At 66.2% G+C, this 56902-nt stretch carries 49 protein-coding genes, 3 pseudogenes and 1 riboswitch (1 of these 53 cut by a window edge); of the genes and pseudogenes, 20 read left to right on the top strand and 32 right to left on the bottom strand.

Translation table 11 applies throughout. The features are described 5' to 3' along the window. A protein-coding gene (locus GYA94_RS13410) for a TetR/AcrR family transcriptional regulator (RefSeq protein ID WP_029886484.1) crosses the window boundary here: on the top strand, positions 1–509 show its 3' portion. It extends 175 nt beyond the left edge of the window; only the last 509 of its 684 coding nucleotides appear in the window; its start codon lies off the left edge, out of view; its stop codon occupies positions 507–509. Positions 510–525: 16 nt separating this feature from the next. Here GYA94_RS13410 and GYA94_RS13405 read toward each other — a convergent pair whose 3' ends face one another. After that, positions 526–1533, bottom strand: coding sequence for a GlxA family transcriptional regulator (locus tag GYA94_RS13405; RefSeq protein ID WP_110679810.1), 1008 nt, complete (start codon positions 1531–1533; stop codon positions 526–528). 181 nt (positions 1534–1714) lie between these two features. Here GYA94_RS13405 and GYA94_RS13400 point away from each other — a divergent pair, with 181 nt between their 5' ends. Next, positions 1715–2185, top strand: a complete 471-nt coding sequence (locus GYA94_RS13400; protein ID WP_110679809.1) for an FAD/FMN-containing dehydrogenase — start codon at positions 1715–1717, stop codon at positions 2183–2185. 89 nt (positions 2186–2274) lie between these two features. Continuing rightward, complete coding sequence (locus GYA94_RS13395) at positions 2275–2487, top strand: PLDc N-terminal domain-containing protein (RefSeq protein WP_009686692.1); 213 nt, start codon at positions 2275–2277, stop codon at positions 2485–2487. A 58-nt stretch (positions 2488–2545) separates the two neighbouring features. On the opposite strand, the gene GYA94_RS13390 is transcribed toward GYA94_RS13395, so the two are convergent. Then, positions 2546–2857, bottom strand: coding sequence for a hypothetical protein (locus tag GYA94_RS13390; protein ID WP_110679808.1), 312 nt, complete (start codon positions 2855–2857; stop codon positions 2546–2548). A gap of 136 nt (positions 2858–2993) precedes the next feature. Here GYA94_RS13390 and GYA94_RS13385 point away from each other — a divergent pair. Continuing rightward, positions 2994–3392: pseudogene (locus GYA94_RS13385) on the top strand (EamA family transporter); the annotation flags it as partial. Positions 3393–3399: 7 nt separating this feature from the next. On the opposite strand, the gene GYA94_RS13380 reads toward GYA94_RS13385, so the two are convergent. From GYA94_RS13380 to GYA94_RS13370, 3 genes and pseudogenes are all read right to left on the bottom strand, one after another. Next, positions 3400–4119: a TorF family putative porin gene (locus GYA94_RS13380; RefSeq protein WP_009686695.1), complete on the bottom strand. Its 720-nt coding sequence runs from the start codon at positions 4117–4119 to the stop codon at positions 3400–3402. A gap of 81 nt (positions 4120–4200) precedes the next feature. Continuing rightward, positions 4201–4452 carry a hypothetical protein gene (locus GYA94_RS13375; RefSeq protein WP_110679807.1) on the bottom strand — a complete coding sequence of 84 codons (252 nt, stop codon included), beginning with the start codon at positions 4450–4452 and terminating at the stop codon, positions 4201–4203. A 230-nt stretch (positions 4453–4682) separates the two neighbouring features. Continuing rightward, positions 4683–5468 (bottom strand): annotated as a pseudogene (locus tag GYA94_RS13370) (branched-chain amino acid aminotransferase); the annotation flags it as partial. Between the two features lie 62 nt (positions 5469–5530). Beyond that, a riboswitch (cobalamin riboswitch) is annotated at positions 5531–5743 on the top strand. A gap of 100 nt (positions 5744–5843) precedes the next feature. Here GYA94_RS13370 and cobW point away from each other — a divergent pair. The 4 genes from cobW (at position 5844) to GYA94_RS13350 (ending at position 12356) form a co-directional block, all read left to right on the top strand. Continuing rightward, positions 5844–6911 (top strand): cobalamin biosynthesis protein CobW, encoded by a 1068-nt coding sequence (gene cobW, locus GYA94_RS13365; protein ID WP_110679640.1) that lies wholly within the window; start codon positions 5844–5846, stop codon positions 6909–6911. A gap of 3 nt (positions 6912–6914) precedes the next feature. Beyond that, positions 6915–10676, top strand: coding sequence for a cobaltochelatase subunit CobN (cobN, locus tag GYA94_RS13360; protein WP_161892473.1), 3762 nt, complete (start codon positions 6915–6917; stop codon positions 10674–10676). A gap of 1 nt (position 10677) precedes the next feature. Further along, complete coding sequence (locus GYA94_RS13355; protein WP_161892472.1) at positions 10678–11688, top strand: magnesium chelatase ATPase subunit I; 1011 nt, start codon at positions 10678–10680, stop codon at positions 11686–11688. 89 nt (positions 11689–11777) lie between these two features. Continuing rightward, on the top strand, positions 11778–12356 hold the full coding sequence (locus GYA94_RS13350; protein ID WP_161892471.1) for a vWA domain-containing protein: 579 nt from the start codon (positions 11778–11780) through the stop codon (positions 12354–12356). Positions 12357–12462: 106 nt separating this feature from the next. Here GYA94_RS13350 and GYA94_RS13345 read toward each other — a convergent pair whose 3' ends face one another. Next, positions 12463–12729 carry a hypothetical protein gene (locus GYA94_RS13345; protein WP_009686703.1) on the bottom strand — a complete coding sequence of 89 codons (267 nt, stop codon included), beginning with the start codon at positions 12727–12729 and terminating at the stop codon, positions 12463–12465. 340 nt (positions 12730–13069) lie between these two features. Between GYA94_RS13345 and GYA94_RS13340 the strand changes: the two genes are divergently transcribed. Beyond that, positions 13070–14395, top strand: a complete 1326-nt coding sequence (locus GYA94_RS13340; protein WP_009686704.1) for a sigma-54 dependent transcriptional regulator — start codon at positions 13070–13072, stop codon at positions 14393–14395. A 47-nt stretch (positions 14396–14442) separates the two neighbouring features. Here the strand turns inward: GYA94_RS13340 and GYA94_RS13335 are convergent, their stop codons facing one another. Continuing rightward, complete coding sequence (locus GYA94_RS13335) at positions 14443–16443, bottom strand: peptidase U32 family protein (RefSeq protein WP_029887226.1); 2001 nt, start codon at positions 16441–16443, stop codon at positions 14443–14445. Between the two features lie 123 nt (positions 16444–16566). Further along, positions 16567–16947, bottom strand: coding sequence for a RidA family protein (locus GYA94_RS13330; RefSeq protein ID WP_054913469.1), 381 nt, complete (start codon positions 16945–16947; stop codon positions 16567–16569). Between the two features lie 136 nt (positions 16948–17083). On the opposite strand from GYA94_RS13330, the gene GYA94_RS13325 reads away from it, so the two are divergent. Beyond that, entirely contained in the window at positions 17084–17776 is a 693-nt protein-coding gene (locus GYA94_RS13325) for a tRNA (adenine(22)-N(1))-methyltransferase (RefSeq protein ID WP_029887228.1), read from the top strand. A gap of 1 nt (position 17777) precedes the next feature. Here the strand turns inward: GYA94_RS13325 and GYA94_RS13320 are convergent, their stop codons facing one another. Beyond that, entirely contained in the window at positions 17778–18038 is a 261-nt protein-coding gene (locus tag GYA94_RS13320; RefSeq protein ID WP_110679644.1) for a DUF2790 domain-containing protein, read from the bottom strand. 124 nt (positions 18039–18162) lie between these two features. On the opposite strand from GYA94_RS13320, the gene GYA94_RS13315 reads away from it, so the two are divergent. Beyond that, positions 18163–19095, top strand: a complete 933-nt coding sequence (locus GYA94_RS13315) for a LysR family transcriptional regulator (RefSeq protein WP_009686710.1) — start codon at positions 18163–18165, stop codon at positions 19093–19095. Positions 19096–19134: 39 nt separating this feature from the next. Here the strand turns inward: GYA94_RS13315 and GYA94_RS13310 are convergent, their stop codons facing one another. Together GYA94_RS13310 and GYA94_RS13305 are read right to left on the bottom strand one after the other, a co-directional pair. After that, the gene (locus GYA94_RS13310) at positions 19135–20286 is read right to left on the bottom strand and encodes an acyl-CoA dehydrogenase family protein (protein WP_054913468.1); all 1152 of its coding nucleotides are present in this window, start codon (positions 20284–20286) and stop codon (positions 19135–19137) included. 16 nt (positions 20287–20302) lie between these two features. Next, positions 20303–21373 (bottom strand): enoyl-CoA hydratase/isomerase family protein, encoded by a 1071-nt coding sequence (locus tag GYA94_RS13305; protein ID WP_047149723.1) that lies wholly within the window; start codon positions 21371–21373, stop codon positions 20303–20305. A gap of 329 nt (positions 21374–21702) precedes the next feature. Between GYA94_RS13305 and mdcA the strand changes: the two genes are divergently transcribed. The 9 genes from mdcA (at position 21703) to madM (ending at position 29045) form a co-directional block, all read left to right on the top strand. Continuing rightward, positions 21703–23364, top strand: coding sequence for a malonate decarboxylase subunit alpha (gene mdcA, locus GYA94_RS13300; protein WP_125854801.1), 1662 nt, complete (start codon positions 21703–21705; stop codon positions 23362–23364). Beyond that, positions 23364–24269: a triphosphoribosyl-dephospho-CoA synthase gene (locus tag GYA94_RS13295; RefSeq protein ID WP_161892470.1), complete on the top strand. Its 906-nt coding sequence runs from the start codon at positions 23364–23366 to the stop codon at positions 24267–24269. Before mdcA ends, GYA94_RS13295 begins: the two co-directional genes overlap by 1 nt. Position 24270: 1 nt before the next feature. Next, positions 24271–24570 (top strand): malonate decarboxylase subunit delta, encoded by a 300-nt coding sequence (locus GYA94_RS13290; protein ID WP_009686716.1) that lies wholly within the window; start codon positions 24271–24273, stop codon positions 24568–24570. Further along, positions 24563–25411 (top strand): biotin-independent malonate decarboxylase subunit beta, encoded by an 849-nt coding sequence (locus GYA94_RS13285; protein ID WP_161892469.1) that lies wholly within the window; start codon positions 24563–24565, stop codon positions 25409–25411. Before GYA94_RS13290 ends, GYA94_RS13285 begins: the two co-directional genes overlap by 8 nt. Next, positions 25408–26199, top strand: a complete 792-nt coding sequence (mdcE, locus tag GYA94_RS13280; protein WP_161892468.1) for a biotin-independent malonate decarboxylase subunit gamma — start codon at positions 25408–25410, stop codon at positions 26197–26199. Before GYA94_RS13285 ends, mdcE begins: the two co-directional genes overlap by 4 nt. A 1-nt stretch (position 26200) precedes the next feature. After that, entirely contained in the window at positions 26201–26815 is a 615-nt protein-coding gene (locus tag GYA94_RS13275; protein ID WP_161892467.1) for a malonate decarboxylase holo-ACP synthase, read from the top strand. After that, positions 26812–27732 (top strand): malonate decarboxylase subunit epsilon, encoded by a 921-nt coding sequence (gene mdcH / locus GYA94_RS13270; protein ID WP_161892466.1) that lies wholly within the window; start codon positions 26812–26814, stop codon positions 27730–27732. The genes GYA94_RS13275 and mdcH overlap by 4 nt, the downstream gene beginning before the upstream one ends. 123 nt (positions 27733–27855) lie before the next feature. Continuing rightward, positions 27856–28278, top strand: coding sequence for a malonate transporter subunit MadL (gene madL / locus GYA94_RS13265; protein WP_009686721.1), 423 nt, complete (start codon positions 27856–27858; stop codon positions 28276–28278). 2 nt (positions 28279–28280) lie between these two features. Continuing rightward, entirely contained in the window at positions 28281–29045 is a 765-nt protein-coding gene (gene madM, locus GYA94_RS13260; RefSeq protein WP_009686722.1) for a malonate transporter subunit MadM, read from the top strand. 29 nt (positions 29046–29074) lie between these two features. Here the strand turns inward: madM and GYA94_RS13255 are convergent, their stop codons facing one another. From GYA94_RS13255 to GYA94_RS13155, 21 genes and pseudogenes are all read right to left on the bottom strand, one after another. Beyond that, positions 29075–30370, bottom strand: coding sequence for an MFS transporter (locus GYA94_RS13255; protein ID WP_054912540.1), 1296 nt, complete (start codon positions 30368–30370; stop codon positions 29075–29077). Between the two features lie 326 nt (positions 30371–30696). Beyond that, positions 30697–31830 (bottom strand): HlyD family secretion protein, encoded by a 1134-nt coding sequence (locus GYA94_RS13250; protein WP_161892465.1) that lies wholly within the window; start codon positions 31828–31830, stop codon positions 30697–30699. Continuing rightward, complete coding sequence (locus GYA94_RS13245) at positions 31827–33476, bottom strand: MFS transporter (protein WP_161892464.1); 1650 nt, start codon at positions 33474–33476, stop codon at positions 31827–31829. Before GYA94_RS13245 ends, GYA94_RS13250 begins: the two co-directional genes overlap by 4 nt. Before the next feature lie 213 nt (positions 33477–33689). After that, a complete protein-coding gene (locus GYA94_RS13240) occupies positions 33690–36092 on the bottom strand; it encodes a TonB-dependent receptor (RefSeq protein ID WP_161892463.1) in 2403 nt (800 codons plus the stop codon). Between the two features lie 112 nt (positions 36093–36204). Next, on the bottom strand, positions 36205–37170 hold the full coding sequence (locus GYA94_RS13235) for a FecR domain-containing protein (protein ID WP_161892462.1): 966 nt from the start codon (positions 37168–37170) through the stop codon (positions 36205–36207). Continuing rightward, positions 37167–37676, bottom strand: coding sequence for a sigma-70 family RNA polymerase sigma factor (locus GYA94_RS13230; RefSeq protein WP_009686728.1), 510 nt, complete (start codon positions 37674–37676; stop codon positions 37167–37169). Before GYA94_RS13230 ends, GYA94_RS13235 begins: the two co-directional genes overlap by 4 nt. 100 nt (positions 37677–37776) lie before the next feature. Continuing rightward, a complete protein-coding gene (locus tag GYA94_RS13225) occupies positions 37777–40293 on the bottom strand; it encodes an excinuclease ABC subunit UvrA (RefSeq protein ID WP_161892461.1) in 2517 nt (838 codons plus the stop codon). Positions 40294–40350: 57 nt separating this feature from the next. Continuing rightward, positions 40351–40554: pseudogene (locus tag GYA94_RS13220) on the bottom strand (type VI secretion system protein TssA); the annotation flags it as partial. Between the two features lie 80 nt (positions 40555–40634). Continuing rightward, the gene (locus tag GYA94_RS13215) at positions 40635–40946 is read right to left on the bottom strand and encodes a hypothetical protein (RefSeq protein ID WP_167524222.1); all 312 of its coding nucleotides are present in this window, start codon (positions 40944–40946) and stop codon (positions 40635–40637) included. Positions 40947–41146: 200 nt separating this feature from the next. Further along, complete coding sequence (locus tag GYA94_RS13210; RefSeq protein ID WP_161892459.1) at positions 41147–42202, bottom strand: glucuronyl hydrolase; 1056 nt, start codon at positions 42200–42202, stop codon at positions 41147–41149. Further along, on the bottom strand, positions 42186–43364 hold the full coding sequence (locus tag GYA94_RS13205) for an MFS transporter (protein ID WP_161892458.1): 1179 nt from the start codon (positions 43362–43364) through the stop codon (positions 42186–42188). Before GYA94_RS13205 ends, GYA94_RS13210 begins: the two co-directional genes overlap by 17 nt. Beyond that, on the bottom strand, positions 43361–44569 hold the full coding sequence (locus GYA94_RS13200; RefSeq protein ID WP_161892457.1) for an acyl-CoA dehydrogenase family protein: 1209 nt from the start codon (positions 44567–44569) through the stop codon (positions 43361–43363). The genes GYA94_RS13205 and GYA94_RS13200 overlap by 4 nt, the downstream gene beginning before the upstream one ends. 3 nt (positions 44570–44572) lie before the next feature. Further along, complete coding sequence (locus GYA94_RS13195; RefSeq protein WP_161892456.1) at positions 44573–46222, bottom strand: class I adenylate-forming enzyme family protein; 1650 nt, start codon at positions 46220–46222, stop codon at positions 44573–44575. After that, the gene (locus tag GYA94_RS13190; RefSeq protein WP_161892455.1) at positions 46219–48021 is read right to left on the bottom strand and encodes a CoA transferase; all 1803 of its coding nucleotides are present in this window, start codon (positions 48019–48021) and stop codon (positions 46219–46221) included. The genes GYA94_RS13195 and GYA94_RS13190 overlap by 4 nt, the downstream gene beginning before the upstream one ends. 70 nt (positions 48022–48091) lie before the next feature. Further along, a complete protein-coding gene (locus tag GYA94_RS13185) occupies positions 48092–48364 on the bottom strand; it encodes a MoaD/ThiS family protein (RefSeq protein WP_009681732.1) in 273 nt (90 codons plus the stop codon). Positions 48365–48408: 44 nt separating this feature from the next. Continuing rightward, positions 48409–48819 (bottom strand): M67 family metallopeptidase, encoded by a 411-nt coding sequence (locus GYA94_RS13180; protein WP_161892454.1) that lies wholly within the window; start codon positions 48817–48819, stop codon positions 48409–48411. A gap of 10 nt (positions 48820–48829) precedes the next feature. Beyond that, a complete protein-coding gene (moeB, locus tag GYA94_RS13175; protein WP_161892453.1) occupies positions 48830–50002 on the bottom strand; it encodes a molybdopterin-synthase adenylyltransferase MoeB in 1173 nt (390 codons plus the stop codon). Positions 50003–50172: 170 nt separating this feature from the next. After that, positions 50173–52692 (bottom strand): prodigiosin MAP biosynthesis aminotransferase PigE, encoded by a 2520-nt coding sequence (pigE, locus tag GYA94_RS28495; RefSeq protein ID WP_161892452.1) that lies wholly within the window; start codon positions 52690–52692, stop codon positions 50173–50175. Further along, entirely contained in the window at positions 52692–55061 is a 2370-nt protein-coding gene (locus GYA94_RS13165; RefSeq protein ID WP_161892451.1) for a thiamine pyrophosphate-binding protein, read from the bottom strand. Before GYA94_RS13165 ends, pigE begins: the two co-directional genes overlap by 1 nt. Beyond that, complete coding sequence (locus tag GYA94_RS13160; protein WP_029886048.1) at positions 55058–56338, bottom strand: MFS transporter; 1281 nt, start codon at positions 56336–56338, stop codon at positions 55058–55060. Before GYA94_RS13160 ends, GYA94_RS13165 begins: the two co-directional genes overlap by 4 nt. A 4-nt stretch (positions 56339–56342) precedes the next feature. Further along, the coding region (locus GYA94_RS13155; RefSeq protein ID WP_161892450.1) for a class I SAM-dependent methyltransferase at positions 56343–56902 on the bottom strand (560 nt) is incomplete at its 5' end.

The following is a 56902-nucleotide window of genomic DNA, read 5'->3' as shown; positions in this document are numbered from 1 at the left end:
CCAAGCGCATGATCTACTACTACTTCGGCAGCAAGGAGCAGTTGTATTGCGAATGCCTGGTCAAGCTATACGGCGATATTCGCAAGACCGAGCAAAGCCTCGACCTGGAGTCACTGCCGGCCGACCAGGCGATCCGCAGGCTGGTGGAGTTCACCTTCGACCACCACGACCGCAATGTCGACTTCGTGCGGATCATCTGCACCGAAAACATCCACTACGGCGAATACGTCAAGCAGTCCCCGGCTATTCGCGAAATGAGCAGCCTGGTGCTCGAAGCCTTGGGCAACACGCTGCGCCGCGGGGTAGAAGAAGGGGTGTTCCGTAGCGGTATCGAGGTGATCGACCTGCACATGCTGATGAGCTCGTTCTGTTTTTACCGGGTGTCCAACCGGCATACCTTTGGCGAGATCTTCCAGATAGATCTGTCGGATGACCAGGTCAAGCTGCGGCACAAGGCGATGATCTGTGATGCGGTGCTGCGCTACATCCAGGTTGGGCAGCGCCCCTGACGCTGCGCCAACCTGCTCAGTCGCCTAACCGCTGCTCACGCGAGGGCGGGTAGCCAAAATACGCCGCATAGCATTTGCTGAAATGTGACACCGAAACAAAGCCGCAAGCCACCGCCACTTCCATCACCGACAGGTCGGAATACTGCAGCAGCCTGCGGCTTTTGGTAATGCGCAGCTCCATGTAGTAACGCCGCGGCGATGTGCCCAGCTGGGCCTGGAACAACCTGTCGATCTGGCGCCGTGAACGCCCGCTGTAGGCGGCCAGCTGGTCGAGGCTGAGGGTTTCCTCGAGGTTGTTCTCCATCAGTTCGACAATGGTACGCAGGTGCAGGCTCATGGACTTCTTGGCCCCCGGCCCGACCTGGCGGTAACGGGCGCCTGAGAACGACAGAATTTCTTCCACGCCTTCGGCCAGGCCGTCACCATACAAGCGCCGCACCAGCCCCAGCATCAGTTCCATGGCGCCGTTCGGGCTGGCGGCACTGAGCCGGTCACGGTCGAGGGTGAAGCTGGCCGGAGTAATGCGGGTTTGCGGGCTGCGCTCGGACAAACTGGCACGCTGCTCGGGGTGAACGCTGCAGCCATAGTCATCCAGCACCCCGGCGCGCCCCAGGAACCAGGCGCCGTTCCACAAGCCACCCAAGGCCATGCCATGGGCCGCGCAATCACTCAGCAAGCGGTCGAGTACCGGGTATTTCAGCGGCGTACGCAAGCCCCCGCAGATGACCAGCAGGTCCGGTGACTTCAACGCCTGGGGGGACAATTCGGTGGCCACCAGTTCCAGCCCAAGGTCGCTGAGCACGCGGTCGCCGTCCAGCGACAGCGGGGTGAAACTGAAGCTGTCGGTACGCAGCAGGTTGGCCGTGACCAGCACGTCCATGGCCACGGTGAAACTGGCCATGGAGAAGTGTTCGAGCAGCACGAAATCGACTTGATAAGGGGCCTGGGCATCGGCGCTGCTGGCCTTGAGCCGCAGCATGTTGCTGGTACTGGTCTTCTTGCTGAACTGGCGTGGCGTGGGCACTCTGAACTCCGCTTGCTGGCTGGCTCGCAGAGTGTGGCCGGTGGCTGGAGGAAAGACAATCTCCCCGGTGGCGGTGTCGTATTACAGGTCGTGTTCAGGCAACCTGTATGGCTGCAGACTTTCCCACTATGCTGTGCCATAGGCGCTTGCGTGAAACGCCTGGCCCTTGAGGAACCTATCGATGAAATACGCCGCTGCCTTGTTGCTCAGCTTGTTGCCATTGCTGGCCACGGCCGTGGAGCCGGGCGAACCGCTCGCGCCCTTTACGTTGCTCGACCAGCATGACCAGGCCTACACCCTGAGCGCGGACACCCGGGTACTACTGGTGGCGCGCGACATGGACGGCGCCAAGTTGGTCAAGGCTGCACTGGCCGACGCGCCCAAAGATTACCTGGAAGCACGCAAGGCCGTGTTCGTCGCCGACATCCAGCGCATGCCTGCGTTGGTCAGCAAGCTGTTCGCCATCCCGGCCATGCGCGGTTACAGCTACCGGGTGTTGCTCGACCGGGAAGGGCGGGTAGCCAGCCGTTACCCCGGGCAGCAAAAGCAGGTGCAGTGGTTGCAGTTGCAAGAAGGCAGATTGGTGAGCCAGCAGGCGTTCACCGATGCCGCGGCATTGAAGGCGGCGCTGGAGCGTGCGCCGCTGCAGTGAGGTGCGTTACCTGCAGGAGTGGTCAAAACAATCTGAACCCTCAGCGTCAATAACAACCCAAGCCATTACACGGCAAAGAGAGAGCGCTTATGGAAGTCGGAACGATCTGGATCATTGTCGCAGCCTTGGTCATCCTCATGGAAATCTGGGCCATCTGGAACATCATCGGCAGTGAGCGGCGCGCCGAACGCAAGATGTTGTGGGTGGTGTTCGTCGTCTACGCGCCAATCCCCGGCTTGTTGTTCTGGGCCTGGCGCGGCCCGCGCGCCGTAAAAGGCCGGTCCGTACTCGAAGAAAAATGACAGGCACGGGTATCAGGCGCTCGCGCGCCTGATACCGTCAGCGGTCACTTTCCAGCGGTCATTTGGGCAGCACGTTGAAGCGAATGGCGGGGCCGAGGCCGTTCACCATCAGGCAGCCGTAGAACTTCACGGTGGACAGCACGCCCAGCGTCTTCAACGCATCGTGTATGAATGCGTGGAATACGCGCTCGGCATCCTTCTGGCGGTCGGCAAGCGTCGCGGCCTCGAGCGTGACCACCCCAAGCAAGGTGGTCTCGATGTGCTCGACGGTTTCCAGGCCGGTTTTCTCGCGAAGGTACGTACGTGCCTTCGCCGCATCTGCCTCATCCCCTTCGACGGTGTAAGCCAACTGAAAATCGAATTTGCTCATGGTTTTGTCCTTGGTTGCGATAAAGCGTCCGTGCCGTGCCGTGCACCTTACCGGGATGCGCAAGTTGTGAAAACGAACGAGGTGTTCAACAATTTCATCTGTTTGTAGGAAACGACCTACTTGACCTCGAGTACCTTCTGGCATCCCCTGGGGGGCGTACACCTTGCTCGGCAGAGGGTCGCCCAGGCCGCTGGCCGACACGGCCGGCAACTTTGCCCGCAGCCTGCCCTGGCTGGTGGTGCTGGCACCGCTGCTGTTGCTGGGGGCCGGGCCACACCTTAGTGCCGGTGGCTTGCTGTTCGCCCTGGGCTCCGGTGTGCTGGCTTCCGGACCCGGTTATGCCGTGTGGTATGGCGTGGTGCGGCAGGTCAGTGCGCAACAGGCGGCGACCCTGCAACTGAGTGTGCCGGTGCTGGCGGGGTTGGGCGGGGTTGCGCTGATCGGCGAGCCGTTATCGCTGCGTTTGTTGCTCGCCAGTGTGGTAGTGCTGGGCGGTATTACGCTGGCGCTGGTGCCGCGCCGCCAGGCCCTGTAGGAAAAGCCTAGAAAAAGCTGCGCTGGGCCTTGAGGGTGACCACGCTGTCGCAATAGGTGTTCATGCCTGAGTAGGCGTCACAGCTGGTGCCACTGAGGCTCGAGTTGCTGTAGATCAGGTTCAGGTCGATGCCTAGCCAAGGGCGCGACAGTTCCAGCGACCAGTCGGAAAAGGCATTCACCTGGCTGCCATCGCCGATGGTGAAGGGTGTGCCCAGGCGATGATGGGCGAGTTTGACGGTGAGGTCGACATCGAACAAGGGCAGTTGGCCAAAATCGGCGAACAGCGTACCGGTGCGGTTGTCGGGGTTGTCGCGCAGTGCACCGCCGAACCGGCTGCCCAGCACCGACACTCCCCCATACAGGGCTACGCTCTCGGCGCCGGCGATGTTTGGCTGGCTGTAGTGGATCAACCCCACTTCATAGCCCAAGGTGCTGTCGAAGTGGTGCTTGTAGCCCATGTAGCTGTCCAGGCGCAGGGTCGAGTTAGCCGTCACCCCCATGCTCGGGGCATATTGGCCGACGTACAGCCCACTGGGGTGGCTGAAATCCATGCCGCCATGAAACGCGCCGACCGCCGTGGGTGAAATCAACCCTTGGGCCATGCTGCGGGAAGGGGTGGTGCCGAGTGTAAAGTCGAAATCGCCCAGTTGGCGCTTCATCTGCTGGGCCAGCAGAGGGGGGCTGAACAGCAGGGCAATGCTCAGCAACAGCAGGGGCCTGAACATGGTCACCGTCCTGGAGGGCTTACGGTAGAGCGTTCAAGGATACCTGCCCGAGCGGCCGCTGAAAACCATGTAGCGGCGGGTTCAGCCTTTGGTCGAACGGTCGGCATCGGCTGCCTCGGTCACCACCGGCAGGTTGCCTGCACGCTGGATCACCCGGCGTTGCTGCTCATAGTCGTCCAGCGACAGACCGCGGCGCTGCAAGGCCTCCAGCTGTAACTGGCGGGTTTCGTCGGCGCTGTACGGGCGCAGTTCAGGGTGGCTGGCACAGCCGCTGCTGATGGCGAGGGTAAGCAGGGCAAGCGTGGCAGTCAGCAAGCGGGCCAGGGTGTTCATCAGGTAGCTCCAGGGGCCAAGGGTGTAGGTGGCGAGGCGATGGAGCTAGGTTATGTGGTTGTCGCGCCTGGTAGAAATTGCCCCTCTCGATAGTGACTATTGATGCACGGCGCCCTGGCCATTGACGCGCAGAAGCTCAAACCTTGCAGGCTGCCGCCTGGTGGCTCGATCCATGAAAAACGGGGCATGCCAGCGATGGCATGCCCCGTTTTTTGTACCGCAAAAGCGTTTCAGGCGACTTTGACGATCCAGCCAGCCGGTGCTTCCACATCACCGCTCTGGATGCCGGTCAGCTCATTGTAGAGCTTCTGCGTGACCGGGCCGACCTTCTCCAGGTCGTGGAACACGTGCAGCTTGCCGTTGTACTCGATGCCACCAATCGGGGTGATCACCGCAGCAGTACCGCAGGCGCCGGCTTCGACGAAGCGGTCCAGCTTGCTGATTTCCACGTCACCTTCGACCACGGTCAGGCCCAGGCGCGATTGTGCCAGCTCCATCAGCGACAGGCGGGTGATGCCTGGCAGCACCGAGGCCGATTTAGGCGTGACGAACTCATTGTTGGCGGTAATGCCGAAGAAGTTGGCCGAGCCGACTTCTTCAATCTTGGTGTGGGTCAGCGGGTCGAGGTAGATGGCGTCGGCGAAGTTGGCTTTCTTCGCTTCGGCACCTGGCTGCAGGCTGGCAGCGTAATTGCCACCGACCTTGGCGGCACCGGTGCCCTGCGGTGCTGCACGGTCGAAGCTGGAGATCTGGAAGTTGTGCGGCTTCATGCCGCCCTTGAAGTACGAGCCAACCGGAATGGCGAAAACCGAGAAGATGAACTCGGGAGCGGTGCGCACGCCAATGTTGTCGCCGGTGCCGATGACGAACGGGCGCAGGTACAGGGCGCCTTTACCATGCGGTGGCACGAACTTTTCGTTGGCCTTGACCACTTGCTTGCACGCCTCGATGAACACATCGGTCGGCACCTGCGGCATCAGCAGGCGGGCGCAGCTGCGCTGCATGCGGGCGGCGCTCGATCTCACAGGCGCTGAAAGAATCGAGGCGAGCCAACGGTTGACCACCCGCCAACCACTGCGTAGCCTTGCCACTTCGAGGTTCTTCGGCCAGGCCGAAGCTAAGACGGGAACGCGGTACAAGCCGCGGCTGCCCCCGCAACTGTAAGCACCGACAACGGATCGACACAGCCACTGCGCCAACGCGCGGGAAGGCGTCATCCCGCCAGACTGCTGCCGTGGCAGGCAACTGGAACGGTGCAAGCCAGGAGACCTGCCTCGTCACGTTTTCGACTTTCAACCGGGCGGGGTGATCCGGTGGCGAACAAGCCCGGCCGGCCTGGCCGGTGGCTGTCGTCCTGCATGCCCGCGCCATACTGCCAAGGGCACTGCGACATGAAAACACTGGCCAAGCTCCCCGTTACCATCGTTACCGGCTTTCTCGGCTCGGGCAAGACCACGTTGCTGCGCCACATGCTCGACAACGCCCAGGGCCGCCGCATCGCGGTCATCGTCAACGAGTTCGGCGAACTGGGCATCGATGGCGAAATCCTCAAGCAATGCAGCATCGGTTGCACTGAAGAGGAGGCCACCGGCCGCGTTTACGAGCTGGCCAACGGCTGCTTGTGCTGCACCGTGCAGGAAGAATTCTTCCCGGTGATGCGCGAGCTGGTGGCACGCCGTGGCGACCTGGACCACATCCTGATCGAGACTAGCGGCCTGGCCCTGCCCAAACCGCTGGTGCAGGCCTTCCAGTGGCCGGAAATCCGCAACGCCTGCACCGTCGACGCCGTGATCACCGTGGTCGACAGCCCGGCGGTGGCTGCCGGCACCTTTGCCGCCTACCCGGACCAGGTCGATGCGCAGCGCAAGCTGGACCCCAACCTGGACCACGAGTCGCCCCTGCATGAGCTGTTCGCCGACCAGCTCGCCAGCGCTGACCTGGTGGTATTGAACAAGGCTGACTTGATCAACGCCGAAGGCCTGGCCAAGGTGCGTGCCGAAGTCGCCGAAGAACTGCCGCCGGCGGTGAAAGTGGTCGAAGCCAGCAGCGGCAAGCTGCCACTGGAAGTGCTGCTGGGCGTGGGCGCCGAGTCCGAGGCGCACATCGATGGCCGCCGTACCCACCACGACTCGCACCACGACGGCGACGACCATGACGATCATGACCACGACGCCTTCGACTCCATCTCCATCGACCTGCCGGAAGCCGACGAAAGCCTGCTGCTCGACGCCCTGACCCAGCTGGTGGTGGAGTTCGGCATCCTGCGTGCCAAAGGCTTCGCTGCCATCCCGGGCAAGCCGATGCGCCTGCTGGTGCAAGGCGTGGGTACCCGTTTCGACAAGCACTTCGATCGTGCCTGGCGTGCCGACGAGCCGCGCATCACCCGCCTGGTGCTGATCGGCCAGGACCTTGATGCGGCCCAGCTGGAAGCGCGCCTGCGCCAGGCCTTGGGCGCCTGACCCATGCACCTGCTGCGGACCCAGCCCGGCGGCTTTGTGCCGGATGACAGCATCGCCGACCTTGGCCAGACACCCGCCGAACTGGTGATACTCTGCAGCGGCGATTCTCACCTGGCATTGCTGGCCGACACGGCCGAGCAATTGCCCGCAGGCTTCCCCAGCCTGCGCCTGGCCAACCCGATGCAGGTGCAGAACCACGCCTCGGTCGACCTGTACGTTGACCAGGTGCTGCGCCATGCCAAGGTCATCCTGGTGTCGCTGCACGGTGGCGTCGGTTATTGGCGCTATGGCGTAGAACAACTGGTCGAACTGGCAGCCCGTGGCGTGCAGCTGATCCTGGTGCCGGGCGACGACCGCCCGGACCCGGAACTGACCAGCCTGGGCAACGTCACCGGCGCGCAGGCCGAACGCCTGTGGCACTACCTGCGCCAAGGCGGCAAGGCCAACGCCATCAACCTGTTCAACTGCCTGGCCAGCCAGTGGCTGGGCCGCGACTATGCCTGGGACGAGCCGCAGCCGTTGCCGCGCACGGCGGTGTACCACCCACAAAAGGGCAGCGCGGCGCTGGAAGACTGGTACCCGCAGTGGCACCCCGAACACCCGGTAGCGCCGCTGCTGTTCTACCGCTCGCACCTGCAAGCGGCCAACACCGCGTTCATCGACGTGTTCTGCCAGCGCCTGCAGGCGGCCGGTCTGAATCCATTGCCGATCGCCGTGGCCAGCCTGAAGGAAAGCGCCTGCCTGGAGCAGGTCGAAGCCTGGCTGGACGAGGTCGGCGCCGAGGTGCTGGTCAACACCACCGGTTTTGCCCTCTCCAGCCCCGAACGCCCCAACCTGCGCCCGTTCCGCCGTGATATCCCGGTGTTGCAGGCCATTTGCGCGCAGGACAACCAGCCCGGCTGGGAAGCCAGCGAACAGGGCCTGGGTGCGCGCGACCTGGCCATGCACATAGCCTTGCCCGAACTGGACGGGCGCATCATCACCCGGCCGGTCAGTTTCAAGGACATGGCCTGGCGCAGCGAGCGCAGCCAGTCGGACGTGGTGTGCTACCGCGCCCACCCCGAACGCATGGACTTCGTCGCCGAGCTGGCGCGCCGTTGGGTCGAGCTGGCGCGCCTGCCCAATGGGCAGAAGCGCGTGGCCCTGGTGCTGGCCAACTACCCGACCCGGGATGGCCGTATTGGCAACGGTGTTGGCCTGGATACGCCCGCTGCGGCCCTGAACATCCTCAAGGCATTGCAAGCCGAAGGCTACCCGGTGGCCGACCTGCCGGGCAGTGGCACGCAGCTGATCCAGCAGTTGCTCGGTGGCGTGACCAACGACCTTGACAACCTCGACCAGCGCCCTTGCGCCCAGAGCTTGAGCCTGGCCGACTACCAGGCTGCGTTCGCGCGCCTGCCCGAAGCCAACCGCCAGGCGGTGCTGGAACGGTGGGGGCCACCCCAGCAGGACCCGATGTTCCGCAGTGGCCGGCTGATGGTCGCCGGCCTGCGGTTTGGCCTGACCTTTGTCGGCATCCAGCCGGCACGTGGCTACCAGGTGGACCCCAGCGCGGTCTACCACGACCCCGACCTGGTGCCGCCACATGGTTACCTGGCGTTTCACTTCTGGCTGCGCCATGCCTTCGCTGCCGACGCGGTGATACACGTCGGCAAGCACGGCAACCTCGAATGGCTACCAGGCAAGGGCGTAGGGCTGTCGGCGCAGTGCTGGCCGGACGCCTTGCTCGGCCCGCTGCCGAACATCTACCCGTTCATCGTCAACGACCCCGGTGAGGGCGCCCAGGCCAAGCGCCGTACCCAGGCGGTGATCATCGATCACCTCATGCCACCGCTGACCCGTGCCGAGACTTACGGGCCGTTGCGCCACCTGGAGCAACTGGCCGACGAATTCTATGAGGCGCAACTGCTCGACCCTCGGCGGGCGCGCGAGTTGCAGCGCGACATCCTCGAACTGGTCAAGGTCAACCATATCGACCGCGAGCTGCAGCTGGAGGGGCAGCTGGACGATGCTGCCGTGTGGCTGCCGCGCCTGGACACTTACCTGTGCGACCTCAAGGAGTCGCAGATCCGCGACGGCCTGCATGTGTTTGGCCAATCGCCTGCCGGGCGCCTGCGGCTGGATACGCTGCTGGCGTTGCTCAGGGTCGAGCGCGGCGATGGCCGAGGCGGCAATGCCAGCTTGCTACGCACCTTGGCCAAGGCGCTGGTGCCCGGCTTCGACCCACTGGATTGCGAACTCGGCCAGCCGTGGCAGGGCGCCCGCCCCGAGCCGTTGCAAGCGGTAACCAGCGAGGCATGGCGCACCTGTGGCGATACGCGGGAGCGCCTGGAGCTATTGGCGCTGCAACTGATCGAGCAGGCGCTGGCCGGCAGTGCACAGCTACCTGACAGCCCCGCATGGCACCCCGTGCATGCGGTGCTGCAAGCCCTGTGCATGGAGGTGGCGCCGGGCCTGGATGCCTGCGGCAGCGCAGAAATGCAGGGCTTGCTGGCAGCGCTGGCCGGGCGCTTCGTGCCGGCAGGGCCCAGTGGCGCGCCCAGCCGTGGCCGCCTCGATGTGCTGCCCACCGGCCGTAACTTCTATACCGTGGACGTGCGCAACCTGCCTACCACCACGGCCTGGCGCCTGGGCTTCGCCTCGGCCAACCTGATTCTTGAACGCCACCTGCAGGACCATGGCGACCACCTGCGCCAGTTGGGCCTTTCAGTGTGGGGTACCGCTACCATGCGTACCGGCGGCGACGACATCGCCCAGGCCATGGCACTGATGGGCGTACGGCCGGTGTGGGCCAGCGGTAGCCAACGGGTCGATGACTTCGAGATCTTGCCGCTGAGTTTGCTCGACCGCCCACGGGTGGACGTGACCTTGCGCGTTTCCGGGTTCTTCCGCGATGCCTTCGGCAACCTGATCCGCCTGTTCGATGCCGCGGTGCAAGCGGTGGCGGCGCTGGACGAGCCCGACGACCTCAACCCCCTGGCTGCCCGTGTACGCACCGAGCGCGCTGCGCTGCAGGCCCAGGGTGCAAGCGCCGAACAGGCCGCTCGGGAGGCAGGCTGGCGGGTCTTCGGGGCCAAACCCGGCGCCTACGGTGCCGGGGTGCAGAACGCCATCGACGGCCGCCTGTGGCACAGCCGCGAAGACCTGGCCGAGGTCTACCTCAACCATGGCGGCTATGCCTACGGCGGCAGCGATGACGGCACCCCGGCCCGCGCCCAGTTCGCCCAGCGCCTGGCCAAGGTCCAGGCGGTGTTGCAAAACCAGGACAACCACGAGCACGACCTGCTCGATTCCAACGACTACTACCAGTTCCAGGGTGGCATGCTGGCGGCTTCGGAAACCCTGGGCGGGGCCGGCGTGGCCAGTTACCACGGTGACCACAGCCAGGTGGACCGGCCGCGCATCCGCACCTTGAAAGAAGAGCTGAACCGGGTGATCCGCGCCCGTGCGTTGAACCCCAAATGGATCGATGGGGTCAAGCGACATGGCTACAAAGGCGCCTTCGAGATGGCGGCGACGGTGGACAACCTGTTTGCCTTCGACGCCACCACGCACCTGATCGACGACCATCATTACCAGGGGCTGGCCGACGCCTATGTGCTCGACCCGGCCACCCGCGACTTCATGCGCGAGCACAACCCCGAGGCCTTGCGTGACCTTACCGAGCGCCTGCTGGAGGCCCAGCAACGTGGCCTGTGGCAAGCGCCTGGTGACTACCGCGAAGCGCTTGAGGAGCAACTGCTCGACGGCGAGGAACAGGCTTGACATGAGTGAACCCGTACAATTTCCGCTGGCGGCCGTGGTGGGTGCCGAGGACCTGAAGCTGGCCCTGTGCCTGACGGCCATCGACCCGAAAATCGGCGGCGTGCTGATCGAAGGCCCGCGCGGCATGGCCAAGAGCACCTTGGCCCGTGGCCTGGCCGACCTGCTGGGTGAGGGCCCGTTCGTGACCCTGCCGCTGGGTGCCAGTGAGGAACGGTTGGTCGGTACCCTGGACCTCGACGCCGCGCTTGGCCAAGGCAAGGCTCAGTTCTCCCCAGGGGTACTGGCCCAGGCCGATGGCGGCGTGCTGTATGTGGATGAAGTCAACCTGCTGCCAGATACCCTGGTCGACCTGTTGCTTGACGTGGCCGCCAGCGGTACCAACCGCGTCGAGCGCGACGGCATCTCGCACCGCCACAGCGCCCGCTTCGTGCTGATCGGCACCATGAACCCGGAAGAAGGCGAACTGCGCCCGCAGTTGCTCGACCGGTTCGGCCTTAATGTGGCCCTGCAAGGTTTGCCCGAACCTGCGGCCCGGCAGCAGATCATCCGTCGGCGCCTGGCCTTCGACCATGACCCGCAGGCTTTTTGCGCGCAATGGGCGCAGGCGCAGGCGCAGTTGCGCGAGCGCTGCCAGGCGGCGCGCCATGTGCTGGCGGGCATTGCGCTGGACGACCAGGCACTGGCCTGGATCACCCAGCGCTGTTTTGCTGCTGGCGTGGATGGCGTGCGCGCCGACCTGGTCTGGCTGCGCGCGGCGCGCGCCCACTGTGCCTGGCGCGGTGGTGCAGCCATTGAAGAAACCGACGTGGAGGCCGTAGCCGAATTTGCCTTGCGCCATCGCCGCCGGGTGGCGCCACAGGCCAATCCGCCAGCCCCCCCGCAACAGGCCGAACAGCCGGCCGGCAGCAACCCTGGTGAACAAGGCGGGCAGGGCGATTGGGGTGCATTGCCCGCGCAGCCGGTGGCCAGTGGCGCCCGTCGCGAGGTGCCAAACTGGGCAAAAAAGCCCTGAGCCCCCCCCAGCCACACGCCATAGGGGGGGATGCCAAGGCGGGTGCAGGCAAGCAGCACGGTGCCAGCCGAGGGCGCGCACGCGACGCGTTGGCAGGTAGGGTCGCCTGGCTGCCGACTTTGCTCAAGGGGCGCCCACGCCAACGCCAGGACCTGTGCTGGCAGCAACGCCGGGCCAGGCCTGCCGAACTGTGGTTGGTGATCGTCGATGCGTCGGCCTCAACCCGCCGCCACCAGGCCTTGGCGCAGACCAAGGGGGTGTTGGCAGCACTGTTCGATCAGGCTTATCGCCAGCGTGCTCGCCTGGCGCTGCTCACGGCCAGCGGGCGCACGCCGCAGTGGCAGCGCCATGGCCTCAAGGCGTCGGCGGCCTTGCAGCCATGGCTACAGGCGTTGGGGGCTGGCGGGGGCACGCCACTGTTCGCAGCCCTGGAGCAGGCCCGGCATTGGCTGCAGGCACGCCAGCGGGCATACCCGCAAGAAGTGCTGCGCTGCCTGGTGTTTACCGATGGGCGCGTGCAGCACAGCAACACGGTCCAACCCATGCCTTGTGCCACGCTGTTGGTGGACATGGAAATGGCGCCGGTACGGCTAGGGCGTGCCCAGCGCCTGGCCGAGCAATTGCAGGCGGATTATCAGCACTTGCAACACTTCAAGCTGGCGTATTGAACAGGGGCACTGCGGCACAATGTCGCAAGTGACAAAGTTGTCAGGCCTGCACGATGAAAGTTGCACAAGTGCGTGGCGCTGCACGCACTTGTTATAAACGCCGGTATTATTTCGGCATCGACCAAGGTTGCAGGTCGTAACCTTTTTCGCACAATTCGGCGCGCACTTCCTCGATCAGGCTGGCCCACTGCGCGGGGTCGGAGTAGATGCGCGAAGACACCTGCTTGGCGCCAATGCGGGTGTTGGTCCGGTCGATCACTGCCAGGCTGAGTTCACCAGTGCCATTGGGGGCATCCCAGGCTACGCACTGGAAGGGTTCGAAGGCGTGGTCGGCAATCAGCAGTGCTTCGTTGACACGGAGCGGGGCATTCATGGTTCGGTCTCTCTATGGTCCCAAACAGCGAAGTAAGTCCGCGTTGCTTAAAAGTCGCCTCAGGTGCGCGAAGTGCAGCGCGGGGTTATGTGTACTGATGCTCGCTGTGCGGTAGCAAGTCACACATTGCGAATAAATTTTTTGCCAGGGCTATCTCCGTTATTCCCTGCGCCGCCATGTGATGTCGTTAAAGTGCGAAAATTCCCGTGGGCGTTTGTAAAAAAATGCGTCGGCAGACGGACGGTACTGGGCAGTGTCAACTTCGTTGCTACTGTTAAACGGGCGCCACAACTTGCTGTTTTACTTTAAAAAAATCAAACAATGGCGCCAAGGATCGGTCATGCAACAGCCTGCCGCGCAACGCCGTTTGCTGATCGTCGACCCCTGCGACGATTGCCACCGCCTATTGCCGGGCCTGCGCAACGCCGGCTGGGATGTCGACAGCTGCATGCTCGCCGCCGCACTGGACCACCCCTGCGATGTGGGCCTGCTGCGCTTGCAGGCCGCGCACCTGCGGCACCCGGACGCGGTCAAGGACATGATCAAGCGCAGCAACACCGAGTGGATCGCCGTGCTGAGCGCCGACCAACTGCGCATGCCAGCCTTCGGTGACTTTGTATGTGAGTGGTTTTTCGACTTCCACACCTTGCCGTTCGACGTCTCGCGGGTGCAGGTCACCCTGGGCCGGGCGTTCGGCATGGCGCGCCTGCGCGGCAAGGGTGCGGTCAAGGTCGATGACGCGAACGACGAATTGCTCGGTGACAGCCGGCCGATTCGCGAACTGCGCAAGCTGCTGGGCAAACTGGCGCCTACCGAATCACCTGTGCTCATCCGCGGTGAAAGCGGCACTGGCAAGGAGCTGGTAGCGCGCACGCTGCACCGCCAGTCGCAGCGCAGTGATCAGCCGTTCATCGCCATCAACTGTGGCGCCATCCCTGAGCATTTGATCCAGTCCGAATTGTTCGGCCACGAGAAAGGCGCTTTTACCGGGGCGCACCAGCGCAAGGTCGGCCGTATCGAAGCGGCCCACGGCGGCACCTTGTTCCTGGACGAAATTGGCGACTTGCCGCTGGAACTGCAGGCCAACCTGCTGCGCTTTTTGCAGGAGAAGCACATCGAGCGCGTAGGCGGCAGCCAGCCAATACCGGTGGATGTGCGGGTGTTGGCGGCGACCCACGTGGACCTGGAACGGGCCATTGAGCAGGGGCGTTTTCGCGAAGACCTGTATTACCGCCTGAACGTATTGCAGGTGGTGACAGCACCGCTGCGCGACCGGCACGGCGATTTGTCCATGCTGGCCAACCATTTTGCCCATTTCTACAGCCTGGAAACCGGGCGCCGGCCGCGCTCCTTCAGTGAACACGCCTTGGCAGCCATGGGCCACCATGACTGGCCGGGGAACGTTCGCGAGCTGGCCAACCGCGTACGCCGCGGGCTGGTGCTGGCCGAAGGGCGGCAGATCGAGGCGCAGGACCTGGGCTTGCAGTTGCACGACCAGGAACAGCAGCCGTTAGGCACCCTGGAAGAATACAAGCACCGCGCCGAGCGCCAGGCCTTGTGCGATGTGCTCAACCGGCACAGTGACAACCTGAGCATGGCTGCCAAGGTGCTGGGTGTTTCGCGGCCGACGTTCTACCGCTTGTTGCACAAGCACCAGATACGCTGAGCGTTACACCACGGCACCTGGGCGAACATCACCCAGGGCCGAACCCCTCAATGCGGCCCGCGCGGGATGGTCTTGAGCAGGTCTTCGGGGCTGATGTGCCCAACCACTTGTGCGACCGCGCTGCCCGGTGTCGGCAGGTCGATGATATGGCTCTTCATCTTGCCGATCACATGCATCTCGCACGGCTTGCAGTCGAATTTCAGCGTCAGTACCTCGTCGCCCTGAATCAGCTGCATGGGCGCGACCTTGGTGCGTACGCCGGTGACACCCTTGGCCTGCTTGGGGCACAGGTTGAAGCTGAAACGCAGGCAGTGCTTGGTGATCATCACCGGCACCTCGCCGTGCTCTTCATGGGCCTCGTAGGCGGCGTCGATCAGTTGCACGCCATGGCGGTGGTAGAAGTCGCGAGCCTTCTGGTTGTACACGTTGGCCAGGAACGACAGGTGCGACTCGGGGTACACCGGCGGCGGCGTGGTCTCGGCCTTGCGCGCGCCGCGTGGGTGGGCCTGTACCCGCGCGGCGGTCAGTGCCTCGATGGCCTCGCGGCGCAGGGCCTTGAGCTGCGAGTTGGGGATGAAGTACGCCTGCGGGGCGTCCAGCTCGATACGGTCGGCGTGGTACATAGTGGTACCCAGCTGGCCGAGCAGGTCGTGCAGTTGCTCCAGTGCCTGCTGGGGCTTGTTGGCGACGCCGAACGGGCCCTCCAGGGCTACCTGCACACTGACCCCTTCCTCGCTGCTCAGGGTCAGCAGCAGGCGTTGCTCGCGCAGCACCGCGTGCCACTCCACGCCCACCCGGCGTTCGGAGGACGTGCGCTGCAGGGCCTGTTGCCAGTTGTGGTCCAGGTTGCGCGACAACGGGTGGTTGGGGCGCAGCTTGTGCAGCCCTTCGGGCATTTCATTGGGCTCGACGCGGTAGCGGTAGCGTGTTTGGCCGTCTTCTTCAAACTCGCCACGGGGCTCGGCGATGTTGGCGCGAAAACCCAGCACTTCGCGTTTGACCAGCACATTAAGGCCGTCGCCGTTGGTCAACGGCACGTCGGTCACCACGTGCAGGTCGCGCTTGCCGACCTTTTCCACCACGCCCACCGGCAGGCCGGTGAAGGTTGGCGAGTCGAACGCGCCGATATCGACCTTGCGGTCGGTGACGAAGTAGTCGGTGCTGCCGCGGTGGAAGGTCTTGTCCGGGTCGGGCAGGAAGAAGTGCTCGGTGCGCCCGCTGGAAGCGCGGGCATAGTGCGGGCGGCCCTCCAGGATGGCATCCAGTTCCTTGCGGTAGTGGGCCGTGATGTTCTTTACATAGCCCATGTCCTTGTAACGCCCTTCGATCTTGAACGAGCGCACGCCGGCATCGACCAGGTCGGCCAGGTTGGCGGTCTGGTTGTTGTCTTTCATCGACAGCAGGTGTTTCTCGAACGCGACCACGCGGCCCTGGTCATCCTTCAGGGTGTAGGGCAGGCGGCAGGCCTGCGAGCAGTCGCCACGGTTGGCGCTGCGCCCGGTTTGCGCGTGGGAGATGTTGCACTGGCCGGAAAATGCCACGCACAGTGCACCATGGATGAAGAACTCGATGGCCGCGTCGGTTTCGGCGGCGATGCTGCGGATTTGCTGCAAATTCAGCTCGCGGGCCAGCACCAGTTGCGAGAAACCGGCCTGGTCGAGGAATTTCGCCCGCTCCAGGGTACGAATGTCGGTCTGGGTGCTGGCGTGCAGCTCGATCGGCGGGATGTCCAGCTCCATCACCCCCAGGTCCTGCACGATCAGTGCATCGACACCGGCGTCATGCAACTGGTGGATCAGCTTGCGCGCCGGCTCCAGCTCGTTGTCGTGGAGGATGGTGTTGATGGTGGTGAACACGCGCGCATGGTACCGATGGGCGAACTCGACCAGTTCGGCAATGTCGCTGACTTCGTTGCAGGCATTGTGGCGCGCGCCGAAGCTTGGGCCGCCGATGTAGATGGCATCAGCGCCGTGCAGGATCGCCTCACGGGCGATGGCCACGTCACGCGCAGGGCTGAGCAGTTCCAGCTGGTTCTTTGGAAGGGACATGTCGTTGTATTTTCGGGCTGTCACGGGTTAGGCGCGCATTGTAGCGGCGAAACGGGCTGGCGGCACCCTTGGGCTGCCCGAAGGTGTGCAGCCAGGGTGCGAGGGGGCGGCAACGACGGTCGGTCAGCGCTTGGCGGCCATCGCCGTCACTTCGACGCGCATGCCGTCGAACGCCAGGGCGGCCACGCCAACGGCGGCACGTACCGGCCAGGGTTTGCTGAAGAAGCGCTGGTACACTTCGTTGAATGCCGCGCGGTCGGCCATGTCGGTCAAGTAGATGGTCAGGTGCAGTACGCGGTCCATGCCGCTGCCGGCTTTTTCCAGCGCCACTTTCAAGGCCTGCAGGGTGCACTCGCTTTGCGCGACGATGCCACCCAGCTCCAGGCTGCCGTCGGCACGGGTTGGGATCTGGGTGGTGACCAGCACGCCGTTGTACTCGGCGACGTCGGAAGAAATCGAGTCGGCGTCCGGGTCGGGGGTATAGATGATGTCTGCTTGAGCCATGGTGTGGTTTGCCTTGCAACGGAAGGAAGCGGCAAGCCTACGCGAGCGCAACGCACCGGTCGAGCGCACCCCGGCGTTTGTAAAGCGCGGCGTTCACCGGCAGAATCGCGGCCGATTGCCAGACCAGAGGTTTACGTTGAACGAACAGACTTTGTCCCGGCGCCTGGAGCGCGTGGCTGCCTATGTGCCGCAGGGCGCGCGCCTGGCCGACATTGGCTCGGACCACGGCTTCCTGCCGGTGGCGTTGATGCTGCGCGGGGTGATCGAGGCCGGGGTGGCCGGTGAGGTGGCGCAGGTGCCGTTCGCCTCGGCCCAACGCACGGTGAGCCGCAACGGCCTGGAGGCCTCTGTGGCCGTGCGCCTGGCCGATGGCTTGGCAGCCATCGAGCCACAGGACCGTATCACGGTGGTCAGCCTGTGCGGCATGGGCGGCGACACCATGTGCGCCATCCTGCAGGCAGGCCCGCAGCGCCTGGCCGGCGTCACCCGCCTGGTAATGCAGCCCAACGGCGGTGAGCGCGAACTACGCCAGTGGCTGGCCGGCAATGGCTACCGGATCGTCCACGAGGAACTGCTGCGGGAAAACCGCTTCGACTACGAGATCATCGTCGCCGAGCCGGGCAGGGCGGTGTACACCGCTCAACAGCTGTACTTCGGGCCGTTGCTGATGCAGGAAAAAAGCGCGGCGTTCCTGGGTAAATGGCAGCGCATGCTGCGCCAGAAGCAGCACACCCTGGCCAATTTCCAGCGGGCCCGGGGCGCTGTGCCGCAGGCGAAGATAGACGACTTCAACCAGCAGGTAGGCTGGATAACGCAGCTGCTGGCCTGAGTCACTGTTGCGGGCAGTTGCTCATCTCGCGGTAACTGATTTCGTGCTTCTGGTCATGGTGGTCGAGGTACACCATGTGAGCGGTGCCGATCTGGCAGTCGCCGACGTTGCTGGGCGGGGTGATGGAAATCACTTTGGCCACATCCAGGTGCATGCCGTATGCATAGTTGCTACTGGCTGGCTGATCGTTGCCCGTGGCGGCGAGGGCTGCGCACGAAGCCAAGGCAGCGGAAATGGCGATTACAGCGAGGGAGGGTTTCATGGCTGGCTCCTTTTACAATGTATGACTAATGATGTATTCAAAGGCCTTACACAATAAATGGGCTAGATCGTGATAGATTCCTGCCTTTAACGTAACAATAACACCCAGTAAGGAGCTCACTTTCATGGACATGCTGCATGCCATGCGTACCTTCGCCCGTGTGGTGGAATGCGGCAGCTTCGCGGCGGCCGCCAACGCCCTGGACATCTCTGCGGCACAGGTTTCGCGCATCGTGGCGGAGCTGGAAAACCAGTTGCAGACCCGCCTGTTGCACCGCACCACCCGGCGCTTGCGCATGAGCGAGGCCGGCGAGCGGTTTCTCGAGCGGGCGCGGCAGATCATGCTGCTGACCGAAGAAGCGGTGGGCGAGGCCCGTGGTGCGCACCTGACGCCGCGTGGGCGGTTACGCCTGCACTGTCCCCATGGCCTGGGGCTGTTGCTGATGCCGCTGGTGGCCGGCTACAACGCGTTGTGCCCGGAGGTGGTGATCGAGCTGACCCTGTCACAGCGCAACCCCGACCCGCTGGCCGAAGGGCATGATGTGGTGATTACCGTTGACGGCGCGTTGCCCGATTCGCAGCTGATCGCCGTGCCGCTGGGCAATATCTTCAGTATCCCCTGCGCGGCCCCGGCCTACCTGGAAGCCAATGGCGTACCGGAAAGCCCCGAAGACTTGCACGGCCATCGTTGCCTGCGCATGTCGTACCCCATGTACGAAGGTGACTGGGTGTTCCCGCAGGGGGTCGACCAGTGTGTGATCGTACCGAAGGACGGTTTCTCCACCAATGTTGCCGATGCCATGCTGGTGGCCAGCGAGTTGGGCATGGGCATAGGCCTGTTGCCGTTCTACACCGCCAGCCAGGCGATCGGGCAGGGGCGGCTGTGCCGCCTGTTGGCGCCGTATCGGCTGCGCGAGAGTGCGCTGTATGCGATTTACCCGTCACGGCACTACCTGGATGCCAAGGTGCGTACCTGGATCGACTACCTCAAGGAGCAGTTGCCAGCGCTGTTCGAAAGGCACGCCGAGCTGGTGGACGACGCCCGCTACTGGCGCTAGGTGGGCAGAGCCTGGCGCCAGGGCCCGGTCGTCGACCTACTAAAGCGTGTAGTGCTTCAGCTCCCGCGCAATCAGCATGCGCTGGATTTCGCTCGACCCTTCGTAGATCTGGGTGATCCGGGCATCGCGGTAGTAACGCTCTACCGGGTAGTCTTCCAGGTAGCCGTAGCCGCCATGTACCTGGATCGCCATCGAGCACACCCGTTCGGCCATTTCCGAGGCGAACAGCTTGGCCTGGGATGCCTCTGACAGGCACGGCCTGCCGGCGCTGCGCAGGCGCGCAGCATGCAAAATCAGCAGCCGCGCAGCGTTGACCTGCACCTGCATGTCGGCCAACAGGTTGGCGATGCTCTGGTGCTCGTTGATCGGCTTGCCGAATTGCACACGGTCCCGTGAATAACCCAGCGCTGCTTCGAATGCCGCACGGGCGATGCCCAGCGCTTGCGCGGCGATACCGATCCGGCCCCCTTCAAGGTTGGACAAGGCGATGGCCAGGCCCTTGCCGCGCTCACCCAGCAGGTTGGCGGCCGGTACCCGGCAGTTGTCGAACGTGACCGCGCAGGTATCAGAGGCGCGGATGCCCATCTTGTGTTCGCTGCGGTCGACTTTGAAGCCCGGGTTGTCGGTGGGCACCAGAAAGGCCGACAGGCCCTTTTTGCCCAGGTCCGGGTCGGTTACCGCAAACACGATCGCCAGGCCGGCACGCCGGGCATTGCTGACGAACTGCTTGGCGCCATTGATTACCCATTGGCCGTCTACCAACTCTGCGCGGGTCCGCAGGTTATGCGCCTCGGAGCCGGCTTGCGGCTCGGTCAGGCAGAAGCAGCCGATCACTTCACCCGTGGCCAGGCGCGGCAGCCATTGCTGCTGTTGGTCGGCCGTGCCATATGCCAGCAGCGGGCCGCAACCCACGGAGTTGTGAATGCTCATCATCGCCCCGGTGGCGCCACAACCGGCGGAAATTTCCTCTACCGCCAGGGCATAGGCAACGTAGTCGGTGTAGCTGCCGCCAAAGGCTTCGGGCACGACCATGCCCAGCAGGCCCAGTTCGCCCATCTTGCGTACCACGTCGTCATCGATCCAGCCGGCCTTTTCCCAGGCCTGGGCGTGCGGGGCGATTTCGCCACGGGCAAAATCGCGCGCCATGTCGCGGATCATGATCTGTTCTTCGCTCAGTTCCAGGTCTTGCATCGGTGTACTCCCGGGCTCACAGGCCTTCGAAGAATTGGTCGACCCGCTGGCGTTGCAGTGCAGCCAGGGTGGGTGGGTTCCAGCGCGGTTGCTTGTCCTTGTCGATGATCAGGGCGCGTACGCCTTCGATGATATCGCCATGCTGGAACCACTGGCGGTCCAGGTGCAGCTCCATGGCAAAGCACGCCTCCAGGTCCCGTTGGCGGCCCCGGCGCAGCATCTCCAGCGTAACGGCCATGGCCAGCGGCGAGCGGCTTTCCAGCTGATCTGCGGTGGCCGTGGCCCAGGCGTGGCTGTCGCCAATGCTGACCGTGCGCAATTGCTCGACGATGGCTGGCAGGTCGGGCAGGGCGAAGAAGTGGTCGATGACCGGGCGCAGCTTTTCCAGCGGGGCATCCTCCAGCACCTGGCTACCGAGCCTGGCCAGCAGGCCCTGCAGGTCCTTGAGCGGGTGGTCGCCGAAACTCAGCTGGTCCAGGCCTTGGTCCAGGGCGGCGAGCTGGTCGCTGGCCAGGTACCAGTCGGCCAGGCCGCAATAGAGCGCATCGGCGGCCTGCACCTGTGCGCCGCTCACACCCAGGTAGATGCCCAGCTCGCCAGGGAGGCGCGACAGAAAATAACTGCCGCCCACGTCGGGGAAATAGCCAATGCCGACTTCGGGCATACCCAGCCGGCTGCGCTCGGTCACCACACGCAGGTCACAGCCCTGAGCCAGGCCCATGCCACCGCCGAGGGTGAAGCCGTCCATCAGCACCAGCACCGGTTTGCGGTAACGGTGGATGGCCAGGTCGAGGGCATACTCCTCGACGAAAAAGGTCTCATGCAGCGTATCGCCGGCCTTGAAGCTGTCGTGCAGCGAACGGATATCGCCACCGGCGCAAAAACCCTTGGGGCCTGCACCGCGCAGCACCACCGCCCGTACGTGCGGGTCCCGGGCCCACTGTTCCAGGTGGTGGCGCAGGCTACGGACCATGTCCAGGGTAAGGGCATTGAGGCCGGCGGGGCGGTTCAGTGTCAGGTGGCCGACCTGGTTGCGGACCTCGGCCAGTACATGGTCGGTGGCCGAGGTGTAAGCGTGCGCAGTCATTGCCTTCTCCCTGCTTTGTTATTGATTTTCCAAGTGAAGTCTGGATTTCGCTGGAGGATCTGGCGATCCTTGCATGCGAATTTGCCTTGTACAATCGACAAATCTGCAGGGGGAATCTGCATTTTTGCGTGCCTGGCAGTGTTGCCACTCTAGCAAGGTTTGAGGTTTACCGGATTGGCTTGGTGGATGGGCGCCGATGTTCTCGGTGTTTTGGTCCACCAGAATCACGATCATTAACCTTAGCGTAACGATCCAGCGCCGAGCTTGATTGATGCCCGGCTGGCCCCCGCCCTAAGGTGACCCCACGACAGCGAACCCGTGGAGTCACCATGACAACAACACAGAATCCACCGCCGCAATGGTCGCGACGGCGTGCCGAAAAGCAACGCCGCCTCGATCAGGTCCGCCACCTTGCCGACGGTGCGGTGCTGCCCAGCGAGCGTATCGTCGAAGCACTGGAGCTGTTGCTGGCCCCCGGCGACCGGGTGGTGCTGGAAGGCAACAACCAGAAGCAGGCCGACTTCCTCTCGCGCTCGCTGGCCAAAGTCGACCCTGGGCGCCTGCACGACCTGCACATGATCATGCCCAGCGTCAGCCGTGCCGAGCACCTGGACTTGTTCGAGCGCGGCATCGCCCGCAAGCTGGATTTTTCCTTCGCCGGGCCACAAAGCCTGCGCATTGGCCAGTTGCTTGAAGACGGCTTGCTCGAAGTCGGCGCGATCCACACCTATATCGAGCTGTACTCGCGGCTGCTGGTCGACCTGATCCCCAACGTGACCTTGGTGGCAGGCTTCATGGCCGACCGTGAGGGCAACCTGTACACCGGGCCCAGCACCGAAGACACCCCGGCACTGGTGGAGCCGGCCGCGTTCAGCGACGGTATCGTCATCGCCCAGGTCAACCAGCTGGTCGACCGTGTGGATGACCTGCCGCGGGTCGATATCCCGGCATCATGGGTCGATTTCGTGGTGGTTGCCGACCAGCCTTTCTACATCGAACCGCTATTCACCCGCGACCCGCGTCATATCAAGCCGGTGCATGTGCTGATGGCGATGATGGCCATTCGCGGCATCTACGAAAAACACCAGGTGCAGTCGTTGAACCATGGCATCGGCTTCAATACCGCTGCCATCGAGCTGATCCTGCCCACCTACGGTGAGTCGCTGGGGCTCAAGGGCAAGATCTGCCGCAACTGGACCCTCAACCCGCACCCTACGCTGATCCCGGCTATCGAAAGCGGTTGGGTGCAAAGCGTGCATTGCTTTGGCACCGAGCTGGGCATGGAGGACTACATCGCCCAGCGGCCCGATGTGTTCTTCACCGGCCGTGACGGTTCACTGCGCTCCAACCGCATGATGTGCCAGCTGGCCGGGCAGTACGCCGTGGACCTGTTCATTGGCGCGACCCTGCAGGTAGACGGCGATGGCCATTCGTCGACAGTCACCCGCGGCCGCCTGGCCGGCTTTGGCGGGGCGCCGAACATGGGCCACGACCCCCGGGGCCGGCGCCATGCAACGCCGGCCTGGCTCGACATGACCGTGCCGCAAACCCTGCTGGAGCGCGGCCGCAAGCTGGTGGTGCAGATGGTCGAAACGTATCAGGAAGGCGGCAAACCGACCTTCGTGGAAACCCTCGATGCGGTGGCCGTGGCGAAAAAGGCCGGCATGCCGCTGGCCCCGGTGATGATCTACGGTGACGACGTTACCCACCTGTTGACCGAAGAGGGCATTGCCTACCTGTACAAGGCCCGCAGCCTGGAAGAGCGCCAGCAGATGATTGCCGCTGTGGCCGGGGTTACCGCCATCGGCCTGCGGCATGACCCGAAAGACACTGCGCGCCTGCGCCAGCAAGGCCTGGTCGCATTGCCCGAAGACCTGGGCATCCGCCGCACCGACGCCAGCCGCGAGCTGCTGGCAGCGCGCAGCGTTGCCGACCTGGTTGAATGGTCCGGCGGCCTGTACAACCCGCCGGCACGGTTCAGGAGCTGGTGATGAAAGCACACGACTTGCGCCTTGAACCTGTTACGGTCCCTGTGGGCGCGGGGTTACCCGCGAAGAGGCCAGCCCACACAACCCGGATTCAACTGCCAGACCACCTGGCCGACCTGGCCGTGGAAGCCCTGATCGACGAAGCCGAACTGTCCCCCAAACCCGGCCTGGTCGACCGCCGCAGCAACGGCGCTCACACCGACATGACCCTGGCCCTGATGCACGCCTCGGCCCTGGCCCTGTGGCCCTGCCTGCGCAACATGGCCGCAGCCGCGCAAACCATTGGCACCATCGGCCAACCCCTGCGCGCCAGCTTGGGCCAGCTCGGCCGTGAAGGCGAAGCCGCGATGCTGGCCGCGACCCATGGGGTCAACACCCACCGCGGCGCTATCTGGGCCCTGGGCCTGCTGGTCGCCGCCAAGGCCCTCGACCCCGATGCCAGCGCCAGCACGGTGGCCGCGCGGGCCGGGCGCATCGCCCTGTTCGACGACCCGGCCATGCCGCAGCAGCACAGCCATGGCCTGCAGGTGCGCCAGCGCTATGGCAGCAGCGGTGCCCGCGAACAGGCGCAACAAGGCTTCCCTGCAGTTATCGGCCACGGCTTGCCAAACCTGCAACGCAGCCGTGCCAGCGGTGCCAGTGAGGCCAACGCCCGGCTCGATGCCTTGCTCGCCATCATGGTCGTGCTCAGCGATACCTGTGTGCTGTGGCGCAGCGGCCCTGCCGGGCTGGCCGCCGTGCAGCAGGGCGCCCGCGCGGTACTGGGTGCCGGGGGCAGTGCCACCCTGGCCGGGCGCCGCCACCTGCGTGCGCTGGACCAGCAACTGCTGCAACTGAACGCCTCACCGGGCGGCGCCGCCGACCTACTGGCCGCCTGCCTGTTCCTCGACAAAGCCGGGAGCCTGTGACATGGAAACCCTGACCTTCGATTTCCCCGCCGCCGAACCGGGGCGTGGCCGCACGCTGGTGGGCTGTGTCAGCTCCGGCGACCTTGAAGTACTGATCGAACCCGGCACCGCCGGCCACCTGCAGATCCAGGTGGTGACTTCGGTCGATGGCAGCGCCGCGCGCTGGGCGCAACTGTTCCAGCGCCTGTTCGAGGGCCGCGCCTGGCCGGCCGTGAACATCGACATTCATGACTTCGGCGCCACCCCGGGGGTGGTCCGCCTGCGCCTGGAACAAGGCTTCGAGGAGATCGCCCATGACTGACACCGCACGCCTGCTGCGCAGCCGCAGCTTCGTAGAACTGGGTGCCCGGCAGCGCGCCCGCGCCGTGCTCGACCCGGGCAGTTTCCGCGAGCTGCTCGGCCCCTTCGACCGGCTGATGTCGCCTTGGCTGCCCTTGCAGGGCATCGTGCCGCAGGCTGACGACGGCGTGGTCATCGCCAAAGGCACGCTGAACGGGCGCAATGCGGTGGTCGCCGCTATCGAGGGCGGCTTCCAGGGCGGCAGCATGGGCGAGGTGGGCGGCGCCAAGATTGCCGGGGCGTTGGAGCTGGCCATCGAAGACAACCGCAATGGCATCCCCACGTGTGCAGTGCTGCTGCTCGAAACCGGCGGTGTGCGGTTGCAGGAAGCCAACCTTGGCCTGGCAGCGATTGCCGAAATCCAGGCGGCGATTGTCGAACTGCGGGCCTGGCAGCCGGTAATCGGGCTGATTGCAGGTTCCGTCGGGTGCTTCGGCGGCATGTCGATCGCCGCTGGCTTGTGCAGCCATTTACTGCTCACCCGCGAGGCCCGCCTGGGCCTCAACGGGCCTCAGGTCATCGAACAGGAAGCCGGCATTGCCGAGTATGACGCCAAGGACCGGCCGTTCATCTGGAGCCTGAGCGGCGGCGAACAGCGCCATGCCAGCGGGCTGGTCGATGGCTATGTGGCCGATGACATCCAGGCGCTGCGCGACTGCCTGCTGCAACTGCTCGACTCGCCTGGCGCTGACCGCGCCCGGCAACACGCCTGGTACCTCGAGCGCCTGGCCCGGCTGGGCGCCGAGTGCCCGCAACTGGACGCTGCCGCTGTGCGTGCCCTTTACCAAGGAGAAGCCCAATGAACCGTGCCATGAACTGGCTGCCGGGCCTGGCGGGCGGCCAGCCCTTGCCGGGCTACCCGGCGTCGTTGCAGGTCATCGATGGCGAACTGGACAACCGCATGGCGCGCTTTATCGCCGTGGTCCCCGACCCCGCCAATCCGTTCCCCCGCGCCCGCGGGGGCGAAGTCGGCCTGCTGGAGGGTTGGGGCCTGGCCAAGGCCGTGAGCGACGCGGTCGACGCTGACAGCCAGGGGCACAAGCGCGCAATTGTCGCGGTAATCGATGTGCCCAGCCAGGCCTACGGCCGCCGTGAGGAGGCCTTGGGTATCCATCAGGCCTTGGCTGGCGCTGTGCAGGCTTACGCCCAGGCCCGGCTGGCCGGTCACCCGGTAATCGGGCTGCTGGTCGGCAAGGCCATGTCTGGCGCTTTTCTTGCCCACGGCTACCAGGCCCAGCGCCTGATCGCCCTGGACGATGCCGGGGTAATGGTGCATGCCATGGGCAAGGCGGCAGCCGCGCGGATTACCCTGCGCAGTGTCGAGCAACTGGAAGCGTTGGCCGCCGAGGTGCCGCCCATGGCCTATGACCTGGCCAGCTATGCGTCACTGGGCCTGCTGTGGCGTCGGTTGACGGTGGCCAACGCCGAAGCGCCTGGCAGCGCCGACATTGCCCGGGTGCGTGCCTGCCTTGCCGACGCGGTCCGCGATATTGGCAGCTCGACCGACCTGTCGTCGCGGCTGGCGGGCGAACACCGCAGTGCCTCGCGGCAAGTGCGTGAGCAACTGCGCCGCCAATGGCAGGGTGCCTGAGGTGAACGCGCCACGCCCCCATGACCTGCTGTGGGGCATGCCCACTTCGGCCCTGCCGGCCGACGCGCCGCTGTGGGCACGGGAAGTGTTGGCCGGCGGCCAGCCGGTGGTCGTGCGCCGCGCGGTGTGTGACGCCGGCTGGCTCGCCGTGGGCGTGCGTGGCCAAGGGCGGGCGCAGCGCCTGGCAGCGTTGATGCGGGTTGGCGACATTCAACGCCAGCAGGCCCCCGAAGCCTTGCAGCGGCCAACACAGCGCGCCTGGCCAGCATTGCAGGCCCTGGCCTGGGTAGCGCCAATGCTCGATGCCTGCGGCCTGGCCTGGGGGCCGACAGGTGGCGTGGGTTACCAGATTGCAACGGGTATCGACGTGCTGCACGCCGACAGCGACCTGGACATACTGGTACGCACGCCGCAACCGCTGGCGCGTATACAGGCCCGCACGCTGTTGGCGATGCTGGACGGCGCGCCATGCCGTATCGATGCGCAACTGGAAACCCCGGGCGGGGCTGTGGCGTTGCGCGAGTGGGCCGGTTTCGCCCAGCGTGTGTTGCTCAAGTCGTCCGTGGGGCCATGCCTGTGCGAAGACCCGTGGGCTGTACGGGAGCGTGCCGCATGAGCACTCTGTTCGCGTTTCCGGGCCAGGGTGCCCAGCAGGTGGGCATGTTGCGGCGCCTGCCCGAAGGCAGCGCGCCGGTGCTGGAAGAGGCCAGCGATGCCCTTGGCCAGAACGCACTGGCGTTGGACAGCGAGCACGCCCTGCAGTCGACCCGCGCCGTGCAGCTGTGCCTGCTGCTCAGTGGCGTGGCCTGGGCGCGCTGGTTGATGCAGCGCAGCCCAGGGCCGGATTGCGTGGCGGGCTTGTCGGTCGGCGCCTACCCGGCGGCAGTGGTGGCCGGTGCTTTGGGCTTTGCCGACGCTGTGCGCCTGGTTGCCCTGCGCGGCGAACTGATGCAACGGGCCTATCCGCGCGGCTATGGCATGACTGCGCTCAGTGGCCTGGAGCTGGCCAGTGTCGAGCGCTTGCTGGGCGAGGTGGGCGGCGAGGTGTATGTCGCCAATCTCAACAGCGAGCAACAGATCGTCATTGCCGGCAGCGAAACGGCGATGGCGGCGGTGGCGGCCCGCGCGCGCAGCCTGGGCAGGGGCATCGCGCGCCGGCTGGCAGTCAGCGTGCCATCGCATTGCCCGTTGCTGGCTGGCCCGGCAGCCGAGCTGGCTGCGGCCTTCGCTGCGGTCGAACTGCAGCGGCCACGTATCACTTACCTCAGTGGCAGCAGCGCACGGGTGATAGTCGACCCGCAGCGCCTGCGCGACGATCTGGCCGGCAACATGGCGCGCCGGGTGGACTGGCGGGCAGCGTTGCGCAATGCCTATGAACGCGGCGTGCGCCTGCACCTGGAAATGCCGCCTGGCAGCACGCTCAGCGGCCTGGCCCGGCCGGTGTTCGAACAGGGCAGGGTGCTGGCGGTGGAAGGCACCCGATGGGACAGCCTGGATGCGCTGCTGCGCCAGGAGGTGGCGGACCGGCGATGATGGCGGGCAGCGCGCCGGCTGGCACGGGCTACGCCCGTTAATGAAGCCGGTGCGGCGCGTGCAGGTTTACCGATGGCGAAGAACAACAACAAGCAACTTCGACACTACCTGAGGACAACAACAATGATCATCTATGGTGTGGCACTGCTGGCGGTCTGTACGCTGGCTGGGGTTATCGTCGGCGACTTCCTGGGCGTACTGCTGGGCGTCAAATCCAATGTAGGCGGGGTCGGCATCGCCATGATCCTGCTGATCTGCGCACGCCTTTACATGCACCGTCACGGTGGCATGAGCAAGGAGTGCGAGTTCGGTGTGGGCTTCTGGGGGGCCATGTACATTCCGGTCGTGGTGGCCATGGCGGCGCAACAGAACGTGGTCACTGCCCTGCACGGCGGGCCGGTGGCGCTGCTGGCTGCAATAGGTGCGGTGCTGGTGTGCGGTGCGACCATTGCACTGATCAGCCGCAGCCACCGCGGCGAACCGCTACCCGCGGTCGAGGCGCCACCCCAGGCCAATGGGCATGCTGCCCCTGCAGGGGGGCGCTGAACATGTGGCCGATCATTGATAATGCCCTGGAACATAACGGCCTGATCACTGCCTTCGCGGTGGTGGGCGGCATCATGTGGCTGTCGGTGTTGTTGTCCAGGTACCTGACCTTCGGCCGCGTGCACGGCTCGGCCATCGCCATTGTCATCGGGCTGGTGTTGGCCTGGGTGGGCGGTACCCTCACAGGCGGCCAGAAAGGCCTGGCCGACATGGCGCTGTTTTCCGGCATCGGCCTGATGGGCGGGGCCATGCTGCGCGACTTCGCCATCGTTGCCACGGCGTTCGAGGTGCAGGCCACCGAGGCTCGCCGTGCCGGGATGATCGGCGCGGTGGCGCTGCTGCTCGGCACGGTCTTGCCATTCATTGTCGGGGCGGGCGTGGCGTACGCCTTTGGTTACCGCGACGCGGTGAGCATGACCACCATTGGTGCCGGTGCCGTGACGTACATCGTCGGCCCGGTGACCGGCGCGGCGCTGGGTGCCAGTTCGGACGTGATGGCCCTGTCGATCGCCACCGGTTTGATCAAGGCGATTCTGGTGATGGTATTCACCCCGGTATCGGCCCGTTTGCTGGCGCTGGACAACCCACGCTCGGCAATGGTGTTCGGCGGTTTGGCGGGGACTGTGTCGGGTGTGACCGCCGGGTTGGCGGCGACGGACCGGCGGCTGGTGCCTTACGGGGCACTGACCGCCACGTTCCATACCGGCTTGGGGTGCCTGATGGGGCCGTCGATCCTGTACTTCTGTGTGCGAGGGTTGGTGGGGTAGACAACCGGGCTGCATGGCAGCCCGTTGGCTCAGTGGGCCTGGCTCTGGGCAGGCGGTGCAGGGTCGGCGGGCTCCAGCGGCGGATGCTCTTGCGCGGCATGCATCAGGTCTTCGGTTACCCGCAGTTCGGCACCGGTGGGCGAGAACGTGGTCGAGGCGGCGAAGGGGGCCGGGTGTTCTGCCGCCGGGCGCTTGCCACGGCGCCACATGAAGAAGCACAGCATCGCCAGGTTGACCACGGCAAACGCCCAGAACAGTCCGGCCTCGCCAAACTCGGTCATCATCGGCGAAATGGCCACCGGTGCCATGGCCGAGCCCAGTGAGTTGATCAGCAGCAAACCCTGGATCATCGGCACCAGTGCATCGGACGGTGCGCGGTCGGCGGCATGGCTGACCGCGACCGGGTACAGGGTGAACACGCCACCGCCCAACAGGAACAGCATGGCCGGCAGCAGGAACGAGTCCGAGGGCAGGAAGACCGTGACCAGTGACAGCACAACGCACAAGGCGGCCAGCGCCAGCAGTACGTCCAGGCGGTCTTTGCGGTCCGACCAGCGCCCGACCGGGTACTGCAACAGCATGGCGCCAAGGATGACCCAGGCCATCATGTTGCCGACTTCGCCCACCTCCAGGCCGATGCGTTGCAGGTACAGCGGCAACAGGGCATAGATGCCGGCGATGGCGACGCCCGAGCCGAAGCAACCCACCAGGCCCGAGGGGGCCACGCCCAGCAACTGCCGGGGCTTGAGGGGTTCGACCTGCTCCAGCAAGGGCGATACCCGCGGCAGGATCACGATGGGCAGCACCGACAGTGCGGCGAGCACGCCGGCCAGCATGAACGGCGCGGTATCGCCCAACTGGGTGATCTCCCCCAGGCCGGCCTGGGCGATGACCCCGGCGCCATAGAAGGCGATCATGTACAGCGCCAGCAGGCGGCCGCGGATTTTCGCGTCGCCGGCCAGCAGCAGCCAGCTTTCGATCACCAGGAACACGCCCACGGCGGCCCAGCCGTTGATCAGGCGCAGCACCGACCACCAGGTCACGTCGTAGAACAAGCCCTGCAGCAAGATGGTCACGGCAATCAGCGAGGCGAAGCTGGTATAGGCGCGAATGTGGCCGATGCGCAGGATCAGCCGGTCGTTGAAGATGGCGCCCAGTGTGAGGCCGATGAAGTAGGTCGACGAAACGATGCCAATGGTGGTGGCAGACTCACCGGCAGCGCCCAGGCGCAGGGTGGTGAGGGAAGACATGAAGCCGTTGCCCAGGGCGATGATGAACAGCCCGAGCAGGGGCGCCAGCGCCATGGCCAGCAAACGCGGAGACATAGGTACCTCTGGTTGGATGAGCGGAATGAGCGCCTTTTCGGACGCGCACACCGGCTCGACCCCGCAAGGGGCGAGTAGCTGCACGGATGCGACCTGGGCAAGACTCAACCGCTGGGCCGTAGGGGATGGGGCCGGGCGGGGAGGGTTGAGCCTATTTCACATGGTGGGCATGTGTTCAGGCACGGACTCTGTCATTGCTGCTGGTTGCCACCGTTGACGGCGACGGGCGAAAAGGAAGCGCGATTCTACGGGGTTGCGAGGGTTTGCCCAAGGGGCCTGGCCCTGCGACGAGACGCCGCAGGCAGCCAGGCAACTGCGCCCGGCAGCTAAGGCTGCACCCGGGTATCGATACTGACCACCACCGACATCCCCGGCCGCAACTGCCGGGCGGGTGGCTGGTCGGCATCCACGGTGATCCGTACCGGTATCCGCTGGGCGATCTTGACGAAGTTGCCGGTGGCATTGTCGGCCTGCAGCAAGGCGAACTCCGAACCGGTGGCCGGCGAAATCTGCTGCACGTGCCCGTACAGCTTCAGGTGGTTCAGCGCGTCCACGGTAAAGCTCACGGGTTGGCCGATGCGCACATTGGCCATCTGGGTTTCCTTCATGTTGGCGATGACCCACAGGGTGTCGGGCACCAGCGCCATCAACTGTGCACCTGAATTGACATAAGCACCCAGGCGCGTGCCGATCTGCCCCAGTTGGCCGTCACGCGGGGCGGTAACCCGGGTGTTGTCGAGGTCGATGCGCGCCAGCTCCACGGCGGCCTTGGCGTTTTCCACGGCCGCTTCGAGCGCAGCCCGGTTGACCACCACGGTCTTCCGGTCCTGGCGGGCGATTTCCAGCGCGGCCTTGGCCTGGGCCAGGCTGGCGACGGCAGCTGCCTCGTTGGCGCGGGTCACGTCCAGTTCGCTGCGGGAAACCGAGCCGTCGCTGACCAGCGCCTGATTGCGGCGCAGGTCGGCCTTGGCTTTGGCCGCCTGGGCCTGGGCATCGCCAGTGGCGGCCTGGCGTTGGGCAATGGTGGCTTCGGCGCTCTTGCGCTGTTGCAGGTTGTTGGCCAGGGCTGCCTGTTGCTGCTGCAACTGGGCGAGGGCCTGGGCCAGGCGCTGTTTGTAGATACGGTCGTCCAGTTGCACCAGCAGGTCGCCGGCCTTGACGAACTGGAAGTCGTGCACGGGCACGTCGACGATGTAACCACTGAGCTGGGGGCCGATCAGGGTGACCTGCCCGCGCACCAGGGCGTTTTCGGTGCTTTCGATGGCACTGCTGAAGGGCGGCAGGCGCCAGGCATAGAGCACCAGCAGAACACCTGCCAGGGCCACGGCGGCAAAGCAGATCGAGGACAGCAACCGCACCCGCCGCGTGCGTACCGGGCTACCCGGCTCGCTGGGGGGCGTGGCGCCTTCCGGGGTTTCGGCGATGGCGGTGGTGGTCGTGGTACGGGTGTCGTCGGTCATCGGGTGGGCACGCCGGGGGTGGAGTCGGTGGTGGTGGCCTGGCGTTTCGAGTACCAGAGCCAGGTGCTACGGATGCAGATCCAGATCATGGTCAGTATGGCGATGCTGCCGATCAGTACGAACACATCGTTGTAGGCCATGACATTGGCTTCGCGGCTGGCGGCCGTGGCCAGCAGGCGCATGCCGGCTTCAGTGCGCAGGGCCGGGTCGGCGAGGATGCCACTGTAGGCTGCTGCACCGCTTTGTACGCGGGCATTGACCAGTGGTTCCAAATAACTCAGGTGGTCCATCAGGTGGCTGGAGTGGAACTTCTCCCGCCAGGTCTGGAAGGTGCCGAGCAGTGCCGCGCCAACCAGGCCGCCAACGTTGTTGCAGATGCCGAACAGCACCGAAAAGCTGACCAGGTTACGGGGGTTGGCGCGCACATGGCTGATACCCAGGGCCATCGACGGCCCCAGGAAGAAGGTACTGCCAAAGGCCAGCAGAAACTGGCTGAAGTACATTTGTGCCGGGCGCGTGAGGTTGCTGGAACCGCTGTCGATGAATGCACCGACGGCCATGGCCAGCAAGGACACGAACAGCGGGATGATCAGGTGGTTGGGGTTTATGGTCAGGGCACTGCTGGCCAGGCCCGCCACGGCACCCAGCAGCATGATCCAGTACAGGCTGCGCATCTGCTCGCTGCTCATGTTCAAGGCCTGCAGGAAGCCTACCGCCCCTGTGGATTGCTCCGAGGTGACCATGCGGATCAGCACCACGCACAGGGCCAGACGGATGATGGCGCCACTGCCAAGCCAGCGGGTCATCAGCAACGGGTTGCGGCGGTTGTGTTCGATGGCCAGGCCGCTGAGCATCAGCGCAATCGATGCCGCCAGCGCCACGCCGAGCCACGGGGCCTCCAGCCACCAGTCGATGCGCCCCAGCGACAGCACGGCACAAAGCAGGGCGGTACCGCTGGCCATCAGGGTGAAGGTCAGGAAGTCCAGTGGCTCGAAGGTTTTGAAGCGGTCACCGGGCGGCAGCTTGAGCAGCAGGACACAGCCCAGTGCCGCCAGGGCCAGCCCGAGCTCGAACAGGTACAGCCCGCGCCATTCGGCTATCTGCAGCAAGTCTTCGGAAAAGATCCGCGCCAGGGGTAATGCCAGCTGCGAAGCGCCCAGGCCCAGTACCATGGCCTTCAACCGCCATTGGGCGGGGAAGGCCTGGATCATGTAGTACAGCCCCAGCGAGCTGAGCGCCGCCCCTACCATGCCGTGGGCCGCGCGTACGGCGATGGCCGAGTTGAGGTCGTTGACCAGCAGGTGGGCGAAGGTGACCAGGACGTATAGGACCAGGAACACCTCGGTGAAGGCGCGCAAGCCGAATTGTTGGCGGAATTTCACCAACAGCAGGTTCATGGACACGTTGGTCATCACGTAGGCCGCTGGCAGCCACGCCATTTCCGCCGTGGTTGCACCTAGCGCGCCTTGCAGGAACATCAGGTTGGCGGTGACCAGCGCGTTGCCCAAGCCACCGGTAATGGCTACCAGCAGGCCGACCACGCCATACGCCAGGCCTTTTGCTGGCGAATGCAAAGGCGTGGAGGGGGAGCCTGGCAGGGTGGGCTTTTCGTGGGGTAGCCACGCGTGTGGGGCGTATTTGTTCATGGGGCAGACTGTACTTGAGCGGCGCTTGGTGCTGCTAGGTGCAGGCTTTGGTTTTGAGCGTATTGTGCGTTGCCGGTAGCACCGTATTCGCGGGTGGCACAGAACCCGCCGCGGTGGCTGGCACCGGCTGCGCCGGTGTTCGCGGGAACGCCCGCTCCCACAAGGGAGCGGGTTTACCCGCTAAAGGGCCGGGGCTGCTGGCCGACGGGGGCGTCAGAAGTCTACGCTGGCGGACAAGCGCAGCACCCGTGGTGTGCCTTGGGTCAGGTAGTTGTTGGTGGTCGAGGCCGACGCCCAATAGGCCTTGTTGGCGACGTTCTCCAGGTTGGCCCGCAAGGTCACCCACTGCTCATCCACCTTGAAACGGTAACGTGCGCCGAGGTCGACCCGGGTCCAGGCCGGGATGTTCAGGCTGTTGCTGGCATTGACGTACTGGCCGCCGGTACGCAACACCCGCGCATTCAATGCCGCGCCGGCGATGCCTGGAACGTCCCAGTCCGCGCCCAGGTTGTACTGGAAGCGCGGCACGCCCGGCGCACGGTTGCCGTCGTTGGCGCCATTGGCAGTGTTCTTGAGCTCGGTGTGCATGAACACTGCACCGGTCAGCAGGCGCAAGCCGTGCACCGGCTCGCCGAACACATTCAATTCCACCCCTTTGTTGACCTGCTCGCCGTCCATGCTGAAGGTGTCGCGCTCGGCACCGGCGCTGCGGAACGTGGTGCTGTTGGGCTGCTCGATGCGGTACAGGCCAAGCGTTGCACCAAAGCTGTCCCAGTCCAGCTTGACCCCGGCCTCGACCTGCTTGCTGCGCCTGGGCGGGAACACTTCATTGGCATTGGTCACGCTCGACGGGGCAGTGGGGCCTTGTGCCAGGCCCTCGATGCGGTTGGCGTAGAACGACACATGCTCCCACGGCTTGAGCACCAGGCCATAGACCGGCGTGGTCACCGACTCGTCATAGTTGGCGTTGCGCTCACCGCTAGCGGTAGACCAGCCGTCGACACCGATCGATTGCCGGCGCACGCCCAGGGTCAGCAGCACACGGTCGTCCACAAAGCCAAGGGTGTCGGACAGCGCCACGCTCTTGACCCGGTTCTTGCCCACGATACGCGGGTCGTGCAGGTCACTGCCCGTGTACGTATTGGTCGGGCGCGGCACCTTGACCGGGTGGTACAGGTCGGTGGCATAGCGGTTGGCAGCGGCAACTGCGGCGTAAGCCGAACGTTGTTCGCCCCACATGCCCGAAAGCCCGACGTTGAGCCGATGGCTGACCGGCCCCGTGGCGAACTGGCCATTGATGCCGGCCATGGCGCTCTTGTTGTCCTCATCGTGTGGTGAATAGAGGTAGCCACCCCGCGCAGTGCCGTTGGCGTCGCTGACGTACAACGAGGAGTATTCGCCGTTTTCGCGAGTGTGCTTGGCCCCGGCACCGGCATAAAGCACCCAGTTGTCGTTGAGGTCGTATTCGGCGTTGAGCATGCCGTAGGTGTCTTCCAGCTGTGACCAGGTCCACGGTTGGGCGTAATTGTCGCGCGCCGAGGGGGCATGGGGCACTTTGCTGCCGGTTGGGTAGATCACCGCCCGGCCCTGGTTGATGCGTTCTTTCTGGTAACCCAGGTCGGTGGACAGGCGCAGGCGTTCGCCCCGGTAGTCCAGGGCTACAGCTACCAAGGTGGCGTGCTGCGCTTCGTCGTGCACACCCGTGCCGCCGTCATGCTGGGCCAGGTTGATACGGGCGCCGAAGCGGTTGTCTTCACCAAAACGTTGGCCTAGGTCCAGGTGGCCGCCGACATTGGCGCCGGTGGCATAATCGAGGCTGACGTGGCGGGTTGGCGTGTCTGCGGCACGCTTGGGAACCAGGTTGACCGCACCGCCAATACCGCTGCCCTGGGGGGCGACGCCGTTCAGAAAGGCGTTCGGGCCCTTGAACACCTCGACGCGCTCGAGTGCTTCGGTGGTGATTATCTGCCGCGGTAGCACGCCGTACAGGCCGTTGTAGCTGATGTCGTCAGTGCTCAGTGGCAGCCCGCGGATGGTGAACACCTGCGAGAAATTGCCAAAGCCTGCCGACTGGCGCACTGCCGCGTCATTGAGCAACACATCACCCAAGGTACGCGCCTGTTGATCGGCAATGGTCTTGGCGGTGTAGCTGGTGACGCTGAACGGTACATCACTGGTCGGCTGTTCACCAAGCACACCCAGGCGTGCGCTACGCGCCAGCTGGCCGCCTTGCCAGGTATCGCCGCTGGCGGCCAGGTTGCTGTTGATGGTGGTGGCGCCCAGCTCCAGGGCACTGCCCAGATCCACTGCCGGCGCCAGGGTGTAGCCCCCGCTGCCGGTGCTGATCAGGCTGTAGCCACTGCCGGCCAGCAGGCGAGCAAAACCCTCCGGCACACTGAAACTGCCCTGCAGGCCCTGGCTTTGCCTGCCCTGAAGCAGCGCCGGGTCGAATGACAAGGGCACCCCGGCATTGGCGGCGAAGCGTGCCAGCACATCGGCCAGTGGGCCAGCGGCCAGGTGATAGTCGCGGGGGGTGGCGTCGGCAGCGATCGCCGCTGGTGCCAGGGCGGCCATGGCGATGGCAAGGCTCAGTGCCTTGAAAGGCAAATGGGGCATTGGGCGAGGGTCCTGTAGGTGCAGAAAAGGGAGGTTCTGCACTGATCACCGGACGACGCCGGAAAAGGTATCAAAAAGCCTGTCGTTGATTCCCGTGTGCGCTGCGCCCGGGTCAGCTCAGGGGCTCGACCGTCACCCAATAGCGAGTCAGGCCCTGGACAGTTACCGGCAAGGTGTCGGCCAGCAGCCGCAGGCTGGCATCGGTATCGGTCACCGGAAAGGCGCCAGACACTTTCAGGCCGCGCACCGCCGGGTGGCAACGCAGCACGCCCGGGCGGTAGCGGCCCAGCTCCTGCAACAGGTCGGCCAGGCGCATGTCGCGCGCCAGCAGCATGCCGTGTTCCCAGGCCAGGTCGCCGTTTTCCAGCGGGGTGGCGGGCAGTACCCGGTCGGCATCGAACGCGCTGCGCTCGCCTGCCTTGAGCTGCACGCTGGCGGCGGCGTGCAGCGGGCGGTTGGCGACGGTGCCCTGCAACACCGCGACCCGGGTCAGTGCGCCGTCGATACGTACGCTGAAGCGCGAGCCCAGCGCCCGCGCATGGCCCTGCGGGGTGGTCACCACCAGCGGGCGCGGCGGGGTTGCCGGGTCGTTGGCGCTGGTCACGAGCACTTCACCTGCCAGCAAGGCGATACGGCGTTGCCGGGCATCGAAGCGGATATTGATGGCGGTGTGGGTGTTCAACAGTACGTGGCTGCCGTCAGCCAGTGTCAGTGAGCGTTGTTCGCCAACCGCCGTGCGGGCATCGGCGGCCCATTGCTGCCAGGGTGCCTCGCGCCAGGCCATCCAGGCTGCTGGTGCCGCCAGCAGCCACATCCCCAGACGCTGCAGGGCCTGGCGGCGGCTGACCGCACCCTGGCGGCTGAGCCGGCGCAAGGTTTCCCCGGTAACCGGCGCAGGCAGGCGGCGAAACTCACCGAGGATGGCCTCGGCGCGCTGCCAGGCCAGGGCATGCTGGCTACTGCGCTGGCACCAGGCCTGGACGGCGCGATGGTCATCGTCGGTGGCTGCGCCCGACTGCAGCTGCACCAGCCAGTCGGCGGCCTCGCCGAGGATCAGTGGGTCGATAGGTGGGCTCATTCGTCCATGCTCAGGCAGGCGAGGAAGGCGGTGCGCATGTCGCGCTTGATGGTCACCAGCGAAACCTGCAGTTGTTCGGCGATTTGCGCGTAGGTCAGCCCGTCCAGTTGCGACAGCAGGAATACGTGGCGAACCCGCGCCGGCAACTCGCGCAGCATGGCATCGATGCGGTACAGCGTTTCGAGGATCATCCAGCGGGTCTCGGCCGACGGCACTTCGGGTTCGGGCAGATGCGCGATGGCCTGCAGATACGCCCGTTCGACATCCTGGCGACGCCAGCGGTCTATCACCAGGCCCTTGGCAATGTGCGTCAGCAATGCCCGAGGCTCACCGCCGAAATAGCTGTTGCCCTGACGGCTGAGCAGGCGCAGGAAGGTGTCATGGGCCAGATCGGCCGCATCGCAGGCATTACCCAGCCTGCGCCCCAGCCAGCCCTGCAGCCAGCCGTGGTGCTCGGTGTACAGCGTCTGAACCTGCAGGTTGAGGGTGGGGTCGGCGGGCGGCATGGGGCGCGGGTTTCCGGGAAATAGGTGCAATTAGGAATTGATCGCATTCTATGCCCCGGGTTGCAGAACTGGCAATGTACAAAAGTGCGGGTACAGGCCCTTACAATGCCTTGGCCAGAAACGCCGCCGTGCGGCTTTCCTTGCAGTTGGCCACCACTTGCGGCGTTCCGCTGACCACCACCTTGCCCCCGGCAGCCCCGGCACCTGGCCCAATATCGATCACCCAGTCACTCTGCGCCACCACCCGCATGTCATGTTCCACCACCACCACGCTGTGCCCAGCCTCGACCAAGCGGTTCAGTTGCACCAGCAGCCGGTCGATGTCTTGCGGGTGCAGGCCATTGGTCGGCTCATCCAGCACGTACAGGGTCGCGCCCCGGGCCATGCGTTGCAGTTCGGTCGCCAGCTTGATGCGTTGCGCCTCACCCCCGGACAGCTCGGTGGCCGGCTGGCCCAGGCGCAGGTAACCCAGGCCGATGTCTTGCAGCACCTGCAGGCACCGACGGGCCGGAGGCTGTTCGGCAAACACCTGCAGGGCCTGGTCGACGGTCAGTTGCAGCACTTGCGCAATGTTCATGCCTTGCCAGCTGACCGCCAGGGTTTCGGGGTTGTAGCGCGCACCGTGGCAGGTCGGGCAGGGTGCGTACACGCTGGGCATGAACAGCAACTCGACGCTGACAAAACCCTCGCCTTCGCAATTGGCGCAGCGGCCCTTGGCCACGTTGAAGGAAAAGCGCCCGGCGTCAAAGCCCTGCGCCTTGGCTTGTTCGGTGGCGGCAAACAGCTTGCGTACATGGTCGAACAACCCGGTGTAGGTCGCCAGGTTGGAGCGCGGCGTGCGCCCGATCGGCTTCTGGTCTACCTGCACCAGGCGCTTGATAGCCTCGAGCCCGGCGCTGACATGGCCGCTGCTGGTCTGTTGCGGTTCGTCTTCCAGGCTCTGCTCCTCAGGCTCGTCGCCTTGCCCGGCATGGCCCAGGTGCGCGCCCACCAGCTCCAGCAGGGCCTGGCTGACCAGGCTCGACTTGCCCGAACCGGAAATACCCGTTACCGCCGTGAAGCAGCCCAACGCAAATGCCGCGCTGAGGTTGTCGAGGTTGTTGCGGCTGATGCCTTCCAGCTTCAGCCAGCCACGGGGCTGGCGTGGCGCACGCGGGGCCTGGACCTGGGCGCCGAACAGGTAGGCGCGGGTGCAGGACTGCTCGACCTTGGCCAGCCCCGCCGGGGGCCCGCTGTACAGGATGCTACCCCCGTGCTCGCCGGCGGCGGGGCCTACATCCACCAGCCAGTCGGCCCGGCGCATGGTGTCCAGGTCGTGCTCCACCACATACACCGAGTTGCCCGCCTGCTTCAGCCGTTGCAGTGCCTGGAACAGCGCTTCACTGTCGGCCGGGTGCAGCCCGGCCGAGGGTTCGTCGAGTACGTAGATCACGCCGAAAAGCTGCGAATTCAGCTGGGTGGCCAGGCGCAGACGTTGCAGTTCGCCAGATGACAAGGTGGGCGTGCTGCGCTCCAGGGCCAGGTAGCCCAGGCCCAGTTCGAGCAGGGTGTCGATGCGCTCCAGCAGCTCATGGGCGATGCGCTGCGCGGCCAGGCGCTTTTCCAGGGTCAGCTGGCTTTGCTGTGGCTCCAGGTAGCCCGCTGCCGCGACCTTGCGCAGCACCTCGGCCAGCGCTTGCAGCGGCAACTGCGACAGCTCGGCGATGTCCAGCCCGGCAAAGGTCACGCCCAGCGCATCACGCTTCAGGCGTTTGCCGTGGCACAGCGGGCAGGCGCTGGGGCGCATGTACCGGGCGACGCGCTTGCGCATCTGTGCACTTTGCGAATGCATGAAGGTATGCATGACATAGCGCCGGGCACCCGTGAAAGTGCCCTGGTAGCTGGGCTCCAGCTTGCGCTTGAGGGCCTGGCGGGTTTGCGCCGGGGTCAGGCCGGCATAGACCGGTGCGGTGGGCGTTTCTTCAGTGAACAGGATCCAGTCGCGCTGGGCCTGGGGCAGGTCGCGCCAGGGTATGTCCACGTCATACCCCAACGTGACCAGGATGTCGCGCAGGTTCTGCCCTTGCCAGGCCATTGGCCAGGCCGCGATCGCGCGTTCGCGGATGGTCAGTGACGGGTCGGGCACCATGGTCGCCTCGCTCACCTCATAGACACGGCCCAGGCCGTGGCACTGCGGGCAGGCACCCTGCGGGGTGTTTGGCGAAAAGTCCTCGGCGTACAGCATGGCCTGAGCTGCCGGGTACTGCCCCGCGCGTGAATAGAGCATGCGGATGGAGCTGGACAATGTGGTCACGCTGCCTACCGAAGAACGGGCGCTTGGCGTGCCCCGTTGCTGCTGCAAGGCAACTGCCGGGGGCAAGCCTTCGATGGCATCCACATCCGGCACACCCACCTGGTCGATCAGGCGTCGCGCGTAGGGTGCCACCGATTCGAAATAGCGGCGCTGGGCTTCGGCGTACAGGGTGGAGAACGCCAGTGAGGATTTCCCCGAGCCGGACACCCCGGTGAACACCACCAGCGCATCGCGCGGAATATCCACGTCGATGTTTTTCAGGTTGTGCTCGCGGGCACCACGGACACGAACGAAACCGGTGGGGGGAGTGGAACGTGGCGGCATGGCGCTTTCCTTGGCGGTACGGGAAGCTCACGGTAGCAGCATAGTCGCTGACGTGGGTCAGGGTTTCGGTTCGCGGGTGCCAAGTACGTCGCGAATGTTGTCCACCACATTGCTGTCTTTGATCACATCGCTCAGCCAGCCTTCCAGCGGCATGTTGCCCCACTTGATGGCACGTTCTATCAGATACGGCACCGGGCTTTGCGGTTCAGTCTGTTTGAAAAACTGAGCGATGCCGGCCAGCATGCTGAAGGCTTCGTCCCGGGCGATCGAGTGGGCCGCCGGTTTGCACCCTCATCCAGGATCGGCTGCCGGGGTCACGACATAGGAAATCAGTTGCTATCTTATTGGGGTTTCTCGCCCATACACGCTTTGAGCCGGGCCAACGTAGCTGACTCTCCACCTGTCAACTCAATGCGAAACTCTGCAAACGCATGCTCGAGATCAGCATACTGCTGCAAGCCTTCTTCAGTGAACAGGGAGTGACCCGGGATGTCGCGCCATTCCATGGCGCAGTGGATCAGCTGTTGCTCTGCCGCATGCAGCAGTGGCTCTAGCTCGACGCACAATTTCATGGCGGCGGGGTCCTGTGCCTTCAGGCTGTCGATCAGCAGGCGAAGCTTGACCGACTCCTGTTTGAGTTTTTCGGTGTTCATGTTCAGCCCTGGTTGGAAAGGGTGCCTATCAATTTTGGAGTGCCCCATTCGCTACGATTAGGTGTGAGGTATTGCATTGCCGCACCGGTGGGTGAAATTGTGCCATTGGGCTCTGTGGTAGGAGCAACTTTACTCACAAAAACTTCGGTTTGCTGCAAGGCCGATCTGTCCAAAGGCGAACGCCCCGGCACGCCCGCCGCTCACCACCCCGCCACGCCGCCGTCGCCAGCCAGTACCTGACCCTGGGCGCGCAGCGCCTCGACCAGGAAAAAGGTCGCGCAGGGCGTTTCCACCAGGCCGGTACGCTGCGCATCAAGGCGATAGCGGTGGCCGATGAAGCAGCCGTGCCGCACCGACGTTGTCAGCAGCCCGGCTATCTGCCGGCAGGCCAGCTCGCACCAGGCATTACGCCCCGGCAGGCATTGCCATAGGCGCAGCAAGGCCACCGAGGCGATGGCGATGGCGCAGGGGTCGGCCTCGTCGGCGCCTGGGCGGCCGCTGGCGGCCGTGCCCCAGCGCTGGGTCCAGTACTCGCAGGCCCGGCCTGCGGCCTCGGCGTATTCACCACCATAGCGACCTACGGCCTCGGCCAGCCCCAGCATCGCCCAGGCCTGCCCCCGTGCCCATTGGCCTGGTGCGGTACGCTGCCAGTTACCGCCTGGCAGCAACAGGGCCTGATTGGCCCAGGCGCCCGAGGGCTCGGACAAGCTGTTCAGGCAACGCTGCAGGTGTTGCCGTGCCAAGGCCCAATGGTCGGCGTCCGGGCTTGCATGCAGCAGGGCGAGGGTCGGGGCCAGTGCGTCGATGTCCAAGGTCCTGGCGCCAGGCTCGCCAGCCCCCAGCCCTGTGCCCAGCCACCAACCGCCCAACTGCGGATCGAAGTCCGCGGCCAGTGCCGCGGCCGCCTGGGTGGCTAGGCCACGCACCTGCTCGTCGCACGACTGGCGGGCGGCAAGGCCGGCGCCGTACCAGAACACGAAGCTGCGGTTGACACTCGGTTCGCCAAGCTGTGCGGCCAGCCGGGCGCTCCAGGTCCGTGCTTCGGCCACATCCACCGCATTGCCACTGGCCTGAGCGCGCCGCCACCAAAGCGCGGCCCAGAAGCCGCCCAGCCAGGAGCCGCGGCGCGACAGTTTCCAGGGCGAGTCCCGATCGACGCGGTACAACGGGAAATGGCCATCGCACTGCTGCGAGATGCGCGGCAGGGGCGCCAGCAGGGCTTCGATGATCGCCTCGCGTTTAGGCTGTTCCGGCATCGGCGCAGCCCTCCGACACCTGCCGCGCCCGGTACAGGCTGCGGCATAGCCCGGCGCCCAGGCACAAGGCGATCATCAGCAGTGTCCAGCCCGCGGTGAAGCTGCCGGGCTGGCGCAGCAGCACGGCGAACAGCGGTGGGCCCAGTGCGATACCGCCAAAGAACCCCAGCGACAGCAGCCCGGCGCTACCGGCAACCCCGCCGAAGCGCGGTTCGCGCAGCAGCATGCTCATGGCCACCGCGTTGCTGGCGACCAGGCTCAGGCCCATTCCGACCACCGCGGCCCACAGGGGCCAGTGGCGCGCGGGCGTGGCCAGTTGCATCAACACGATCGTCGCCAGGGCGAACAGGAACAGGCCGCCCAGCAACACGGTTTCATCCCTGAAAGCCGCGCCCAACGGCGTGAGCAGCAGCCGTGAAAGCACACCGGTGACGCCGAACGCACTGATCATCAGGCCGATGCTCGCGGGCGTCACACCGAGGCTGCTGGCATGCACGCCAAAAAAGGTGATGAAGGCCGACAGGCACAGCCCGGCGCAGCCCTGGATGGCCATCAGCCGCAGCAGCCAGCCGTTGGGCCGCTGTACGCGTACGGGCGGTCGATGCGCCTGGGGCGCTGGGGCGATATGCCGAGCGACCAGCAGCGCCAGCAGCAGCGCCAATGGCGCCCAGCAGCCCAGCGCCATGCGCCAGCCCAGGGCCTGGCTGAGCAGCGGCAGGGCCAGGCCGGCGAGCAGCGCCGAGGCCTGCACCCCGGCCTGCTTGATGCCTACCAGGCTGGCGCGCGGTGCGTCCACCGACTGGGCGATGGCCTGGTTGGTAGCCGGGTTGGCCAGCGCCTGGGCCACGCCGCAGAAGGCCAGGGCGATCACCAGCCCGACGAAGCCCGGCAGCACCAGCACCAGGCTGAAGGACAGTGCCACCAGCATGAACAGCGCCTGTAAGCCACGGCGCGAGCCAATGCGCTGTACCAGCGCCCCGGCCCATGGCGAGAGCAGCGCCGCCAGGCCGAATGCGCTGGTGGTCAGCCAGCCCAGTTGCTCACGGTCCAGCCCCAGCGCTTGAATCAGTTGCGGGCCGAGTACACCCAGCGCATAGAACACCATCATCGGCAGGCCCATGGCGCAGGTAAGCAGGGCGGCTAGCGGAACATGCCGCTTCATGGGGCCTCCTTGGCAGGCGAAGGTACGGAAGGGGTCAGCACGTCGAAGGCGCAGCCGGGGCGCGTGGCCTGGAGCAGGTCGCGCCCCAGGGTGCTGATCAGCGCGTCGTCGGTGCCGTCGAGAATGTGCGTGGTGCGGGCGCCGCGGTAGATGCCCGACAGCGGCGACAGCTCGCTCAGGCCCTCGGCGCCCATTATCTGGATCGCCGAATCCACGGCCAGCGACAGCGCATCGGAGGCCGCCAGCTTGGCCAGGTTGACTTCGATGGCGCTGGCCTGGCCGCGATCGAAGGTGGCCGCTGCCTCGCGCAGCAGGCCCCGGGCCGCGGCGATCTCGCGGTAACAGCGGTATACCCGGGCACGTACCAGTTGCTTGTCGGCGAGCCGTGCCTGCGCGCCGCGGGCCGAGTGCACCCGCGCGCACAGATCGTCGAAGCAGCGCCGGGCCAGGCCCAGCCAGTGGGCGGCGCGCAACAGGCGGCCCAGGCCCAGGCGTTGCTGCATCAGCATCAGGCCCTGGCCTGGCGCGCCCAGCACCTGGTCAGGCTCCACCCGCACCCCCTCCAGGTGCAGCTCCCCCTGGCCCTGCTGACGACCTAGCAGCGCCAGTGGCCGCACAAAACGAAAGCCTGGGCTGTTGCAGGGCACCACCAGCATCGACAGGCCGGTCTGCAACGGGCCCTCGTCGGTGCGGGCGATGACGGTGGCGAAATCTGCCCGCTCGGCACGGCAGATGAACCACTTGCGCGCCGTCAGCCGCCAGTGGTCGCCTTGCCATTGGGCGCGGCTGTTCAGGGTGGCCGGGATCGAGCCGATGCTGTCGGGCTCGGACATGGCATAGCAGGGCACTTGCTCGCCGCGCACCAGCGGCAGGTACACGCGCTCGCGCAGGCTTGGGTTGGCGTGGCGTGCCAGCATGTGGCAGTCCAGCGTGGCGTCGCAGCCGAGAATCGCCGGCGCGAACTCGCTGCGGCCTTCTTCGGCGGCCACCTCCAGGTAGTCGCTCAGGCGCGCGAGGCGACCGCCGTCGGCCACGGGGTAGAAATTGCCGAATACCCCGGCGGCCTTGGCCTGCGCCTGCAGTTCGGCGCTCAGCCGCGCTGCCGCCGCGTCGCAGCGGCCCAGCTCGGCCTCACGGGGCAAAATCTGCCGCTCGACGAAGTGGCGTACCCGTTGCGCCAGTTCAATGACGTGCTCGTTGGCCATGGCTCAGCCCACCTGCCGCACGGGCTCGCCCAGCCCGGCTGCGTCGGCGGCCAAGGCACGCTTGTCGACCTTGCCGGCCGGTGTCAGTGGCAGGTGGCGATAAAAGCGCAGGTATTCCGGCAGCTTGTTCACTTCCAGCCCCTGTTCGCGCAGGAACCCGGTGATGTCCTGCAGGGCGAAGCGCGGGGCGCCGTCGCGCAGGGTCACGCACAGGCATACGCGCTGGCCCAGGTCCGGGTCGGGCACCGGCACGCAGGCCACGCTCACCACGTCCGGGTGGGCCATGGCCAGGCCTTCGATCTGCACCGGGCTGATGTTGGCGCCGCCGCGGATGATGATGTCCTTCTTGCGCCCGGCGAGCTTGAGGTAGCCGGCCGCGTCGATGAACCCCAGATCGCCGGTGCGCACCCAACCCTCGGCGTCGCGATAGCGCTCGTCCAGCTCAGGCGCATTGACGTACTGCATCGGGCTCAGCGGCCCGCGTGCCGTGATTTCACCCACGCTGCCCTGGGGCACTTCGCGGCCCAGGTCGTCGACGATACGTATCTCGCAGACCGCCGGGTTGGGCTTGCCCACGCTGCCCAGCACCGCTTCCAGCGGGTCGTCCAGGGTGTTGTGGCAGTTCACCCCGTCGGCCGAGCCATACAGGCTGATGAAACCGCAGCCGAACGCTTCGCTGCAGCGCAGCACGGTGGCCTGGTCGATCACCGAACCGCCGCAGATCAGCCCGCGCAGGCTGGAGGTGTCGATCTGCGCCAGGGCCGGGTCGGCGGCGATGCGTTGCAGCATGGTCGGCACGCCAAGGATGAAGGTTGGGCGCAGGCGCTCGATGGCCTTGATCGCCTCGCCCACCTCGAAGCGCGGCAGTACCACCAGCGAGCCGCCCAGCCAGCTGAGCACGCCGAAGGTGGCGGTAGAGCCGAACGAGGACCCCAGCGGGACCAGGTACAGGCCGCGGAATTCGGCGCCATCGTCGCTGATGCGCTGCAGGAAGCGCCCCCGTCCACCGATCAGTGCGTTGTGCGAATACGCCACCAGCTTGGGCTCGGATTCGGTACCGGAAGACACCAGCAGGCGTACTGGCGAGTCGGGGCACACGCGCGGCAGGCTGGTGCTGTCGATCGGCGCATGCTCGAACAGGGCGTCGAGGGTCGACCAGCCTGCACGCGGTGCGCCGTCTACGATCAGCACGCGCAACGAGAGCAGGGTTGGGCGTAGCGACTCGATGACCTCGCACAGGTCGATGTCGGCATACGTGGCCGGTACGATGACCGCCCGGGCATCGCAGCGGCGCACCAGCGCCTGGATGTCGAGCTTGCCGCGCCCCGGCGGGAAGGGTGCAACGATGGCGCCCAGGGCCGCCACCGCCAGGTCGATGGCGCAGCAGCGCCAGCTGTTGCTCAATTGGTAGGCCACCACGTCGCCGGCAACGATGCCCGACTGGCGCAGGCTGCCGGCCAGGCGCAGGGCTGCGCCCAGCAGTTCGGCATAGCTGACGTCGCCCTCGGGGGACAGCACCGCCGGCTTGGCCGGCGTTTCCCGGGCGCGTTCGCGGAACAGGTCGAACACGTCGCGATTAGGGTAGCTGCCGTCTTCGCGCCAGCGGCGACGGGCAGCCTGGGGTACCAGGTCGATGATGCCGGCAGTGTTCATGTGAAACTCCAGGGTGATTGAACGGATCGGTAGGCACGCTGACCGAAGCAGTCGGCCAGGCGCGGGTCGTTGGCCAGGCACGCCAGGTCCTGATGCACCTGGCTGGCGGCAATGCCAGCCTGCTGGCAGCGCGTCTGCCAGTGCCGGGCGTCGGCGCTGGCCAGGCGCCGGGGCAGCTCTGCGGGGGTGCAGGTGCCGCCCAGTAGTTGCTCCAGCGCTTGCCACTGCTGGCGTGTCTGGCAGTCCAGTGCGAGCAGGCCGTCGCCGGTCTCGAACACCCCTTGCAGCAGGCTGGGCGGGGTGCTGTTACAGGGGGTGGCCAGCAGCAGGTCGGCGGCGCCCAGCAGCGAGCTGTGTACCTGGTTGCCGCGCCCGTGCAGGCTGCGGTCGAGCAGCGCAGCGCAGATGCCTTGCGCGCTGATCACACCACCCAGGACATCGAGCGCGGTGAACAGCGTGCCGCCACGTGTGCCACTGGCGCGGGCGATGCGCTCGGCGACGCCGGACCACGCCTGCACGGTAAAGTCGGTGCCGGGCGCCGATACCGGGGCATCGCCCCAGCCACCGGCGTAGGCATGCACCAGGCCCGGCTGGGCAAGCTGCAGGTCGGCGGCATCCAGACCCAGCTCGGCGGCCTTGCCGGGGGCCCAGTTGTGCAGGAACACGTCGGCGTCGGCGCACAGGGCGTGGATCTCGGCGCGACCTGCAGCGGACTTGATATCCACTTCGCGTACCGTCTTCAGGTGATTGAGCGCGTCGAAGCGCACCGAGCAGCCATCGGCGCAGGGCGGCATGTGCCGCAGGGGGTCGCCGCCTGGCGGCTCCAGGCGGATCACCTCGGCACCGAGCAGGGCCAGCAGGTGCCCGGCCAGCGGCCCCTGGATACGGCGGCATGACTCCAGCACGCGCAGGCCTTGCAACGGTAGCGCGGCTGGGCGCGGGGCTGGCCGCAGCGGTGCCTGCGGGCCGGGTGTCAGCCGCCAGGGGGCGTGCAGGCTGGCCGGGTAGTCGGCATCGGCCTGGCGCTGCGCCGGGCTGCGCAGTACCACCAGCGCTACCCCGCTGGCCCGCGCCTGCTGCCGGATCTGCGCCAGCGGCAGGCGCGCCAGTGCGTCCAGGCATTCGGCCGGCATCGGCGCCACGGCCTTGGCATAGCGCAGCAGAAAGTGCTGCCAGGCTTTGCCGGCCAGGCTGTCGGGCAAGCCGAGGGCGTGCCAGAAGTGGCGCCAGGGCTGGCTGTCGAGGGTTTCCAGTTCGAAGGCCGTGCCTTCCAGGGAAACGAACGGCGGGCGGGCAAGGGCGTCGTCCTGCCCCGGCAGCAGCCGTTCGGCGTCTTCCGGTGCGGTTGCGCCAGCCAGGTACTGGCCGATACTCAGCAGGCCGCCGCGCAGCGGGTCCAGGCTTACCTGGGTGAACTGCCCACCGCGCAGTTGGCCGACGGCAGCAGCCAGGCTGGCCTGCCAGGCGAGGGCGGCGTTGAGGGCGGCCAGGTAATCCACGCCCAGTGCTTGCGGGCGCCCGCTGGCACGGCCGTGCACCGACATCAGGCCGCAGGCAGCTTGCTGTATGAACTCGCTGGTGCTCTCCAGGGGCAGACCTGGCGGTGCAACGAACCGCATGTGAACGGGGTGCAGATCAGGGTGGGCCAACTGCAGCGCGGCCCCTTCGGCCAGGCCGTCGAGGGCACGCAGGCCAAGGCACTGGCCGTGGTGTTGCAGGGCGCGGCTCAGGCCCTGCCAGCCGGGCAGGGAGGGGCCGCTGCGCCAGCCGAGGCTGGCGTCATCTAGCATACGGGACATGGCGGATCTCGCGAACAGGTTACGGGCGAGCAGGCTTCGCGGGCGGGCCCGCGAAGCGGTGAGCGGTGGGTCAGCCGCCGGCCACGGCGGGCAGTACGGTCAGCTGGTCACCGGGGCGGATAGGCGTGGCCAGGCCGTCGGCGAAGCGGATGTCGTCGTCGTTGACGTAGATGTTGACGAAACGGTGCACCTGGTCGTCTTTCACCAAGCGGGCCTTGATGCCGGGGTAGCGGCTGTCCAGGTGCTCGATGATGTGGCGCACGGTATCGCCTTGGGCCTGGACCTGCTTCTGGCCGTCGGTGAGTGGGCGCAGCAGGGTGGGGACGATCACGGAAACCGACATGCTTTTCTCCTTGTGGTACACGTTGTGCCGGGGGCCGGCAAGGGTCAGGGCTGGACGCACAGGGGCTCTTCGAACACCCGTCCGTCGATGATGCGAAAGCTGCGCGCGGCGTGCCGCGCCTCGCCCCAGGTCGAGACGATCAGGTAATGCACCTGGGGGTCGCTGGCCAGGGCGATATCCTCACGGCTTGGCCAGGCTTCGCTGGCGGTGTGCGAGTGGTAGATCACCCGGCAGTCTTCGTCGCGCTGATCCAGCTCACGCCAGACCTGCAACTGCTCGCGCGGATCGAAGCTGAACCAGGTGGGGCTGGCGGCCTGGTTGCGCATCGGTACCACCCTGTGTGCAAGCGGCTCGCCGCTGTCGGCGGCAATCAGCCCACAGGCCTCGATGGGATGCGCGGCCTGGGCCAGGTGCCTTACCTGTTCCAGGGCCTGAGCGGTGATGCGCAGAACCATGCGGGCGCCCTCAATAGCTCGGCAGGGCCGGTTCCACTTCGCGCACCCACGCCAGCACGCCGCCTTGCAGGTCACGCACCCTGCCGTGGCCGAGCCGTTGCAGGTCGCCGGCCACGGCTTTGGAGCGCATGCCCGACTTGCAGGTGATCACCAGGTCGGTGTCGTGGCCGTAGCGCTCGACGATCTGCGTCGCCACCTGCGCAGACTTGGGCATGAGCACCGCGCCGTCGATCCGCACGATGTCCCATTCGGTCGGCTCGCGCACGTCGATGATCACCGGCGCGCGTCCGGCATCCTGCAGCGACTTGAGCTGCACCGCGCTGATCTGCGGCACGGGCGCTGCATCACTGGCAGCGGGTCGGTCCAGCCCGCACAACGCCTGGTAGTCGCCCAGGGCGGTGACCGGCTGGCGCTGCGGCAAACGGCGCAAGGGCAGCTCGCGGTAGCTCATCTGCAACGCGTCGTAGACCATCAGGCGGCCCAGCAGTGGCTCGCCGATGCCGGTCAGCAGCTTGATCGCTTCGGTAGCCATGATCGAGGCGATGGCCGCGCACAGCACGCCGAGCACGCCACCTTCGGCGCAGGAGGGCGCCAGCTCCGGCGGCGGTGGCTCCGGGTAGAGGTCGCGGTAGTTCAGGCCGCGACCGCCCGGGGCATTCTCCCAGAACACCGACGCCTGGCCTTCAAAGCGGAAGATCGAGCCCCATACGTAGGGCTTGTCGGCCAGGATGCAGGCGTCGTTGACCAGGTAGCGGGTGGCGAAGTTGTCGGTGCCGTCGAGGATCAGGTCGTAGCCGCTGAACAGCTCCACGGCCATGTCCGCCTCCAGGCGTTCGGTATGGGTGTGCACCTTGACCAGGGGGTTGAGGCGGGCAATGGCCTGGCGAGCGCTTTCGGCCTTGAGCTCGCCGAGGGTGTCGACGCTGTGAATCACCTGGCGTTGCAGGTTGGACTCGTCGACCCGGTCGAAGTCGATCACACCCAGGGTGCCGATGCCGGCTGCGGCAAGGTAGAGCAGGGTCGGCGAGCCCAGCCCGCCGGCGCCGATCACCAGCACCCTGGCGTTCTTCAGGCGGCGCTGGCCGAGTACGCCGATGTCGGGAATCAACAGGTGACGGCTGTAGCGGTTCACTTCTTCGCGGCTGAGCTCGGCTGCGGGCTCGACCAGAGGCGGTAAGGTCATATCGCTTTCTTCCATTCAGTAGATACGAACTGGAACCATTTTCAATTGTGTGGGCCGCCGGTTCAATCCGCCGAGCGGCCCGATTCGTATGGCAAAGCGCGGTAAAACTATGGGTTTTGTCGGCGGGGCGGTGGCAGCGCGCAAAGGGGCTGCTTGGCAGCCCCCGTGGCTCAGGACTGGAACGTGGCCAAGTCCTCGCAGACGCTGGCGAAGGCGCTCAGAAAGCGTTCGGCTTCGTCGCGCGTGAGCACCAGCGGCGGCTGGATACGCATCACCCGGTTGTTGTTGGCGGTAACGAAGGTGAGCACGCCATGTTCCTCGGACAGCTTGGTCATGAAGCGCAGCACGAACATGTCTTCCAGGTTCTGCTCCAATGCCTGGGCGGCGGCCTCCAGGTGCGCGCGGGCAGCGCCCGACAGCATGCGGTAGGTGGCCATGGCCTGGCCCGGTATGCGCCCCGCCAGTTCCTTGACCAGCGCCTGCACGCCGCCGCGCATGTCCTGGTGAAACTCGATCGCCAGCATCAGCCCGCGGCCGCGCACCGCCACCAGGAACGGGTAGCGGTCCACCAGGCGCTGCAAGCCGGCCTGCAGAAACGCCCCCACTTCGGCGGCATTGGCACACAGGCCGTCCTGCTCCAGCACATCCAGCGCCGCCAGGGCTGCGGCGGCAGCGAAGTTACCGCCACCGAAGGTCGAGGTGTGCAGGGCGAAGCTGTCGATATCGCCATAGGCACGTTCCCACACGGCGTCGCGGGACAACGTGGCACCGATTGGCACCAGGCCGCCGGACAGCGACTTGGAAAGCACCATGATGTCTGGCGCGGTATTGTCCCACTCACAGGCGAACAGCTTGCCCGTGCGGCCCAGGCCGGTCTGGATCTCGTCGAGTATCCACAGGCAGTCGAACTCATCGCACAGCGCACGAACCCCAGCCAGGTAGCCGGGCGGTGGCAGGATCACGCCGCCTTCGCCCTGGATCGGCTCGACGATGAAGGCAGCCACGTCGCCTTGCTCCAGGCGCCTGCGCAACGCGTGCAGGTCGCCGAAGGGCAGGCTGTCGCAGCGCGGCAGCAGGGGCTCGAAGGGGGTGCGGTGCTTGGCCCGGCCGGTCACCGACAGTGCGCCCAGGGTCTTGCCGTGGTAGCCGTTGTCGCAGTAGACCACGCTGCGCTTGTCGCTGGCGGCCAGGGCCAGTTTCAGTGCCGCCTCTACCGCCTCGGTTCCGGAGTTGCTGAAGAACACCCGGTTCAGCCCACCGGGCGCCAGTGCCGCCAGGCGCTGGGCCAGCAGGCTGGCGTGCAATGGCGCCGAGAGGTACTGGATGAAGGTGGGAAATTGCGCTTGCAGGTAGCCTTGCAAGGCCTGGCTGATGGCCGGGTGATTGTGGCCGGTGTTGAGGCAGCCGTAGCCGGCGACGAAGTCGAGAAAGCGCCGGCCGTCCAGGTCGGTGAGCCAGCAGCCTTGGCCCTGGCTGAACACCCGCTCGATATGGTTGAACCGGTAGAACTCGCGCAGCACCGGGTTGATGTGCTCGGCAAAGCTGTTGAGCACTTCGCGGCGCAAGGCCAGGGGCTCGTCGGTCGCGTCGCTGGCGCGTAGCGCACGGCGCGGGTGGTGGTGGCGGTGCAGGCGGTCGAAGGCCTCGCTGGCGAGCACTTCGCCGTCATGGCTCATGGGCGAAGGGCTGAAGCCGTGACGCTCGGCGATGCGGCCGATCTCCAGCACCTTGTGCACCGGCAACTCACGGCCCAGGGAGAATGGCTCGGCGCGGCCCTCCAGCGCCAGGATCATGGTTTCGGCCAGGCAGCCATTGAGGCTGCGCTTGGGCTCCAGGCCCAGGCTGCGCAGCCCCAGGTGCACGGCGGGGCTGGCGGAGACCAGGCCGGCGTCCACCAGCAGGATGTCGCGGCGCTGGTGGGGCACGTCCATCACGTCCTTGGGCAAGGCGGCATCCAGCACCACCGAGCCTGGCAGCAGCCGGCGTGGGTCGATCAGGCCGCCGCTGGAGGTGGCGGCTACATAGAAGCGCACCTGGGCGTAACAGTCTTCAAGGTTGTCATGCAGGGTGACCTGGGCGTGGTACTGGCTGGGCAGGTAGTCCAGGTGCGCCTGGGCCTGCTGGGCGTTGCCCCGGTGCACCAGGCGCAGCCGGCAGCCCTGTTCGGCCAGCAACCGCGCCACGGCCAGGGCGATCGACCCCGGGTAGCCGAGTACCGCCACCTCGGCGTCCGCTGCGGCGATGCCCAGCAGGCGCAGGCTGTCCATCAGGTTGGCGTAGGCGGCGAAGGCGGTCAGCGAGTTGCCGGTGGTAACGGCCACCTCGGCCTGCTGCATGGTCGCCACGCCGCGGTTGCCGACGATCGCGGTAAAGCCGCCCAGGCCCACCAGTTCGGCGCCTTCGGCCTTGAGCGCGGCCACGCCCTGCAGCACCCGTTCGGCAATCGCGCGCGGCTGGCGCAGCATCTGCTCGGCGGTCAGCGGCATGAACTGCAGCATTCCCGAGCACTCGGCGCCACAGGCGCTGACGATGCGCCCGAAATCGATGAACGGCACCAGGTTGCGCTGCTGCCAGCGCTCGGCCTGGTAACCCCAGGCCTGTTCTTCCAGGGTGCGGTCGAGCATGTCCACCAGCTTGACCTGATGCAGCAGGCCAGTGGAGGTGGGGTGGGCAATGAATCCGAATTTCATCAGCAGTTTTCCATGTTCAGGCGGCTCCAGGCGGTTTCCGAGACCAGGCTCAAGCCATCGCCCTCGGAGTTGTGGCCCAGCCATACGTCGAAGAAGTTCAGGCGCCCCGGCGCAGTCAGCGCCTGGCGCAGGGTGTCGGGGCAGAACTGCAGCAGCCGGGCGCGGCAGACACGCAGCGGGCCGAACGCGCGCTCTTCCCACAGCGGCCCCTCGGCCAGCGGCACGTTGACCTGGCTGGCGCCGTGGCAGGCATAGCGTTTGTCCAGGTAGGTCTGGATCATCGACAGCACGCCGTTGGCCAGGTACATCACCGTGACGTTGCGCTGGCCGGCATCGGCGCTGCTGGCCAGGCTCATCGCCAGGCGCTGCTCGATGTCCGGCACCAGGGCGCGGGCACCGTCGCCAATGAACGCCAGCACATGGCGCTCGTCGTTCAGGGCTATGTAGGGCAGCGACATCAGCGCATCGCCCATCAGCGCCCGGCCGTACCAACCGGAGAAGCCGGCGTCGGTACGGGGCAGGTTACGCAGGGCCGACAGGCTGCAACGGCCCACGTCGTAGACACCGGTGTAGCGGTAGCCATCGCGCTCGATCAGCTCGCCAAGCAACTGGCCGAGGCGATGAAAGAAGTAGTTCGGCGTCATCGGCAGGGTTTCGATCTGGTCGCTGGGCAGCACTTCGCGGGTGCGCTGCAACCTTTGCAGCCGCTCGCGGCGGGTGCGCAGCAGCGCGGCCGGTACGGCCAGGCGCGGCTCCAGGTAGTCGAGCACCCTGTTCAGGGCCAGCGGCACTGGCAGCTCGCAAAACGGCGCGATATGGCCGGGCTGGTGGTTGACCTGGGCAATGTGGAACAGCCTGGGCAGGCGACCTTCCGAGTAGGGCGTGGCGGACTGGTCGATCTTGCTTTTGACGAACATCAGCCAGGGTTTGCCCGGCTCGTTGTCGGTGCCTTCGAGAAACGCGTGCACGCGGCGGCTGAATCCGTACATCGACAGCGGCCCGAGGTAATTGGGCACCGGGTCCTGGTCCTGATAGGCGCATACGCTACCGGGTGCGACAATGCTGTCGGCCAGCGCGATGCCAGCGCGGCGCGCCAGTTCGACCACCCGCTGGCGCTCGTCGGCAGCCAGCCGCCCGCATTGCCAGAGCAGGCGTGACGGCGTGTGGTTGATCACCTCCAGCAACTGCTCCAGCGCCGCCAATTCCGGTGCCGTAAGCGCCTGCTGCGTGGCTGTGGCGGGCATGGGCGGGGGCGGGCCTTCGAGCTGCGCGCGGGATTCGAGCACCGCCTGGGTGGCGAACAGGAACGTCGGCGCCGGGCGTTGGTCAAGGGCAGCGAAGGCCTGTTCGACACAGGCCGCGGCTTCATCCGGGCGGCGCACGAAGCGCTGCCACAGGCCGCGGGCGGCGATGACCTGATGGCCATCGTTGTCGGCGTCCAGGGTGCCCTGGAAGGCGAACCAGACCGACTCCGGCGAGTCGGCGCAGACCACAAGGCCCGGCGCACCGGCGCGCTTGAGGTTGGCCAGGGTGCCGCGCATCTCGTCAAGCATGCCCGAGGTCATCACGATCACGTAGGCCCGTTGGTACAGCTGCCAGCCGGCCAGGGCGCTGACGGCCAGGGCGTGCTCGTTGCAGGCGCTGTGGAAACCGCAGGCGGTTGGCCGCAGCAGCTCGCCCAGCGAGTCGAGCAGGCCGGCGACCATGGAGCCGGTGAAGAAATGGCAATCCCAGGCCTGGCCCCAGCGTTGGGTCATGCGCTGCTGGATGTCGCGGGCCAGGCTCACCGGCTCAGCCGATTGCAGGGTGGTGCGTGCCAGCAAGCGGTTGCAGTAGGCGTGCTCGAGGTGGTCGACGAACAGGCGCAGCAGGTCGGCGCGGCGCAGCGCGCGGTCTTCGTGGGGCACGCGCAGCAGGCGGTTGCCGCCCAGGCGGGTCAGCCAGTGCTGCAGGTGCTGCGCATGGCACAGCAGCACGGCGCTGCTGGGCGAGCGGCGGGCTTCGGGCTGGGTGTCGAGCAGGGCGCCCAAGGGGTCGTGCTCGGGTTGCGCTTGCAGGTCACGGGTGTCCAGCAGCACGTGGTCGCAGGGGCAGGCGGTGGCCAGCGCCGCCTGGGCCTGGGCAAGGTCGTCGAAGGCCAGCAGCTGCAGGGCCAGCGCACCTGGCTTGGCCTGTTGGCGCAGGTAGGCTTCGGCCTGGCCGGCGACCTGGCGGTACAGGCTCTGCAACTGGGCGTCGGGCCAATGCTGGCTGGCGTGCGGGGTCTCATGCCCCAGCCAGTGGTTGAGCCGGTCGAGCACGGCGCTGACGTCGGCCCGTAGCGCCGGATCGCGGCTGATCAGGCAGATGCCGTAGCGGTGTGGCTTCATGGTTTGCCCTCAAGGGTGATGGAAGCGGTGCCTGGGGCGGCGTCGCCGGGGGTGCGCAACAGGGCGTCGGTGCTGCGGGCGATGCTGTGGCGCACCCGCCACGCCAGTACCAGCGCCAGCGCCAGGCCAGCGCCCAGGCTGGCCAACAGGCCGCCATAGCCCAGGCGGTCGAGCAGCAGGCCGGCGAGCACCGGTGCGGCCAGACGGGTGACCACGAACAGGCTCGACTGCAGGCCATAGTCGCTGGCGCTGCGTTGCTGGCGGCTGAAGAACAGGGTCAGGCCGAACATCAGCGCCGACACCGCCCCCATGGCCAAGGCCAGCAGTAATGCACCGGCGATCAGCCAGGGCTGGCCCAGCCGCAGCCACACCGCCAGGCCCAGCACCCCCAAGGCCAGCAGCGCCGCCAGCAGGTACAGGACAATCGCCCGTGCTGTGCCCAGCAGCGGAATCAGGCGCCCGCCCACCAGGCTGGCAAATGCGCCCAGCGTGCCCCCGGCAATGCCCACCAGCCAGGCCACCTGCTCCAGGGCCATGCCCTGGTCGAGCAGCAGGGGTTTAAGGTACAGCCAGGCCGCCCCGATAAACGGGAAGGCGCTGAGCAGCAACCAGGTCCACTGGCGTGCCGCCGGCTGGCCGAAAAAGCCGGCCCAATCGGCCACCAGGCCCGGTGCCATGGCTGCCGGTGTGGGCACGCTCGGCAGGCGCCTGGCTACGAGCAGCAGCGCTAGCACCCCCAGTGCCAATGCCGCGCCCATGATCACGAACGGCGCCTGCCAGCCCAGGCGCGACTGCACCAGCAACATCGCGCCGCCGCCCACGATCGCACCCACGAACAAGGCCGCGGCGCGGATGCTGCCGGCACGCACCTGTTCGTGGCGCGGCAGCCATTGCACCGCCAGGGCGTTGAGTGGGATGTCCATCCAGGTGGCGACGATGCTGATGGCGAAGGTCATGGCGAACAGCGCCAGGCGCTGTTCGATGAGGTTGTCGCGGGCGATCAGCGCGTACAGCACGATCAGCACGCCACCGAGCAACGCCAGCCAGCGCGGCAACGGCGAGCGCCCCAGGCGCACCCGTTGCACCGGCACGGCCATGAGGAACTTGAACACCGCCGGCAGCCCGGCCAGCTGGAACAGACCGATCTCGGTCCCGCTCCAGCCGTATTGGCGCATGACCAGCGGCAGGCCGAACATCAGGTAGATGCTCGGCACGGCCAAGGCCAGGTTGAGCCAGCCGAACAGCAGTTGCAGGGCGATGACAGGGGGGCGGGTCATGGTGTCACTCCTTGGCCTTGCGGGCGATCACTGCCGTTACCGGCGTTAGTGGGTAGCGCACGCCATCGACCTGCTCTACACCACGCCAGCCGCTGTCGCGCAGCAGCTGCGCCAGCTCGCCCTCGGCCAGTACGTGGCGGCCTTGCAGGCGCATGTGCAGGTAGTAGGGCAGCACCTGGGCCGCGACCTGACGGGCCTGGGGCACTTCAGCCTGGCAGCACACCAGCAGGCCACCGGGCGCGAGCGCCGCGTGCAGGCGCTGCAAGGTGGCCGGCAGGTCGTCGACGAAGTGCAGCACCGACGAGCACCAGATCAGGTCGTAGCCGCTGCCGATGTCGTCGCTGTTCAGGTCTGCGCCGCGCGCGCTCAGCCGGGCGCCCAGGCCGGCGGCGGCGATATTGTCGGCGGCCACCTGTGCCGTCTCGGGGTATTCGAGGACCACGCCGCTGAGCGCCGGCAGTTGCCGGGCCAGGGCGATGGCCACCAGGCCCGGCCCGCCGCCGAGGTCGAGCAGGCGTTGCAGGCGTGGGTACTCCGGCAGGCTGGCCAGCAAGGCACAGGCGC

Origin of the sequence: Pseudomonas juntendi (genome assembly GCF_009932375.1) — a bacterium.
Taxonomy (GTDB): Bacteria; Pseudomonadota; Gammaproteobacteria; order Pseudomonadales; family Pseudomonadaceae; genus Aquipseudomonas; species Aquipseudomonas juntendi.
Note: the sequence above shows the minus strand (reverse complement) of the source record. Positions and strands in the feature narration are given on the sequence as shown.

Coding starts and splice junctions, on each gene's coding strand:
- GYA94_RS13235 (WP_161892462.1), bottom strand. CDS start 37,170: ATGAGCCCACCTATCGACCCACTGATCCTCGGCGAGGCCGCCGACTGG.
- GYA94_RS13240 (WP_161892463.1), bottom strand. CDS start 36,092: ATGCCCCATTTGCCTTTCAAGGCACTGAGCCTTGCCATCGCCATGGCC.
- cobN (WP_161892473.1), top strand. CDS start 6,915: ATGCACCTGCTGCGGACCCAGCCCGGCGGCTTTGTGCCGGATGACAGC.
- GYA94_RS13400 (WP_110679809.1), top strand. CDS start 1,715: ATGAAATACGCCGCTGCCTTGTTGCTCAGCTTGTTGCCATTGCTGGCC.
- GYA94_RS13340 (WP_009686704.1), top strand. CDS start 13,070: ATGCAACAGCCTGCCGCGCAACGCCGTTTGCTGATCGTCGACCCCTGC.
- GYA94_RS13200 (WP_161892457.1), bottom strand. CDS start 44,569: ATGGCCAACGAGCACGTCATTGAACTGGCGCAACGGGTACGCCACTTC.
- GYA94_RS13285 (WP_161892469.1), top strand. CDS start 24,563: ATGACTGACACCGCACGCCTGCTGCGCAGCCGCAGCTTCGTAGAACTG.
- GYA94_RS13375 (WP_110679807.1), bottom strand. CDS start 4,452: ATGAACACCCTGGCCCGCTTGCTGACTGCCACGCTTGCCCTGCTTACC.
- GYA94_RS13330 (WP_054913469.1), bottom strand. CDS start 16,947: ATGGCTCAAGCAGACATCATCTATACCCCCGACCCGGACGCCGACTCG.
- mdcH (WP_161892466.1), top strand. CDS start 26,812: ATGAGCACTCTGTTCGCGTTTCCGGGCCAGGGTGCCCAGCAGGTGGGC.
- GYA94_RS13195 (WP_161892456.1), bottom strand. CDS start 46,222: ATGAACACTGCCGGCATCATCGACCTGGTACCCCAGGCTGCCCGTCGC.
- GYA94_RS13335 (WP_029887226.1), bottom strand. CDS start 16,443: ATGTCCCTTCCAAAGAACCAGCTGGAACTGCTCAGCCCTGCGCGTGAC.
- GYA94_RS13345 (WP_009686703.1), bottom strand. CDS start 12,729: ATGAATGCCCCGCTCCGTGTCAACGAAGCACTGCTGATTGCCGACCAC.
- GYA94_RS13290 (WP_009686716.1), top strand. CDS start 24,271: ATGGAAACCCTGACCTTCGATTTCCCCGCCGCCGAACCGGGGCGTGGC.
- GYA94_RS13305 (WP_047149723.1), bottom strand. CDS start 21,373: ATGACTGCGCACGCTTACACCTCGGCCACCGACCATGTACTGGCCGAG.
- GYA94_RS13180 (WP_161892454.1), bottom strand. CDS start 48,819: ATGGTTCTGCGCATCACCGCTCAGGCCCTGGAACAGGTAAGGCACCTG.
- GYA94_RS13230 (WP_009686728.1), bottom strand. CDS start 37,676: ATGCCGCCCGCCGACCCCACCCTCAACCTGCAGGTTCAGACGCTGTAC.
- GYA94_RS13190 (WP_161892455.1), bottom strand. CDS start 48,021: ATGTCCCGTATGCTAGATGACGCCAGCCTCGGCTGGCGCAGCGGCCCC.
- GYA94_RS13380 (WP_009686695.1), bottom strand. CDS start 4,119: ATGTTCAGGCCCCTGCTGTTGCTGAGCATTGCCCTGCTGTTCAGCCCC.
- GYA94_RS13185 (WP_009681732.1), bottom strand. CDS start 48,364: ATGTCGGTTTCCGTGATCGTCCCCACCCTGCTGCGCCCACTCACCGAC.
- GYA94_RS13390 (WP_110679808.1), bottom strand. CDS start 2,857: ATGAGCAAATTCGATTTTCAGTTGGCTTACACCGTCGAAGGGGATGAG.
- GYA94_RS13320 (WP_110679644.1), bottom strand. CDS start 18,038: ATGAAACCCTCCCTCGCTGTAATCGCCATTTCCGCTGCCTTGGCTTCG.
- GYA94_RS13225 (WP_161892461.1), bottom strand. CDS start 40,293: ATGCCGCCACGTTCCACTCCCCCCACCGGTTTCGTTCGTGTCCGTGGT.
- GYA94_RS13315 (WP_009686710.1), top strand. CDS start 18,163: ATGGACATGCTGCATGCCATGCGTACCTTCGCCCGTGTGGTGGAATGC.
- GYA94_RS13215 (WP_167524222.1), bottom strand. CDS start 40,946: ATGAACACCGAAAAACTCAAACAGGAGTCGGTCAAGCTTCGCCTGCTG.
- GYA94_RS13395 (WP_009686692.1), top strand. CDS start 2,275: ATGGAAGTCGGAACGATCTGGATCATTGTCGCAGCCTTGGTCATCCTC.
- cobW (WP_110679640.1), top strand. CDS start 5,844: ATGAAAACACTGGCCAAGCTCCCCGTTACCATCGTTACCGGCTTTCTC.
- mdcA (WP_125854801.1), top strand. CDS start 21,703: ATGACAACAACACAGAATCCACCGCCGCAATGGTCGCGACGGCGTGCC.
- GYA94_RS13295 (WP_161892470.1), top strand. CDS start 23,364: ATGAAAGCACACGACTTGCGCCTTGAACCTGTTACGGTCCCTGTGGGC.
- madM (WP_009686722.1), top strand. CDS start 28,281: ATGTGGCCGATCATTGATAATGCCCTGGAACATAACGGCCTGATCACT.
- GYA94_RS13210 (WP_161892459.1), bottom strand. CDS start 42,202: ATGCCGGAACAGCCTAAACGCGAGGCGATCATCGAAGCCCTGCTGGCG.
- GYA94_RS13355 (WP_161892472.1), top strand. CDS start 10,678: ATGAGTGAACCCGTACAATTTCCGCTGGCGGCCGTGGTGGGTGCCGAG.
- GYA94_RS13310 (WP_054913468.1), bottom strand. CDS start 20,286: ATGCAAGACCTGGAACTGAGCGAAGAACAGATCATGATCCGCGACATG.
- GYA94_RS13165 (WP_161892451.1), bottom strand. CDS start 55,061: ATGAAGCCACACCGCTACGGCATCTGCCTGATCAGCCGCGATCCGGCG.
- moeB (WP_161892453.1), bottom strand. CDS start 50,002: ATGACCTTACCGCCTCTGGTCGAGCCCGCAGCCGAGCTCAGCCGCGAA.
- GYA94_RS13245 (WP_161892464.1), bottom strand. CDS start 33,476: ATGAACAAATACGCCCCACACGCGTGGCTACCCCACGAAAAGCCCACC.
- GYA94_RS13205 (WP_161892458.1), bottom strand. CDS start 43,364: ATGAAGCGGCATGTTCCGCTAGCCGCCCTGCTTACCTGCGCCATGGGC.
- madL (WP_009686721.1), top strand. CDS start 27,856: ATGATCATCTATGGTGTGGCACTGCTGGCGGTCTGTACGCTGGCTGGG.
- pigE (WP_161892452.1), bottom strand. CDS start 52,692: ATGAAATTCGGATTCATTGCCCACCCCACCTCCACTGGCCTGCTGCAT.
- GYA94_RS13250 (WP_161892465.1), bottom strand. CDS start 31,830: ATGACCGACGACACCCGTACCACGACCACCACCGCCATCGCCGAAACC.
- mdcE (WP_161892468.1), top strand. CDS start 25,408: ATGAACCGTGCCATGAACTGGCTGCCGGGCCTGGCGGGCGGCCAGCCC.
- GYA94_RS13160 (WP_029886048.1), bottom strand. CDS start 56,338: ATGACCCGCCCCCCTGTCATCGCCCTGCAACTGCTGTTCGGCTGGCTC.
- GYA94_RS13255 (WP_054912540.1), bottom strand. CDS start 30,370: ATGTCTCCGCGTTTGCTGGCCATGGCGCTGGCGCCCCTGCTCGGGCTG.